General features: G+C 63.2%; 43 protein-coding genes and 2 tRNA genes. 25 read left to right on the forward strand and 20 right to left on the reverse strand.

What is annotated here, in order from left to right; translation table 11 throughout:
* The first annotated feature begins 347 nt into the window (after positions 1-347).
* The 3 genes from E8E68_RS24650 (at position 348) to E8E68_RS24660 (ending at position 4,128) form a co-directional block, all read left to right on the forward strand.
* On the forward strand, positions 348-1,637 hold the full coding sequence (locus E8E68_RS24650) for a M18 family aminopeptidase (protein WP_280345759.1): 1,290 nt from the start codon (positions 348-350) through the stop codon (positions 1,635-1,637).
* Positions 1,638-1,762: 125 nt separating this feature from the next.
* A complete protein-coding gene (locus E8E68_RS24655) occupies positions 1,763-1,930 on the forward strand; it encodes a hypothetical protein (RefSeq protein ID WP_012271002.1) in 168 nt (55 codons plus the stop codon).
* 44 nt (positions 1,931-1,974) lie between these two features.
* Positions 1,975-4,128, forward strand: coding sequence for a mechanosensitive ion channel domain-containing protein (locus tag E8E68_RS24660; protein ID WP_110745627.1), 2,154 nt, complete (start codon positions 1,975-1,977; stop codon positions 4,126-4,128).
* Positions 4,129-4,167: 39 nt separating this feature from the next.
* Here E8E68_RS24660 and E8E68_RS24665 read toward each other — a convergent pair whose 3' ends face one another.
* On the reverse strand, positions 4,168-4,881 hold the full coding sequence (locus tag E8E68_RS24665; protein ID WP_280345762.1) for a UTRA domain-containing protein: 714 nt from the start codon (positions 4,879-4,881) through the stop codon (positions 4,168-4,170).
* A 318-nt stretch (positions 4,882-5,199) separates the two neighbouring features.
* On the opposite strand from E8E68_RS24665, the gene E8E68_RS24670 reads away from it, so the two are divergent.
* From E8E68_RS24670 to E8E68_RS24695, 6 genes are all read left to right on the forward strand, one after another.
* Entirely contained in the window at positions 5,200-6,264 is a 1,065-nt protein-coding gene (locus E8E68_RS24670; protein ID WP_280345764.1) for an extracellular solute-binding protein, read from the forward strand.
* Positions 6,265-6,411: 147 nt separating this feature from the next.
* Positions 6,412-7,218 (forward strand): alkaline phosphatase family protein, encoded by an 807-nt coding sequence (locus tag E8E68_RS24675; RefSeq protein WP_110745588.1) that lies wholly within the window; start codon positions 6,412-6,414, stop codon positions 7,216-7,218.
* Positions 7,215-8,045, forward strand: a complete 831-nt coding sequence (locus E8E68_RS24680) for an ABC transporter permease subunit (protein WP_266031410.1) — start codon at positions 7,215-7,217, stop codon at positions 8,043-8,045. The genes E8E68_RS24675 and E8E68_RS24680 overlap by 4 nt, the downstream gene beginning before the upstream one ends.
* Positions 8,035-8,829 carry an ABC transporter permease gene (locus tag E8E68_RS24685; RefSeq protein ID WP_110745590.1) on the forward strand — a complete coding sequence of 265 codons (795 nt, stop codon included), beginning with the start codon at positions 8,035-8,037 and terminating at the stop codon, positions 8,827-8,829. Before E8E68_RS24680 ends, E8E68_RS24685 begins: the two co-directional genes overlap by 11 nt.
* Position 8,830: 1 nt before the next feature.
* Positions 8,831-9,820: an ABC transporter ATP-binding protein gene (locus tag E8E68_RS24690; protein ID WP_280345771.1), complete on the forward strand. Its 990-nt coding sequence runs from the start codon at positions 8,831-8,833 to the stop codon at positions 9,818-9,820.
* Between the two features lie 14 nt (positions 9,821-9,834).
* Positions 9,835-10,488: an HAD family hydrolase gene (locus E8E68_RS24695; RefSeq protein ID WP_280345775.1), complete on the forward strand. Its 654-nt coding sequence runs from the start codon at positions 9,835-9,837 to the stop codon at positions 10,486-10,488.
* 50 nt (positions 10,489-10,538) lie between these two features.
* Here the strand turns inward: E8E68_RS24695 and E8E68_RS24700 are convergent, their stop codons facing one another.
* Positions 10,539-11,501, reverse strand: a complete 963-nt coding sequence (locus E8E68_RS24700) for an NAD(P)H-quinone oxidoreductase (protein ID WP_280345778.1) — start codon at positions 11,499-11,501, stop codon at positions 10,539-10,541.
* A 143-nt stretch (positions 11,502-11,644) separates the two neighbouring features.
* On the opposite strand from E8E68_RS24700, the gene E8E68_RS24705 reads away from it, so the two are divergent.
* Positions 11,645-13,726 (forward strand): carboxy terminal-processing peptidase, encoded by a 2,082-nt coding sequence (locus tag E8E68_RS24705; RefSeq protein ID WP_177410756.1) that lies wholly within the window; start codon positions 11,645-11,647, stop codon positions 13,724-13,726.
* A 119-nt stretch (positions 13,727-13,845) separates the two neighbouring features.
* Complete coding sequence (locus E8E68_RS24710; RefSeq protein WP_266031406.1) at positions 13,846-14,835, forward strand: EAL domain-containing protein; 990 nt, start codon at positions 13,846-13,848, stop codon at positions 14,833-14,835.
* 11 nt (positions 14,836-14,846) lie between these two features.
* Here the strand turns inward: E8E68_RS24710 and E8E68_RS24715 are convergent, their stop codons facing one another.
* The 6 genes from E8E68_RS24715 to E8E68_RS24740 all read right to left on the reverse strand — a co-directional run bounded on the left by E8E68_RS24715 (position 14,847) and on the right by E8E68_RS24740 (position 19,277).
* A complete protein-coding gene (locus E8E68_RS24715) occupies positions 14,847-15,215 on the reverse strand; it encodes a hypothetical protein (protein ID WP_013971408.1) in 369 nt (122 codons plus the stop codon).
* Complete coding sequence (locus tag E8E68_RS24720) at positions 15,212-15,547, reverse strand: helix-turn-helix transcriptional regulator (RefSeq protein WP_266031405.1); 336 nt, start codon at positions 15,545-15,547, stop codon at positions 15,212-15,214. Before E8E68_RS24720 ends, E8E68_RS24715 begins: the two co-directional genes overlap by 4 nt.
* 111 nt (positions 15,548-15,658) lie before the next feature.
* Positions 15,659-16,099, reverse strand: coding sequence for a YkvA family protein (locus E8E68_RS24725; RefSeq protein ID WP_110745597.1), 441 nt, complete (start codon positions 16,097-16,099; stop codon positions 15,659-15,661).
* Between the two features lie 286 nt (positions 16,100-16,385).
* Entirely contained in the window at positions 16,386-17,162 is a 777-nt protein-coding gene (locus tag E8E68_RS24730; protein WP_266031404.1) for an FKBP-type peptidyl-prolyl cis-trans isomerase, read from the reverse strand.
* A gap of 242 nt (positions 17,163-17,404) precedes the next feature.
* A complete protein-coding gene (gene pcaQ, locus E8E68_RS24735; RefSeq protein ID WP_110745599.1) occupies positions 17,405-18,337 on the reverse strand; it encodes a pca operon transcription factor PcaQ in 933 nt (310 codons plus the stop codon).
* Between the two features lie 10 nt (positions 18,338-18,347).
* Positions 18,348-19,277, reverse strand: a complete 930-nt coding sequence (locus tag E8E68_RS24740) for a helix-turn-helix domain-containing protein (RefSeq protein ID WP_110745600.1) — start codon at positions 19,275-19,277, stop codon at positions 18,348-18,350.
* Between the two features lie 349 nt (positions 19,278-19,626).
* On the opposite strand from E8E68_RS24740, the gene E8E68_RS24745 reads away from it, so the two are divergent.
* From E8E68_RS24745 to E8E68_RS24760, 4 genes are all read left to right on the forward strand, one after another.
* Positions 19,627-20,967, forward strand: coding sequence for an MFS transporter (locus E8E68_RS24745; RefSeq protein ID WP_266031402.1), 1,341 nt, complete (start codon positions 19,627-19,629; stop codon positions 20,965-20,967).
* Positions 20,968-21,097: 130 nt separating this feature from the next.
* On the forward strand, positions 21,098-21,808 hold the full coding sequence (locus E8E68_RS24750) for a fumarylacetoacetate hydrolase family protein (RefSeq protein ID WP_280345786.1): 711 nt from the start codon (positions 21,098-21,100) through the stop codon (positions 21,806-21,808).
* A gap of 18 nt (positions 21,809-21,826) precedes the next feature.
* Positions 21,827-22,585 carry an SDR family oxidoreductase gene (locus E8E68_RS24755; RefSeq protein ID WP_110745603.1) on the forward strand — a complete coding sequence of 253 codons (759 nt, stop codon included), beginning with the start codon at positions 21,827-21,829 and terminating at the stop codon, positions 22,583-22,585.
* 24 nt (positions 22,586-22,609) lie between these two features.
* Positions 22,610-23,560 (forward strand): 2-hydroxyacid dehydrogenase, encoded by a 951-nt coding sequence (locus tag E8E68_RS24760; RefSeq protein ID WP_266031399.1) that lies wholly within the window; start codon positions 22,610-22,612, stop codon positions 23,558-23,560.
* A 408-nt stretch (positions 23,561-23,968) separates the two neighbouring features.
* Here E8E68_RS24760 and nirD read toward each other — a convergent pair whose 3' ends face one another.
* From nirD to E8E68_RS24775, 3 genes are all read right to left on the reverse strand, one after another.
* Positions 23,969-24,331 (reverse strand): nitrite reductase small subunit NirD, encoded by a 363-nt coding sequence (gene nirD / locus E8E68_RS24765; RefSeq protein ID WP_266031398.1) that lies wholly within the window; start codon positions 24,329-24,331, stop codon positions 23,969-23,971.
* Complete coding sequence (gene nirB, locus E8E68_RS24770) at positions 24,331-26,883, reverse strand: nitrite reductase large subunit NirB (RefSeq protein WP_280345790.1); 2,553 nt, start codon at positions 26,881-26,883, stop codon at positions 24,331-24,333. Before nirB ends, nirD begins: the two co-directional genes overlap by 1 nt.
* Positions 26,884-27,185: 302 nt before the next feature.
* Positions 27,186-31,208, reverse strand: a complete 4,023-nt coding sequence (locus E8E68_RS24775; protein WP_280345793.1) for a bifunctional nitrate reductase/sulfite reductase flavoprotein subunit alpha — start codon at positions 31,206-31,208, stop codon at positions 27,186-27,188.
* A 265-nt stretch (positions 31,209-31,473) separates the two neighbouring features.
* Between E8E68_RS24775 and map the strand changes: the two genes are divergently transcribed.
* Complete coding sequence (gene map / locus E8E68_RS24780; protein WP_280345797.1) at positions 31,474-32,322, forward strand: type I methionyl aminopeptidase; 849 nt, start codon at positions 31,474-31,476, stop codon at positions 32,320-32,322.
* A 113-nt stretch (positions 32,323-32,435) separates the two neighbouring features.
* Here the strand turns inward: map and E8E68_RS24785 are convergent.
* Positions 32,436-32,512 (reverse strand) — tRNA-Asp (locus E8E68_RS24785).
* A gap of 13 nt (positions 32,513-32,525) precedes the next feature.
* Positions 32,526-32,601: transfer RNA gene (locus E8E68_RS24790), tRNA-Val, on the reverse strand.
* A gap of 216 nt (positions 32,602-32,817) precedes the next feature.
* On the opposite strand from E8E68_RS24790, the gene rdgC reads away from it, so the two are divergent.
* The 3 genes from rdgC to sugE all read left to right on the forward strand — a co-directional run bounded on the left by rdgC (position 32,818) and on the right by sugE (position 35,361).
* Positions 32,818-33,738: a recombination-associated protein RdgC gene (gene rdgC, locus E8E68_RS24795; RefSeq protein ID WP_110745610.1), complete on the forward strand. Its 921-nt coding sequence runs from the start codon at positions 32,818-32,820 to the stop codon at positions 33,736-33,738.
* A 102-nt stretch (positions 33,739-33,840) separates the two neighbouring features.
* Positions 33,841-34,812, forward strand: a complete 972-nt coding sequence (locus tag E8E68_RS24800) for a bile acid:sodium symporter family protein (RefSeq protein ID WP_266031391.1) — start codon at positions 33,841-33,843, stop codon at positions 34,810-34,812.
* Between the two features lie 231 nt (positions 34,813-35,043).
* The gene (gene sugE, locus E8E68_RS24805; RefSeq protein WP_019470182.1) at positions 35,044-35,361 is read left to right on the forward strand and encodes a quaternary ammonium compound efflux SMR transporter SugE; all 318 of its coding nucleotides are present in this window, start codon (positions 35,044-35,046) and stop codon (positions 35,359-35,361) included.
* Between the two features lie 10 nt (positions 35,362-35,371).
* On the opposite strand, the gene E8E68_RS24810 is transcribed toward sugE, so the two are convergent.
* The 4 genes from E8E68_RS24810 to E8E68_RS24825 all read right to left on the reverse strand — a co-directional run bounded on the left by E8E68_RS24810 (position 35,372) and on the right by E8E68_RS24825 (position 40,315).
* Complete coding sequence (locus E8E68_RS24810) at positions 35,372-37,249, reverse strand: MFS transporter (protein WP_266031390.1); 1,878 nt, start codon at positions 37,247-37,249, stop codon at positions 35,372-35,374.
* 106 nt (positions 37,250-37,355) lie between these two features.
* Positions 37,356-38,189 (reverse strand): amidohydrolase family protein, encoded by an 834-nt coding sequence (locus E8E68_RS24815; RefSeq protein ID WP_266031388.1) that lies wholly within the window; start codon positions 38,187-38,189, stop codon positions 37,356-37,358.
* 24 nt (positions 38,190-38,213) lie between these two features.
* Positions 38,214-39,488 (reverse strand): MFS transporter, encoded by a 1,275-nt coding sequence (locus E8E68_RS24820; protein WP_266031386.1) that lies wholly within the window; start codon positions 39,486-39,488, stop codon positions 38,214-38,216.
* Positions 39,489-39,583: 95 nt separating this feature from the next.
* Positions 39,584-40,315: a GntR family transcriptional regulator gene (locus tag E8E68_RS24825; RefSeq protein ID WP_266031384.1), complete on the reverse strand. Its 732-nt coding sequence runs from the start codon at positions 40,313-40,315 to the stop codon at positions 39,584-39,586.
* Positions 40,316-40,520: 205 nt separating this feature from the next.
* Here E8E68_RS24825 and E8E68_RS24830 point away from each other — a divergent pair, with 205 nt between their 5' ends.
* Positions 40,521-41,699 carry an MFS transporter gene (locus tag E8E68_RS24830; protein ID WP_266031382.1) on the forward strand — a complete coding sequence of 393 codons (1,179 nt, stop codon included), beginning with the start codon at positions 40,521-40,523 and terminating at the stop codon, positions 41,697-41,699.
* A 126-nt stretch (positions 41,700-41,825) separates the two neighbouring features.
* Complete coding sequence (locus tag E8E68_RS24835; protein ID WP_280345807.1) at positions 41,826-45,302, forward strand: PAS domain-containing hybrid sensor histidine kinase/response regulator; 3,477 nt, start codon at positions 41,826-41,828, stop codon at positions 45,300-45,302.
* On the opposite strand, the gene rmuC is transcribed toward E8E68_RS24835, so the two are convergent.
* The gene (rmuC, locus tag E8E68_RS24840; RefSeq protein WP_266031537.1) at positions 45,274-46,647 is read right to left on the reverse strand and encodes a DNA recombination protein RmuC; all 1,374 of its coding nucleotides are present in this window, start codon (positions 46,645-46,647) and stop codon (positions 45,274-45,276) included. The two genes, E8E68_RS24835 and rmuC, sit on opposite strands and share 29 nt — an antisense overlap.
* Before the next feature lie 185 nt (positions 46,648-46,832).
* Complete coding sequence (locus E8E68_RS24845; RefSeq protein WP_266031379.1) at positions 46,833-47,252, reverse strand: sel1 repeat family protein; 420 nt, start codon at positions 47,250-47,252, stop codon at positions 46,833-46,835.
* 948 nt (positions 47,253-48,200) lie between these two features.
* Between E8E68_RS24845 and E8E68_RS24850 the strand changes: the two genes are divergently transcribed.
* The 3 genes from E8E68_RS24850 (at position 48,201) to E8E68_RS24860 (ending at position 50,570) form a co-directional block, all read left to right on the forward strand.
* Positions 48,201-48,425, forward strand: a complete 225-nt coding sequence (locus E8E68_RS24850) for a hypothetical protein (RefSeq protein ID WP_110745620.1) — start codon at positions 48,201-48,203, stop codon at positions 48,423-48,425.
* Between the two features lie 249 nt (positions 48,426-48,674).
* Entirely contained in the window at positions 48,675-49,157 is a 483-nt protein-coding gene (locus tag E8E68_RS24855) for a hypothetical protein (RefSeq protein WP_266031376.1), read from the forward strand.
* A 147-nt stretch (positions 49,158-49,304) separates the two neighbouring features.
* Positions 49,305-50,570: an outer membrane protein transport protein gene (locus E8E68_RS24860; RefSeq protein WP_266031374.1), complete on the forward strand. Its 1,266-nt coding sequence runs from the start codon at positions 49,305-49,307 to the stop codon at positions 50,568-50,570.
* A 42-nt stretch (positions 50,571-50,612) separates the two neighbouring features.
* On the opposite strand, the gene E8E68_RS24865 is transcribed toward E8E68_RS24860, so the two are convergent.
* Positions 50,613-51,542: a LysR family transcriptional regulator gene (locus E8E68_RS24865; RefSeq protein ID WP_280345816.1), complete on the reverse strand. Its 930-nt coding sequence runs from the start codon at positions 51,540-51,542 to the stop codon at positions 50,613-50,615.
* Positions 51,543-51,656: 114 nt separating this feature from the next.
* Here E8E68_RS24865 and E8E68_RS24870 point away from each other — a divergent pair, with 114 nt between their 5' ends.
* The gene (locus E8E68_RS24870; RefSeq protein ID WP_266031370.1) at positions 51,657-51,917 is read left to right on the forward strand and encodes a DUF2798 domain-containing protein; all 261 of its coding nucleotides are present in this window, start codon (positions 51,657-51,659) and stop codon (positions 51,915-51,917) included.
* Positions 51,918-52,217 lie beyond the last annotated feature (300 nt).

Genomic DNA, 52,217 nt, shown 5'->3' on the forward strand with positions numbered 1-52,217 from the left:
GCGCTAGATTCTAGAAATTGAGCACGCCAGTTGTTTCTCCAGGTACTGCATCAGCCTCAAGCCCACAGGGATCGCGCTAGATTCTAGAAATCGAGCAAGCCAGTTGTTTCCCCAGGTACTGCATCAGCCTCAAGCCTGCGGGGTTGGACTGTGGGAGCGGGCTTGCCCCGCGAAGAATCCAACATGGTGCATGGCACCGGCTCCGCCGGTGTTCTCGGCTGAAGCCACTCCCACAGGGACCGCGCTGCTCTCAGGGGCTGTGCAATACCTGTGGGAGTGGCTATAGCCACGACACAAATTGTCGACATTGTGCGTTAAACTCGCGCCACTGCTGTCTGGAGTGAGCTATGCGCGACGCACTGAATTCTGGCCTTATCGACTTCCTCAAGGCCTCCCCAACGCCCTTCCACGCCACCGCCAGCCTGGCCCAGCGCCTGGAGGCGGCCGGCTACCAGCGCCTTGACGAGCGCGACAGCTGGCTCACCGAGCTTGGCGGCCGCTACTACGTCACCCGTAACGATTCTTCGATCATCGCCATTCAGTTGGGCAAGCAAGACCCGCTGCTCAACGGTATTCGCATGGTCGGCGCGCACACCGACAGCCCGTGCCTGCGGGTCAAGCCGCAGCCCGAGCTGCAGCGCCATGGCTTCATGCAACTGGGGGTGGAAGTCTATGGCGGCGCCCTGCTGGCACCGTGGTTCGACCGCGATCTGTCGCTGGCCGGGCGCGTCACCTACCGCCGTGACGGCAAGGTCGAAAGCCAGCTGATCGACTTCAAGCTGCCGATCGCGATCATCCCCAACCTGGCGATCCACTTGAACCGCACCGCCAACGAAGGCTGGCAGATCAATCCGCAGAACGAATTGCCGCCCATCCTCGCCCAGGTGGCTGGTGACGAACGCGTCGACTTCCGCGCCCTGCTCACCGAACAACTGGCCCGCGAACACGAACTGATCGCCGACGTGGTGCTGGACTACGAACTGAGCTTCTACGACACCCAGAGTGCCGCCCTGATCGGCCTGAACGGTGACTTCATCGCCGGCGCCCGCCTGGACAACCTGCTGTCGTGCTATGCCGGCCTGCAAGCGCTGCTGGCCGCCGATAGCCATGAAACCTGCGTGCTGGTGTGCAACGACCACGAAGAAGTCGGCAGCTGCTCGGCCTGCGGTGCCGATGGCCCGATGCTGGAGCAGACCTTGCAGCGCTTGCTGCCAGACGGCGACGCCTACGTGCGCACCATCCAGCGCTCGCTGATGGTGTCGGCCGACAATGCCCACGGGGTGCACCCCAACTACGCCGACAAGCACGACGGCAACCACGGCCCCAAGCTCAACGCGGGGCCGGTGATCAAGGTGAACAACAACCAGCGCTACGCCACCAACAGTGAAACCGCCGGGTTCTTCCGCCACCTGTGCATGGCCGAGGAAGTGCCGGTGCAAAGCTTTGTGGTGCGCAGCGACATGGGCTGTGGCTCGACCATCGGGCCGATCACGGCAAGCCACCTGGGCGTGCGCACGGTGGATATCGGCTTGCCGACCTTTGCCATGCATTCCATTCGCGAGCTGTGCGGCAGCCATGACCTGGCGCACCTGGTGAAGGTGCTGACCGCCTTCTACCGTAGCCGCGAGCTGCCCTGATGTAGCGAGGCCGGCCTCTTCGCGGGCCAGCCCGCGAAGAGGCCAAACCTGCTCAAGGTCAATCCCGCTTCGCTTGCAAAGGGCTATGCTTATTACATGGCCCCACTGCAAAAGGATTGCTGTCCATGTCCCCGTTTCTGTCGCTGTTCGTGCCGGTGTTCCTGTTCCTGTTGCTGCTGACCATTGGCTTCAGCATGCGCGAACGCAATATTGGGGTACTGATGATGTGGATCGGCACCTTGGGCATTTTTGGCCTCACCTGCTGGAAGATCCTCGAGAAACTGCCGACGTAAACCTCTACACTCGGTCAATCGTTTGACCTGAGGTAGATTTGCCAGTGCCTGCCCTCCTGCGTTACCTGTTCCTGCTGCTGTTGCTGTTCATCCCACCGACCCAGGCGGCCGGCCTGCCGAGCCTGCTGGGCGGTAGTGCGCCCGCACAACCAGAGGCCACCGAGCCGCTGGGCAAGTCGCTGGACGAGGTGATCAAGAACCTCGAAAACGACCAGCAACGGGCCAAGCTGCTGGCGGACCTGAAAAAGCTGCGCGACGCCACCAAACAGTCACAACCCAGTGTCGAACAGGGCGTGCTCGGCCTGATCGGCGGCGCCCTGCATGACTTCGAGAAACAGTTCAGCGGCGACGCCAGCCCGTTCCACCGCTGGGCCGCGGAAATCGAGCTGGCGCAAACCGAACTGACCGAACTGATGGTACCGGTGCACCAGTGGCCGGCCATCCTGTTCGGCTTTGCCGCAGTGATTGCCGTGTGGAGCATGCTGGCCTATGCCTTCAACTGGGTCGGGCACCGGATACGCCTGCGCTTCGGCCTGAGCGAAGAATTGCCACAGCACCCGCGCACCTGGGATCTGGTGCGCTTTGCCTTGCGCAAGCTGGGCCCGTGGCTGGTAGCGCTGGTGTTCACCGTGTACCTGAGCTTCGTACTGCCACCGTCGCTGGGTAAATCACTGGCCATGGTGCTGGCCTACGCCCTGGTGGTCGGCACCTGCTTCTCGGCCATCTGTGTCATCGCCTTCTCGTTGCTCGATGGCCCGCACCGCCATCGCGCCCTGCACATCCTGCGCCACCAGGCGTTCCGCCCGCTGTGGCTGATCGGCAGCTTCGCCGCATTTGGCGAGGCGATGAGCGACCCGCGCATGCTGGTGGCTCTCGGCACCCACCTTGCCCACGCCCTCGCGACCCTGGCCAACGTCATCGCCGCGCTGTGCACCGGGTTGTTCATCCTGCGCTTCCGCCGTCCGATCGCCCACCTGATCCGCAACCAGCCGTTGTCGCGGCGCCTGACGCGGCGCACGCTCAGCGACACCATCGAGATTCTCGGCAGCTTCTGGTTCATCCCGGCGCTGATCCTGGTGGCGATCTCGCTGTTCGCCACCTTCGTGTCTGCCGGCGACACCAGCACCGCGCTGCGCCAGTCGCTGATGTGCACCGTGCTGGTGGTGGTGTGCATGGTGCTCAACGGCCTGGTACGCCGCCACGCAGCCAACCCCAAGCGCGCCAGCAAACGCCAGGCGGTGTACGCCGAGCGCCTGCGCAACTTCGGCTACCTGCTGGTGCACCTGCTCATCTGGCTGCTGTTCATCGAGCTAGGCTTGCGCGTATGGGGCCTGTCGATGATCAGCTTCGCCGAAGGCGACGGCCACGACATCAGCGTGCGCCTGCTGGGCCTGGCCGGGACGCTGATCGTCGCCTGGCTGGTGTGGATCCTCGCCGACACCGCCGTGCACCATGCCCTGGTGCGCTCGCGCCGGGGCTTGGCCAATGCCCGCGCGCAAACCATGATGCCGTTGATCCGCAACGTGATGTTCGTGGTCATTTTCATCATTGCGGTAATCGTCGCCCTGGCCAACATGGGCATGAACGTCACCCCGCTGCTGGCCGGTGCCGGCGTGATCGGCCTGGCCATCGGTTTTGGCGCACAGTCGCTGGTGGCCGACCTGATCACCGGGCTGTTCATCATCATCGAGGACTCGCTGGCCATAGACGACTATGTGGATGTGGGCGGCCACCTTGGCACGGTGGAGGGGCTGACCATTCGCACCGTGCGCCTGCGCGATATCGACGGCATCGTGCATACCATCCCATTCAGCGAGATCAAGAGCATCAAGAACTACTCGCGCGAGTTCGGCTACGCGATCTTCCGCGTCGCGATCCCGCACAGCATGAACATCGACCAGGCCATCACGCTGATTCGCGAGGTGGGGCAGAAACTGCGCAACGACCCGCTGATGCGCCGCAATATCTGGTCGCCGCTGGAGTTGCAGGGGGTGGAAAGTTTCGAGTCAGGGTCGGCGATCTTGCGGGCGCGGTTCAAGACAGCGCCGATCAAGCAATGGGAAGTGTCGCGGGCATTCAACCTGGCGCTGAAGCGGCAGCTGGACGAGGCTGGGCTGGACCTGGCGACGCCGCGGCTGTCGGTGCAGGTGGTGACCGCCGGGGGTGGCGGGATGGCAGAAACCGGTTCATCCAGTTAGGGCCCTGTCGCGGGCAACCCCTGGGAAGCAACCGTCGCGCTAGCCCACCTGGGCGCGGATGCGGATTGCATCATGCCGCCAAAACTCCAGGTCACAGTCGATCAGGTGCCCATGCTGGTCACTGTTGACCCGGGTGATGTGCAACCCCGGGCTGCCCGCCGACACTTTGAGTGCACTGGCTGCCGCCACCGGCAATGCCGTGGGCAAAATCTCGAAGCACACCTGCCCATAGCGGATGCCGTACACCCGCCCATAGATCTCGGTCAGCGACTGCGCCAGGTCCTGTTCGAGAATATCCGGAAAATACCGGGGGTTGAGGTAATGCTCGGCGTACAGCACCGCTCGCCCATCGATACGGCGTAACCGGCAGATCTGCACCACACTCGACAACGCCGGCAACTGCAGGCGCGCACAGATGGCCGCCGAGGCTGGCTGCAGCCGCGCCGACAACAGCTCGGTGCTGGCCACTCGCCCCTGTTCACGCACCATGGCATGGAAGTGGCTGCGCTGGATCAGGTCGTAGGTCAGCCGCTGCGGTGCAACAAACCAACCGCGGCGTTCTTCGCGGTAGATCAAGCCTTGGGCTTCCAACTGCACCAGCGCCTCGCGCAGGGTAATGCGGGTGGTATCGAACACCTCGCTGAGCCGGCGCTCGGCCGGCAGCTTGCCGCCCGGCGCCAGCAGGCCGTGCTCGATCTGCTCCTGCAAGGCATGGCAGATGGCTGTTACCGCACGCGGTGGCGTCGACTGCATCAAAAGGTTACCTATCTGGACTAGTCCAGCCCCACGAAGGGGCCTGTGAAGATTAGTGCAGCCTAGGCAGGGCTGATGAACATCCTGTGACAAAGGCCAGCAGCAAGCACTGCCAAAAACGCGCCAGCCCAGCAGAACCGGGCCAGTCAGGTGGTCTACGCTGTAGTCTCAGGGCCGTTTCAGGTGTAGCCCTACATCAAATTGTCACGCAAGCGGCCTACCTTGGCTCAAGCTTTGCTGACCTAGACCAACGGTCACCAGACAACCGCTTCACTCAAAACAACGATCGCTAAAGGCACCCATACCAAGGAGCTTCGGATGAAAAAGTTGTTCATGGCGTCACTGCTCGGCTCGGCCATCACCTTGTGCACCTCGGCCAAGGCCGCCGGCCCTGATCTCAAGGCTTTGGAAGACGCCGCCCGCAAGGAAGGTACCGTCAACAGCGTGGGCATGCCTGATGCCTGGGCCAACTGGAAAGGCACATGGGAAGACCTTGCCAGCAAATATGGCCTCAAGCACAGCGACACCGACATGACCTCGGCCCAGGAGCTGGCCAAGTTCGAGGCAGAGAAGGACAACGCCAGCGCCGACATTGGCGATGTGGGTGCCGCCTTCGGCCCGATCGCGGTGACCAAGGGCGTGAGCCAGCCGTACAAGCCAAGCACGTGGGACCAGGTGCCGGAGTGGGCCAAGGACAAGGATGGCCACTGGGCGCTGGCCTATACCGGCACCATCGCCTTCATCATCAACAAGGACCTGGTCAAGGAAGAAGAACGGCCGAAAACCTGGCATGACCTGGAAAAAGGCAAGTACAAGGTTGCCATCGGTGACGTCGGTACCGCCGCCCAGGCTGCCAACGGCGTGCTGGCTGCGGCCATTGCCTACAAAGGTGATGAAACCAACGTAGCACCAGGCCTGCAGCTGTTCACCAAGCTGGCCCAGCAGAAGCGCCTGTCGCTGGCCAACCCGACCATCCAGACCTTGGAAAAAGGTGAAGTGGAAGTCGGCGTGGTCTGGGACTTCAACGGCCTGAGCTACCGTGAACAGATCGACCCCAAGCGCTTTGAAGTGCTGATCCCCTCCGATGGTTCGGTGATCTCCGGCTATACCACGGTCATCAACAAGTACGCCAAGCACCCCAACGCGGCCAAGCTGACCCGGGAATACATCTTCAGCGATGCCGGGCAGATCAACCTGGCCAAGGGGCATGCTCGGCCAATCCGTGCCGAGCACCTGAAGCTGCCGGCGGATGTGCAGGCCAAGTTGCTGCCTAACGAACAGTACGGTGCAGCCCAGCCGATCAAGAATGCCGAAGCCTGGGAAGCCACTTCGAAGAAACTGCCGCAGATGTGGCAGGAGCAGGTGATCATCGAGATGGAGTAACAGGCCAGCTTGTCTAGTGCCTGGACGGGCCCTTTCGCGGGGTAAACCCGCTCCCACAGGGACAGCACAGGTCTTGAGCCTTGTGCAGTACGTGTGGGAGCGGGTTCACCCGCGAAGAAGCCAACGCGGTTTATGACTGGAGCCACCATGCAACACAACGTCATCCTGGTCTTGCTCGACGGCCTCAACTACCAGGTCGCCCACCACGCCATGGGCCACCTGCACGCCTACGTCGAGGCCGACCGCGCCGCGCTGTACCGCGTGGAATGCGAACTGCCATCGCTGTCGCGGCCGCTGTACGAGTGCATCCTCACCGGCGTACCCCCCATCGACAGTGGCATCGTGCACAACAACGTCAACCGCCTGTCCAACCAGCGCAGCGTCTTCCACTACGCGCGCGAGGCCAACCTGGGCACTGCAGCGGCGGCCTATCACTGGATGAGCGAACTGTACAACCGCTCGCCCTTCGACCCGCAGCGCGACCGCCATACCCACGCGCCCAAGCTGCCGATCCAGCACGGGCTGTTTTACTGGGACGACCGTTACCCCGATTCGCACCTGCTGGCCGACGGCGAATACCTGCGCCGCCGCCATGCACCGAACTTCCTGCTGGTACACCCGATGAGCATCGACGACGTCGGCCATCACCATGGCCTGGACAGCAGCCAGTACCGCAACGCCGCGCGCAGCGTCGATATCCTGCTGGCTGACTACCTGCCGGGTTGGCTCGAGGAGGGCTACCAGGTACTGGTGACCGCCGACCATGGCATGAACAACGACCGCTCGCACAACGGCCTGCTGGCTGAAGAACGTGAAGTGCCGTTGTTCGTGTTTGGCGACGCCTTCAGCCTCGACCCGGCAGCCAAGCCACTGCAGACCGAGCTGTGCGGGACCATCTGCGAACTGCTGGGCGCTGCCCACGACAAGACGGTGTGCCGGGAGTTGCTCAAGTGAACCGTGGCCGCTACCTGGCCCTGCTCTGCCTGCTGCCGTTCGCCGTGTTCTTCGTCATCTTCCAGGTCGCGCCACTGGGCTGGGTGGCGATCAACAGCCTGCAATCGGATGCCGGTTGGGGCGTGGCCAACTTCAGCAAGGTGTTCGCCTCGAAGTTTTACCTGCAGGCGCTGCAACGCAGCCTGGAGATCAGCTTCTGGTCGAGCCTGTTCGGCATCATCATCGCCACCCTCGGTGCCTATTCGCTGCGTCAGGTGGATTCCAGACTGCGCGATTTCGTCAGCGCCTTCGCCAACATGACCAGCAACTTTGCCGGGGTGCCGCTGGCCTTCGCCTTCATCATCCTGCTCGGTTTCAACGGCGCGCTGACCCTGCTGCTGAAGCAGGTCGGCCTGCTGGAAGACTTCAGCATCTATTCCAAGAGCGGCCTGATTCTGGTGTACACCTACTTCCAGATCCCGTTGGGCGTGTTGCTGCTGTACCCGGCGTTCGACGCCCTGCGTGAAGACTGGCGCGAATCGGCCGCGCTGCTGGGCGCCAACCACTGGCAATTCTGGCGGCACATCGGCCTGCCAGTGCTGACCCCGGCCCTGCTTGGCACCTTCGTCATCCTGCTGGCCAACGCCCTGGGCGCCTACGCCACCGTGTACGCGTTGACCACCGGCAACTTCAACGTACTGCCGATCCGCATCGCTGGCCTGGTGGCCGGTGACATCAGCCTCGACCCCAACCTGGCCAGCGCCCTGGCGATGGTACTGGTCGGGCTGATGACGCTGGTCACGGTGGTGCACCAATGGCTACTGAAACGGAGCTACCATGCGCGCTGACACCCGTTCCGGCGGCTGGTACCACCGCGCCGTGGTCTACCTGCTGTTCCTGATCCTGCTGCTACCTCTGGCCGGCACCCTGCTCTACTCGCTGGCCACCAGCTGGTCAGCCAGCCTGCTGCCCAGCGGCCTGACCTTCAAGTGGTACATCGCACTGTGGAGCGAGCCACGCTTCCTCGCCGCCTTCGGCCAGTCGCTGCTGGTGTGCGTGGGCGCGCTGCTGCTGTCGGTGGTGCTGATCCTGCCGCTGCTGTTCGTGGTCCACTACCACTTCCCCAGGCTCGACGCGCTGATGAACATCCTCATCCTGTTGCCGTTCGCGGTACCGCCGGTGGTTTCGTCGGTGGGTCTGCTGCAGCTGTATGGGAGCGGGCCGATGGCCATGGTCGGCACGCCGTGGATCCTGATCGGCTGCTACTTCACCATTGCCCTGCCGTTCATGTACCGGGCCATTACCAACAACCTGCAGGCCATCAACCTGCGCGACCTGATGGACGCCGCCCAGCTGCTCGGCGCCAGCACCTGGCAGGCCGCATTGCTGGTGGTGCTGCCAAACCTGCGCAAGGGCCTGATGGTGGCACTGCTGCTGTCGTTCTCGTTCCTGTTCGGCGAGTTCGTGTTCGCCAACCTGCTGGTCGGCACCCGCTACGAGACCCTGCAGGTGTACCTGAACAACATGCGCAACAGCAGCGGCCACTTCAACAGCGCACTGGTGATCTCTTACTTCGCCTTCGTGCTGGTACTGACCTGGGTCGCCAACCGCCTGAACAAGGACAAGACCTGACATGAGCTTCGTCAGCGTACAGAAACTGCACAAGAGCTATGCCGGCAGCCCGGTGTTCGAGAGCATCGACTGCCACATCGACCGCGGCGAGTTCGTGACCCTGCTCGGCCCCTCGGGCTGCGGCAAGTCCACCCTGCTGCGCTGCATTGCCGGGCTGACCCCGGTGGACAGCGGGCAGATCCTGCTGGACGGCCACGACATCGTGCCGCTGAGCCCGCAAAAGCGTGGCATCGGCATGGTGTTCCAGAGCTACGCGCTGTTCCCTAACATGACCGTGGAGCAGAACGTCGCCTTCGGCCTGCGCATGCAGAAGGTCAAGGCCGACGAAAGCCAGCTGCGGGTGCGCGAGGCACTGGAGCTGGTGGAGCTGGGCAAGTTTGCCGGGCGCTACCCGCACCAGTTGTCAGGCGGCCAGTGCCAGCGCGTGGCCCTGGCCCGCTCGCTGGTCACTCGCCCGCGCCTGTTGCTGCTCGACGAGCCGCTGTCGGCGCTGGATGCGCGCATTCGCAAGCACCTGCGCGAGCAGATTCGCGCCATCCAGCGCGACTTGGGGCTGACCACCATCTTCGTCACCCACGACCAGGAAGAGGCACTGACCATGTCCGACCGCATCTTCCTGATGAACCAGGGGCGCATTGTCCAGAGCGGCGATGCCGAAACCCTCTACACCGCGCCGGTGGACCTGTTTGCCGCCGGCTTCATCGGCAACTACAACCTGCTCGACGCCGACAGCGCCAGCCGCCTGCTGCAACGCCCGGTGGCCAGCCGCCTGGCGATCCGCCCGGAGTCGATCAGCCTGGGCCTCGACGGCGAACTGCACGCCGAGGTACGCAGCCATAGCCTGCTGGGCAACGTGATCCGCTACCGGGTGCAGGTGCGCGGCGTGGAACTGGTGGTCGACGTGCTCAACCGCTCGCCGGCCGACCTGCATGCTGACGGGCAGCGGGTAAGCTTGTCGATCGACCCCACGGCGCTACGCGAAGTGGCTTAAGGAGATTCATCACGATGGCACTGGCAATTTTCGATCTGGACGAAACCCTGATCCACGGCGACTGCGCGTCGCTGTGGAGCGAGCAGATGGCCCGGCTGGGCTGGGTCGATGGCAAGGAGTTCCTGCGCCGCGACCACGAACTGATGGAGGCTTACGGCAAGGGTCACCTGCGGATGGAGGAGTACATGGCCTTCAGCCTGGAGCCTATCGCCGGGCGCACCCTTGAAGAGGTCGAGCACCTGGTCGAACCGTGGGTTGAAGAGGTGATCGAGCCGATCATCTACGGTGACGCCTGCCGTTACATCGCCAAGCACCGCAAGCGCGGCGACCGTATCCTGATCATTTCTGCTTCTGGCACGCACCTGGTCGGGCCGATTGCAGCGCGGCTGGGGGTAGATGAGTACCTGGCGATCGAGCTGGAGGCGGTGAATGGGGTGTACACCGGCAAGACCCGTGGGGTGTTGACCTACCGCGAAGGCAAGTTCACCCGCTTGCTGGAATGGCTGGACCAGGAGCAGGAGAACCTGGAGGGGGCCAGTTTCTATTCCGACTCGCGCAACGACTTGCCGTTGCTATTGAAGGTGGATCACCCGCACGTGGTGAACCCCGATGCGGTGTTGCGTGAGCATGCCGAGACCAACGGCTGGCCGATTCTCAGCTGGAGCTGAAGATTTGTGTGGCCCTTTCGCGGGCAAAGCCGCGAAAGGGCCAGGCCTGCTTACACCAGGCTTGGGTCTATGACCATAACCAGCTTGCCCGACACCTGGTTGGTCTCTAGCTCAGCATACGCTGCCTGGGCAAACTCCACCGGGTAGGTATCAACCAGCTGCGGCGACAGGCGCCCTTCGGCAAACAGCGGCCACACCTGCTGCTGCAACTCGCGGAGCAGCTCGGCCTTGAAGCCGTCATCGCGGTTACGCAGGGTGGAGCCGGTGATTTCCAGGCGCTTGCCCAGCACCTGCGCCAGGTCCAGTTCGAACTTGCGCCCGCCCATCAGGCCGATGATCACCCAGCGCCCATCACGCGCCAGCAGCCTGAGGTTGAGTTCACCGTAGCTGGCCCCTACCGGGTCGAGAATCACATCGAACGGGCCGAACCCTTCCAGTGCTTCGAGGTTTTCGTTACGTACCACGCCGCCCGCTGCACCCAGTGCTTCGCAGTAGGCCAGCCGGTCCTGCGAACCGACGCTGACCCACACCGGGCTGCCAAAGGCCTTGCACAGCTGGATGGCAGCCGAGCCCACGCCACTGGCACCCGCGTGTACCAACACTTTCTCACCCGCCTTCACCGCACCCAGCTGGAAGATGTTCAGCCAGGCGGTGGCATACACTTCCGGCAACCCTGCCGCTTCATGCAGGCTCAGGCCCTCCGGCACCGGCAACACATGGCGGGCATCGACCACCACTTCCTCGGCCATGGCGCCGCTGGCCAGCAGCGCGCACACGCGGTCGCCCACGCGCCAGTCGGCACCAGCCCCCACCTCTGCGATCACCCCGGCACACTCCAGGCCCATGTAAGGGCTGGCGCCTGGCGGTGGTGGGTACAAACCTTTCATCTGCAGCAGATCGGCGCGGTTCAGCCCGGCTGCAGCCACGCGAATGCGCACTTGGCCCGCGTCACAGGCCGGGCGTTCCGCCTCGACCCAGGCCACATGTCCGTCAACGCCTTGCAATGCCTTCACAGTGCCTCCATAGTTGAATCATATGACCGAGCCTGGGATCGTTGTGCCCAGGCTTTTTGCAGTATGCGCCCGGCTCCCCTGGAACCGGCGAACGGAATAGACGGCCTACTATGCGTGATCAAATGCCCCCACGTCGAATCAGCATGAAGCATTTCCTTCCAAGCACCGCGCTGGCCCTGATGGTTGGCCTGGGCAGCCTCACGCTCGGCGGCAATGCGGCGGCCGCCAACAAGTGGGACAGCCTGCAGCCGGACCGCGACGAGATCGTCGCCAGCCTCAACGTGGTGGAACTGCTCAAGCGCCACCACTACAGCAAGCCGCCGCTGGACGACGCCCGTTCGGTCATCATCTACGACAGCTACATCAAGCTGCTGGACCCGGCGCGCAGCTACTTCACCGCGGCCGACATTGCCGAATTCGACAAGTGGAAAACGCAATTCGACGATTTTCTCAAGAGCGGCAACCTTGACCCGGGCTTCACCATCTACAAACGCTACCTCGACCGCGTCAAGCAGCGCCTGGACTTTGCCCTGGCCGAGCTGAACAAGGGCGTGGACAAGATCGACTTCAACACCAAGGAAACCTTGCTGATCGACCGCAAGGATGCTCCGTGGCTGAAGAATCAGGCCGAGCTCGACGACCTGTGGCGCAAACGCGTCAAGGACGAAGTGCTGCGCCAGAAGATCGCCGGCAAGGAACCCAAGCAGATCCAGGAAACCCTGACCAAGCGCTACAAGAACCAACTGGCGCGCCTGGACCAGACCCGTGCCGAGGATATCTTCCAGGCCTACATCAACACGTTTGCCCAGTCCTACGACCCGCACACCAACTACCTGTCGCCGGACAACGCGGAAAACTTCGACATCAACATGAGCCTGTCGCTGGAAGGTATCGGCGCCGTGCTGCAAAGCGACAACGACCAGGTCAAGATCGTGCGCCTGGTGCCGGCAGGCCCGGCAGCCAAGACCAAGCAGGTGGCTCCGGCCGACAAGATCATCGGTGTGGCCCAGGGCAACAAGGAAATGGTCGACGTGGTCGGCTGGCGCCTGGACGAAGTGGTCAAGCTGATCCGCGGCCCGAAAGGCTCGGTGGTGCGCCTGGAAATCATCCCGGCCAGCAATGCGCCAAGCGACCAGACCAGCAAGATCGTCTCGATCACCCGTGAAGCAGTGAAGCTCGAAGAGCAAGCGGCGAAAAAGTCGGTGCTCAAGCTCAAGCAGGACGGGCGTGACTACAAACTGGGCATCATCGAGATCCCGGCCTTCTACCTCGACTTCAAGGCCTACCGCGCCGGTGACCCGGAGTACAAGAGCACCACGCGTGACGTGAAGAAGCTGCTCACCGAACTGCAAAAAGAGAAAGTCGACGGCGTGGTCATCGACCTGCGCAACAACGGCGGTGGCTCGCTGCAGGAAGCCACCGAACTGACCAGCCTGTTCATCGAGAAAGGCCCGACCGTACTGGTGCGAAACAGCGACGGCCGTGTCGACGTGCTTGAAGACGAAAACCCAGGCGCCTTCTACAAAGGCCCGCTGGCGCTGCTGGTCAACCGCCTGTCCGCCTCGGCGTCGGAGATCTTTGCCGGCGCCATGCAGGACTACCACCGCGCGCTGATCATCGGTGGTCAGACCTTCGGCAAAGGCACCGTGCAGACCATCCAGCCGCTCAACCATGGCGAACTGAAGCTGACCCTGGCCAAGTTCTACCGGGTTTCCGGGCAGAGCACCCAGCACCAGGGCGTGCTGCCGGACATCGACTACCCGTCGATCATCGACACCAAGGAAATCGGCGAGAGCGCACTGCCAGAAGCCATGCCATGGGACACCATCCGCCCGGTGGTCAAGCCGGCAGCCGACCCGTTCAAGCCGTTCCTGGCCCAGCTGAGGGCGCAGCATGAGGCACGTAGCGACAAGGATGCCGAGTTCACCTACATCCGCGACCGCCTGGCCCTGACCAAAAAGCTGATGGACGAGAAGACTGTCAGCCTCAACGAGCAGGACCGCCGCGCGCGCCACGACGACATCGAGGCCAAGCAACTGGCGCTGGAAAACATCCGCCGCAAGGCCAAGGGTGAAGAGCCGCTCAAGGAGTTGAAGAAGGAAGACGAAGACGCGTTGCCGACCGAGGATGAAAACACCAAGCCGGAAGACGACGCCTACCTGTCGGAAACCGGTCGCATCCTGATCGACTACCTCAGCGCCAGCACCAAGGTGGCCAAGAAGTAAGGCACCAAGTGCGATGATGGCAGATTAATGTGACCTGTCATCAAACAGTCATCGCGCTGTCGTGAAATACGGGGGCCGGGCATGCAGATGCCCGGCCCTTTCATTTTCAGGAATACGTCATGACCGTTGCCGAACAGCTCGATGCCTTGGGTGCCATCCTGGCTCAACCCAGTATTCACAGCCTGTTTCAGCCGATCATGTGCCTGAGCGAACAACGGGTGTTCGGCCATGAGGCGTTGAGCCGTGGTCCGTCCAACAGCCCCCTGCATGCGCCGCTGAACCTGTTCACCATCGCTCGACAGGCGGGCCGCCTGACCGAGCTGGAGGCCGCCTGCCGAGAAAGCGCCTGCCGCCGCTTCAGCGAGCAACAGCTGCAGGGCAAGTTGTTTCTCAACATCTCTCCGGAGTCGCTGCTGGAACCCCACTACCCGTCCGGCCTCACCCTCAAACTGCTCGAACAGGTCGGCTTGCCGCCCAGCCGGGTGGTGATCGAACTGACCGAGCACACCCCGACCGACGACTTCCAGCTGTTATCCAACGCCCTGCACCATTATCGCGACATGGGTTTCTCGATTGCCATCGACGACCTGGGCGCGGGTTATTCCAGCCTGCGCCTATGGTCGGAACTTCGCCCCGAATACGTGAAGATCGACCGGCACTTCATCGATGGCATTCACCGCGACCCGCTCAAGCGCGAGTTCGTGGGTTCGATCTTGCAGATTGCCCGGGCGTCGAAGGCCCGAGTGATTGCCGAAGGCATCGAGTTGGTCGAAGAGCTGGTGGTGCTGAAAGAGATGGGCGTGGACCTGGTGCAGGGGTACCTGCTGGGGCGGCCACAGGAGCTGGGGGTGCGTGAGAGCCGGCCATTGCCCATGCTGATGAACATACCGCCGGCCGAGCAGCCGACGGTGCGCCTCAATGCCACGATCGGGCAGTTGCTGGAGTTGTTTGGCCGCCATCAGCACCTGGATGCATTGGAGGTTGTTGACGCTGATGGCAGGGCTTGTGGGCTGATTCACAGGGATGCGCTGCCGGTCATGGCCCTATCGCCGGCCAGCAGGATTCCGCCGTTACGGCACGGGGCTGGCCTGCCGGCAACAGCGCCGTGACAGGCTAGGAGTCAGGCCGTTTCGGGGTAGCTGTACTCGAACACCCGCACCACCTCTGAGGCATGCCACGACGCCGCCTCCATGCCATCCACCGGACCAGAAAAACGCCCCAGGCGCTCCACGCATTCGAAAAAGCCGGTGCGCGGCAAACGGCTAGCGCCCTGGCTGATCACCAGCGAGCTGCGCAGGGGCTGCTCGGCACGGGCATCCAGCACCGCCAGGTATTCCAGCGCGGCAGTCAGTGTCTGCATGGCCGGGCTGGGCAGTTGCAAGCGCTCGATCAGCGCTCGGTAGGTCAGCAGGTGACGTTGACGACGGGCCAGGTCAAGCTCGCCCAGCAGGTTATCCCAATGCTGACGGCTGATCCTGACCTGGCTCATGATGGCTCGCTCCAGCCAGCCACCCCAAGGTGCCAGGCCAAGGCACGGCGGATAGCCGCATCGGGCTGGCGTTCGCCCGATTCGATCATGGCCAGATACGCCGGGCTTACCCCGACATTGCGCGCCAGTTGCTCGGGTGCGATGCCCTTGGCCTGGCGAATTTGGCCAACCTCACTGAACGCCGGCAACGGCGCTGCGGCAGTCGCAGCCGGCTCGCTGGCAACCGCCTCGGCGGGTGCCTGGCCGGCTGCCTTGAGCAGCGCTTGATACTGTTCCCAGGGAACAACGGCGTACTCGGGTTGACCGTCCCGGCTGATGACCTGAATACCCATTACAAACCCCTTTAAAAAGGATTACAGCATGTAATCCGTAGGCATAACCCTTATGCCAATTATATTACCAACTCTGGGGTCTGTGCAGTTGCGCTGCAGTTGTGCTCGGTTTTACGGGGTATTGCGTTCGAGCCGCAGCGCTTCCGGGGTATCGGGCAGGCGCTCGACCACCCGCAGTCGCTCGGGCGCCTGGCTGTCGCGCCAGGCCTTGAAGCGCGCCAGTTCGTCGGCCACGGTCTTCAACACCCAGCCCAGCACCGCGATGTCATCGAGGAAACCCACACCCAGCAACCAGTCGGGGATGGCATCGATGGGGCTGACGAAATACAGCAGGCCAGCGACGATGGTGACCAGCGCCTTAGGGCTGATGGCGCGGTATTCGCCACGCCACCAGGCCAGGCACAGGGACTGCAACAGCTTCACGTCTTCACGCAATTGGCCAAGGCGCGGGCCTTTGCGCGCCACGGCGAACAGCAATGCCGGCAATCGGCCGCGACTGAGCAGGCGCTCGGCCAGCGGCAGGAAACGGGCGAAATTCCAGGGTGCGCTCATGGAGCCTCCGAGAGGGAAAAGGTTATCCACATTTATTGTGGATAACCTTGTGAACAGGGCGAAGATTCTGACCCGGGGTGCCTGCCGGGCAAGGGCCCCGGTCAGATCGGGCGTTTTTTACACAGTCGTTTCACGCGGCAGCTACCTGCAGCGCAAACGATTTGCGTCAGCAGCGTCCTGCTTCTTCACATTGCCTTTGCTGGGACAGTACCAGCACTTGCAGGTTCGTCCAATCGCCCAAACGAAAACGCCCCGTCAGGACGGGGCGCTTTCAACAATCAGCCAGTTACTTGGCAGGTGCTTCAGCTGGGGCTTCAGCAGGTGCTTCGGCCGGGGCCGCGGCTTCCGGCTCGCCGCCCTGCAGCTGGGCCGGGTCCTTGATGGCGATCAGTTCCAGGTCGAACACCAGTACCGAGTTGGCCGGGATCAGCGGGCTTGGGCTTTGCGCGCCGTAGGCCAGTTCAGCCGGGATGAACAGCTTGTACTTCTCGCCAACGTGCATCAGTTGCAGGCCTTCGACCCAACCCGGGATGACGCCGCTGACCGGCAGGTCGATCGGGCTGCCGCGCTCGACCGAGCTGTCGAATACCTTGCCATCGATCAGCTTGCCTTCGTAGTGAACAGTGACTACGTCGGTCGGCTTGGGCTGCGGGCCGTCGGCCTTCTTGACCACTTCGTACTGCAGGCCCGAGGCGGTGGTGACCACGCCTGGCTTTTTGGCGTTTTCTTCGAGGAACTTCTTGCCAGCCGAAGCGGCTTCTTCACTGGCCTTGGCCAGGCGTTCTTCGGCACGCTTCTGCAGCGCGGTGAAGGCTTCTACCAGCTCTTCGTCCTTGAGGCGCTGTTCTTTCTTGCCAACGGCGTCTTCGATGCCGAGGGCGACTGCTTTCGAATCAAGGTCTTCCATGCCTTCCTGAGCCAGGCTCTTGCCCATGTTCAGGCCGATACCGTAGGAGGCTTTCTGTGCCGGAGTCTTCAGCTCGGGGCTGCTGGCTTGTTGATCACAGCCAGCCAGTACCAGGCCTACCAGGGCAACCGCAGCCGCCAAACGATGCTGTTTCATGCTATTTCCTTGTTCATGCGCCATAAGGGCAATCAGGGTAAAGCCGCGAGCTTAGCAGGCGGCCATGACCAATGGCTACCGGCATAGGAGCGGGTTTTCGTAAGGAAGTTCAGTAGTTAAAAGCTTCTTCATCGAAGCTTTGCAGCCAATGGCCAGTATTGACCCTTCGTGCCGGGTTTGCAGGGCGTTTGTGGCTTTTTATTTCTGCGGGTTCTGAAGCAGGTAAAGTGAGCCCAAAAGCCTCAAGGATACCGGCCATCCCGATATTCCCCCGCCACCTCCCGCAGCACCTCACCCACCCACTGCCCCGGCAAACTCAACGGCAAGGCCGCATTGCGGCAAATCCCCACCGACCCTCCCGGCTCACGCACGCCAAGGTCAAGCTCAGCCAACTCGCCCCGGCGCAAATCGAGCAGCACCGCATCCCGTGGGGCCACCCACAGCCCATCGCTGCCCAGCAGGTACCGCCGGCTCAGCGCCAGCGACAAGGTCTCCAGGCGCTGCGCCGGCATCTGGATGCCGCACTGCACGAACAGGCTGTCAGCGTGCTGGCGAATGGTGGTGCCGGGCGGTGGCAGCACCAGCGGATACTGCCCTACCCGCTGCCGCTCTACAGGAGCGCTCCCCAGCAAAGGATGGCCGGGGCGCACGACCAGGGCCATGGACTCGCTGTACAGGTGCTCGAACGACAACCCCTGGATCTGCGGGCTGTCGGTCATGCGCCCAACCACCAGTTCCAGTTCACCCAGGTGCAACTGGCTCAGCAACTGCGCACTGACCCCGGTCACCACGCTGATCACCAACGCCTCGTGGCGCTGATGCAGGCGGCACAGCACCTCTGGCATCAGCAACCCCTCGACCGTCGACAGCACGCCAATGCGCACCTGCGACGGCGCCCGCGCTTCACCGCGCAGGCTGCTGACGCCATCACGCAGCGCCTGCACGCTGGGCCCGGCATAACGCATGAAGCGGGTGCCGGCCGGGGTCAGCTCGACACCCTGGCGGCTGCGCTCGAACAGGCGCGCCTCGAGCAGGTCTTCAAGCTCCTTGAGGGTCTTGGAAATCGCCGGCTGGCTGATCGACAGGATATCGGCCGCCCTGGCCAGGCTGCCCTGCCGGGCAATCTCCAGGAAGCACAGCAGGTGACGGTACTTGATGCGGGTGTCGAGGTTCATGGCAGCAAGCTTAACGCATCGCTACCTGCGGCGTATCCGGGTCGCGCTGCTGGCGGCGAAATTGCCCGGGCGGCAGGCCATGGATCTGCCGGAAGCGCCGGGAAAAGTAGGCTTCATCAGCAAAGCCACAGAGCCGCGCCACCTCGCCCACCGGGCGGCTGCCATTGAGCAGGTAGTTGCGCGCGGTGTGCATGCGCCGCTCCAGCACCAGCTCGCTGAAGGTCTTGCCGATTTCCTTGCGCAGCCAGTGGGTCAGGTAGGTGGGCGACAGGTAGGTGGCGGCGGCGACCTTTTGCAGGTTCAGGTCGGGGTCGTCGATATGCCGGCGCAGGTATTCGCTCATGCGGCCCAGCGCGGCACGGCGGCTGAGCTGGGCAGCGTTGCTGTCGGCCAGTTCGCGCAGCGGCTCGGCGTACAGGCCGCAGACCTGGCCGATCAGCTGCAGCAACAGGCCCTTGAGCATTTCGCGGGTGCCAAAGCGGCGGTTGGCATCCAGTTCACGCAAGCGATCGAGGATTTGCCGCGCCTCGGCAAAGTCGGCGTCACCCAGGCAAAAGTCGAGATGCTCTTGAAAGCGGAACGGTGACAGCTCCGGCGCCTGCAGGATCGACACTTCCTCCAGGTCCATCGGGTCGCAGGCCAGGTGCGGCAGGAGGAACGTCTGGGAGAAATTGATCACCACGAAGTCGCTGTCCGCCGGATGTGGGATCACGTGCACCCGGTGCGGCAGGATGAAAGCCAGGGTGTTGCGCCTGAACGGGCGCTGCACGCTGCCGATGTGTTGCACCGTGTCGCCGCCTAAATTGACCTGGATCTGAAAATACTCGTGACGGTGCGGCGCGGTCTCGGCGGGGCGCCCGCGCTGGTCGCGGATGTAGAAATCCATCAGCTCGCTGCGCTGCTGCATGACGTAGGTCGGAACCTCGCGCTTGGGGGGCATTGGGTTGGCTCCAGTCTTCAAGGATGGCGCTGTCTGGCCCCTTCACGGGCAAGGCCGCGAAAAGACCAGGGCAGGCACAACTAGTTGTACGATGTCTAAAGTCATCAAATTAAACCTGTCTGCAAAAACTCGCGCAACCCTAAACGCCCACAACCCGCTGAGAATGCGACATACAGCTGAAAATACGCGCAAAACCCCACCTTCTGATTTTCTTGGACAGCACAGCCCTCCCCCGCCTCCAGCGAAAAAAACGGTCTAAAACCGCCGTTGCATTCAATACGTCATACGACCACTGTAGGAACGGGACTGCAGCCCAACCTCTACCAACAACAACAAACGAGGTCGACTCATGTCGAGCACGCCTACCCCCCGCGCCGCGTCGTCGTACGCGCTGGACGCGGCCCCTGCCCAGCGCCTGCCCTCCCGCCGCCGCTGGTTCATGCTGTCGCTGCTGCTGGTGGCGACCATCATCAACTACGTCGACCGGGTGAACATTTCCATCGCAGCGCCGTTCATGGCCAAGGACCTGGGCCTGGACAAGGTCGAGATGGGCCTGATCTTCTCCGCCTTCGCCTGGACCTACGCATTGGCACTGGTGCCGGCCGGCTTCATCGCCGACCGTTTCGGCTCGCGCCTGACCTACGGCGTGTCGCTGATCAGCTGGTCGGCAGTCACCGTGGCCCAGGGCCTGGCCAGCGGCTTCGCCTCACTGTTCGGCCTGCGCCTGGCGGTCGGCGCCATGGAGGCCCCGGCTTTCCCGGCCAACAGCCGTGCGGTCACGGTGTGGTTCCCCGCCCGCGAGCGCGGGATGGCCAGCAGCATCTACGTATGTGGCCAGTACCTGGGCACCGCGCTGTTCACCGGCGCGCTGCTGTGGCTGGCGACCACCTATGACTGGCGCCACGTGTTCTACAGCACCGGCATGGTGGGCATCCTGTTCGGCGTCGTGTGGCTGGTGCTGTACCGCGACCCGCTGAACTGCAAGAAGGTCAGCAAGGAGGAACTGGCCTACATCGAGAACGGCGGTGGCCTGGTGAAGAGCAGCCAGCAACGTACCCGCTTCGACTGGCGGCAGGTTGCCGAACTGTTCCGCTATCGCCAGGTCTGGGCGATCTGCCTGGGCAAGTTCGCCAGCACCTCGGCACTGTACTTCTTCCTTACCTGGTTCCCCACCTACCTGATCGAAGAACGCCAGCTGACGCTGATCAAGGTCGGCATCTTCGCGGTCATGCCGTTCATTGGTGCCACGGTCGGCATCCTCCTGGCGGGCATTGTCTCCGACCTGCTGATCCGCAAGGGCTACTCGCTGTCGTTTGCCCGCAAGCTGCCGCTGGTGGTGGGCTCGATGCTGGGGATGTCGATCGTGCTGGTGAACTTCACCGACTCCAATGTGCTGTGCATCGCCGTGCTGACCCTGGCGTTCTTCGCCCAGGGCATCGCCTCGTCGTCGTGGGCTGCCGTGTCGGAAGTGGCGCCAAAGGAGCTGATCGGCCTGACCGGCGGCATCACCAGCCTGGCGGCGAACATCGGCGGCATCGTCACACCGATCGTGATCGGCGCCATCGTGCACGCCAGTGGCTCGTTCGCCATGGCGTTCTGGTTCATCGGCGGCGTGGCGTTGATGGGCACGCTGTCTTACTCGCTGCTGCTTGGGAAGCTGTATCGCATCGAGCTGAAAACAACTGCTTGAGATTGCACTGCCTGTGCTGGCGATTGGGCCGGTACAGGTTACTTGGATAATCCAACCCAACCCCGCTTTCGTCCAACTTTGCCGGCCAGCCGCTGGATACGCTGGCCACTCCAGTACGGAGGATCCACCCATGACCTACCTGTTCAACCCGCCGGCCATCGTCAGCCTGCCGATCCGCGGCAGCGATGCGCGCTTCCCCGTCGGCCGGGTGTTCTGCCTCGGCCGCAACTACCCGTGGCCGGAATCCTACGGCGCGGCGCCGCAGGAGCCGGTGTTTTTCATGAAGCCGGCGAGCAACGTCGTCGAGGCATCGGGCGAGCTGCCCTTCCCGCCGCAGACCGAGGAGTTCTGCCATGAAATCGAGCTGGTCGCGGCCATTGCCAAGGGCGGTGCCGACATTGCCCCGGGACAGGCCCTGGAGCACGTGTTCGGCTTCGCCGCCGGCCTGGACCTGACCCGCCGCGACCACCAGCGCAAGGCCAAGGCCGAGGGCCTGCCCTGGGAAGGTGCCAAGGTATTCGAGGCCTCGGCACCGATGACTGCCATCGTCCCCGCCAGCGAATGCGCCTGGCCACTGGATGCGTCGCTGTGGCTGCAAGTCAATGGCGAGGAGCGCCAGCGTGCTCACCTGAGCCAGCAGACCTGGGCATTGGCCGAAGTGATCAGCCGGCTGTCACGCCAGCTGCCGCTGCGCCCGGGCGACCTGATCATGACCGGCAGCCCGCCCGGCGTGGCCCCGCTGAACCCGGGGGACACGATACACGCCGGCATCGACGGTATCGGCGAACTGCATCTGCGTGTCGGCCCCCGCCCTGCCGGGCAAACAGCCAACGCAGCCTGAACCTGACGGAGACCCGACATGACCCAGAACAAGAAAATCGCCCTGGTCACCGGTGCCGGTAGCGGCATCGGCCGCGCCGTCGCCCTCGCCCTGCTGGATGACGGCTTCAGCCTGGTGCTCGCCGGGCGCCGCGCCGAACCCCTGCAAGCCGTGGTTGCACAGGCGCTGGCAGCAGGCGGTGAGGCGCTGGCCGTGCCCACCGATGTACGCGACGAACAGAGCGTCGCGCAGCTGTTCGCCACCATCGAAGAAGTGCACGGCCGGCTCGATGTGATCTTCAACAATGCCGGCATCAACGCGCCCGCCGTGCCGGTGGACGAGCTGCCGCTGGAGAACTGGCGCAACGTCATCGCCACCAACGTCGACGGGGTGTTCCTGTGCGCCCGCGCTGCCTTCGGCCTGATGCGCCGCCAGCAACCGCAAGGTGGGCGAATCATCAACAACGGCTCGATCTCGGCGCACACCCCACGCCCGTTCACTGCCCCCTACACGGCCAGCAAGCATGCGGTGCTTGGCCTGACCAAGGCGCTGGCGCTGGATGGCCGGCCGTACAACATCGTGTGTAGCCAGGTGGACATCGGTAACGCCCTGACCGAGTTGTCCGAGCGCATGACCCGGGGGGTACGCCAGGCCAATGGCGAGATCGCAGCCGAGCCGATGCTGGACGTGCGCCATGTGGCCGATGCGGTGCGCTACATCGCAGCGCTGCCGCTGGACGCCAACGTACTGAACATGACCGTGATGGCCAGCAACATGCCGTTCGTTGGCCGTGGCTGATCCCTGTTTATGATGGAGTGACCGATGAAACCCGAAGTCCTGCAACTGAGCCCTATCCTGATCCCGCAGATCCGTGAGCGCCTGGAACAGCTGTTCACCGTACACCGCTACTACGAACAGGCCGACAAGGAGGCCTACGTCAGCCAGCATGCCGGCACTATTCGCGGCGTGATCACCGGCGGCCACACCGGTATCAGCCAGGCGCTGATGGCACGCTTGCCCCACCTTGAAGTGATCGCGGTCAATGGTGTCGGTACCGACGCGGTAGACCTGGCCTATGCTCGCGATCGTGGCATCCAGGTGACGGCAACCATCGGTGCCCTCACCGAGGACGTCGCCGATCTTGCGATTGGCCTGCTGATCGGCTTGTGCCGGGGTATCTGCACCGGTGACCGCTTCGTTCGCGCCGGCCATTGGGCCACCAGTGCCACGCCGCTGGCACCGTTGCCACTGGCCCGGCAGGTGTCGGGCATGCGCGTGGGCATCGTCGGCATGGGGCGCGTCGGCCGCGCAGTCGCGCAGCGGGCGGCAGCGTTCGGGTGCCCGATTCGCTACACCGACCTGCAAGCGCTGGACGTGCCTTACGGCTTTGAGGCAGACCTGCTGCAGCTGGCCAAGGACAGTGATGCACTGATCCTGGCGGCGGCGGCCGACAAGGGCGAGGCGCTGATCGATCGCCAAGTGCTGCGGGCGTTAGGTGCAGAGGGATACTTGATCAACATCGCACGCGGCAAGCTGGTGGATGAGCCGGCATTGATCGCGGCCCTGCAGGCTGGGGAGATCGCTGGCGCGGCGCTGGATGTGTTTGCCGACGAACCCCGCGCGCCCGAGGCATTGTTCGAGCGTGAGGATGTGGTGCTGCAGCCGCATCGAGCCAGCGCCACGGTGCAGACCCGCACGCGCATGGGCGAGATGGTGGTGGCCAGCCTGGTGGATGTATTTGCCGGGCGCACGCCGCAGGGCTTGGTGATCTAGCCGGCTGGTGCCGACCTGTTCGCGGGCTTGCCCCCGCGAAGCATCCAACACGGTGTATGGCACCGGCTCCGCCGGTGTTCGCGGGACAAGCCCGCTCCCACAGGGATCACGCTAGATTCTAGAAATTGAGCAAGCCTGTTGTTTCCCCAGGTGCTGCATCAGCCTCAAGCCCGCGGGGTACTTGTGGGAGCGGGCTTGTCCCGCGAAGAATCCAACTTGGTGCATGGCACCGGCTCCGCCGGTGTTCGCGGGACAAGCCCGCTCCCACAGGGGATTGCGCTAGATTCAAGAAATTGAGCAAGCCAGTTGTTTCCCCAGGTGCTGCATCAGCCTCAAGCCTGCGGGGTACCTGTGGGAGCGCGCTAGATGCTCATGCCCGCGTAGTGGGGGGCAGGCGGCAAATGGTTATCAGGCCACAGCCAGCTCCACGGCCTCCCCCTTCAACCGCACCGGCCACACCCGCAACCTCTGCCCGGCATCCTCCAGGCACTCCCCACTCAGCAGGCTGAAGTGCTGCTTGTAGAGCGGCGCTGCCACCACCAACTCACCTTGCACGCTGCCCACCAGCCCGCGACCGATGATGTTGGCGCCGGAGCGTGGGTCGCGGTTGTCCACCGCATACAGCGGCTGAGCCTGACCAGGCAGGTAGAACAGCGCCACCTGGGCGCCGTCGAGCCACACCACCACCCCGGAGTCGGCCACCAGGTCGTGCGCCTGGCATACCGCCTGCCAGTTTTCTTGAGTGTTCACAGCAGCATTGGCCAGGTTCATCAGACAGCCTCCTCGACAGTTGGGATCAGGTGCAGCGGCGCCGCTGGCCGGCGTTGTTCGCGTTCACGCACGAAGTGCACGTCCGGGTCAGCGCGGCGATCGTTGACAAAGGTACGGAAGCGCTTGAGCTTCTCGGGGTCGTTGAGGGCGTTGGCCCATTCGCATTCATACTGGTCGACCACATGCTGCATCTGGCTTTCCAGCTCGCTGGCCAGCCCCAGGCTGTCGTCGATCACGACCTGCTTCAGGTAGTCCAGGCCGCCTTCAAGGTTCTCGCGCCACACCGAGGTGCGCTGCAACTTGTCGGCCGTACGGATGTAGAACATCAGGACGCGGTCGATCAGGCGTACCAGCGTTTCGTCGTCAAGGTCGGTGGCGAACAGTTCGGCATGCCGCGGGCGCATGCCGCCGTTACCGCACACGTACAGGTTCCAACCCTTGTCGGTAGCGATGACGCCAATGTCCTTGCTTTGCGCCTCGGCACACTCGCGGGTGCACCCAGACACCGCGAACTTGAGCTTGTGCGGGCTGCGCAGGCCCTTGTAGCGATCTTCCAGGCGCAGGGCCATGGCGACGCTGTCTTGTACGCCGTAACGGCACCAGGTGCTGCCCACGCACGATTTCACCGTACGGGTCGACTTGCCGTAGGCATGGCCGGTTTCGAAGCCGGCCTCGATCAGTTCGCCCCAGATCAGCGGCAGCTCGTGCAACTGGGCACCGAACAGGTCGATGCGCTGGCCGCCGGTGATCTTGGTGTACAGGTCGTATTTCTTGGCGACCTGGCCGATGACGATGAGCTTGTCCGGGGTGATTTCACCACCCGGGATGCGTGGCACCACCGAGTAGGTACCGTTTTTCTGCATGTTGGCCATGAAGGTGTCGTTGGTGTCCTGCAGCGGTACCAGCGCCGGGTCCATGATCGGCTGGTTCCAGCATGAGGCGAGGATATTGCCCACCGCCGGCTTGCAGATGTCACACCCTGTGTGGCCTTTGCCATGACGTTCGAGCAGCTCGCTGAACGTGCGGATGCCTTCTACCCGCACCAGCCCGTACAGCTCCTGACGGGTGTAGGCGAAGTGCTCGCACAGGCTCTTGTCCACTGCCACACCGCGGACGCTCAGTTCGTGCTCGAAAACCTGCTTGAGCAGGGCCGCGCAACCGCCACAACCGGTCGCGGCCTTGGTGCAACCTTTGACGGCGGCCAGGTCGCTGCAGCCGTTGTCAATTGCGGCGCATACCGCGCCCTTGCTGACGTTGTGGCAGGAGCAGATGGTCGCGCTGTCGGGCAGCGCATCAGCACCCAAGGCCGGCGCGCCGCTGCCTTGCGGCAGGATCAGCGCTGCCGGGTCGGCCGGCAGGGCGATGCCGTTCTGGGCGTACTGCAGCAGGGCGTCGTAATAGCTGTTGTCTCCGACCAGCACCGCGCCGAGCACGTGCTTGCCGCTGGCATCCACCACCAGCCGGCGGTAGGCACTGTTGGCTTCGTCGATGAAGCGGTAGCTGCGCGAACCCGGCGTGGCACCATGGGCATCGCCGATCGAGCCAACATCCACGCCCAGCAGCTTGAGCTTGGTCGACATGTCTGCACCGGTGAAGGCCACTGCCGCCTCGCCCATCAGCAAGGCCGCCAGATTGCGCGCCATGCTGTAGCCTGGCGCGACCAGGCCGAACACGCTGCCGTTCCACGAAGCGCACTCGCCGATGGCAAAGATGCGCGGGTCGCTGCTGCGGCAGTGGTTATCGATCACCACGCCACCGCGTGTGGCGATATCGAGGCCGCAGGCACGGCCCAGGGCGTCCTGCGGGCGGATACCGGCAGAGAATACGATCAGGTCGGTTTCCAGGTGCTCGCCGCCGTCGAAGTTCATGCGGTAACGGTAGGCCTCGCCTTCGCTGATCGACTGGGTAGCGCGTGACAGGTGCACCCCCACACCCAACGCTTCGATCTGCGCCTTGAGCGCAGCACCGCCCTCGGCGTCCAGCTGCACCGGCATCAGCCGTGGGGCAAACTCCACCACGTGGGCCTCCAGGCCCAATGACTTGAGGGCGTTGGCCGCTTCCAGGCCAAGCAGGCCACCGCCGACCACCACGCCACGACGGGCACTGGCTGCTGCCGCCCGAATGCCATCGAGGTCGTCCAGCGTGCGGTAGACCAGGCGGGCGTTACCGCTGGAGCCTTCGATCGGCGGCACGAAGGGGTAGGAGCCGGTGGCCAGCACCAGCTGGTCGTAGCCATAGCGGCCTTCGGCAGTGACCACCTCACAGCGTTCGCGATCGATTTCCAGCACCGCCTCACCGAGGTGCAGGTGCACACCGCTGGTGGTGTAGAAATCGTGTTCGCACAGGGCCAGGGTTTCGGCACAGCTGCCGCCGAAGTATTCGGACAGGTGCACGCGGTCGTAGGCGCGTTGGCGTTCTTCGCCGAACACCCTCACTTCGAAACGCTGCAGGGCGCCGCGGCTGACCAGTTGTTCGACGCAATGGTGGCCGACCATGCCGTTGCCGACGATGACCAGTCGCTCTCGTTGCCCGCTGCTCGCTGTTGCCTTCATAAGCCGATCCTCGATCAAAAAAAAAGCGCCTGGAGCCGAAGCTCCAGGCGCCTTTGCCTGTATTCATCACGGTGTGCCCCTGGGTTGATCGCCGTTGATCAGCGGGGCTTGTTGTATCGAAGATAAAGCAGGGACTGTGCCAGTTGCTTTACCTGTATCGGTCTCTTTGCGGGTGAACCCGCTCCCACAAGGGTTTGCATCGGTCTTCAGGCTTGCACGGTGCCTGTGAGAGCGGGTTCACCCGCGAAGAAGCCCCCGCAGGCATGCACATTCACAGTGCACCTCAGCCCATCCCGGTGCACTCAATACACATCCCGGCGATAACGCTTGGCCTTGCTCAAACGTTCGACATATGCAGCCGCCTGCACTGCATCCATCCCGCCATGCTCAGCCACGATTGCGCGCAACGCCGCATCCACATCCTTCGCCATGCGCTGCGCATCGCCACAGACATAGAAATACGCCCCCGCCTCCAACCACTGCCACAGCTGCGCGCCCTGCTCGAGCATGCGTTGCTGCACATAGACCTTTTGCGCCTGGTCGCGCGAGAACGCCGTATCGAGCCGCAAGTGGCCTGCTTTTTCCCAAGCCTGCAACTGGTCCCGGTAATAAAAGTCGGTGGCGGCGTACTGCTCGCCAAAGAACAGCCAGTTACCGCCTGTGGCCCCCCGTGCCTCACGTTCTTCCAGGAAGGCGCGGAACGGCGCAATACCGGTGCCAGGGCCGACCATGATCACCGGCAGGCTGTCGTCCTCCGGCAGGCGAAAGTGCTTCGTCGCCTGCGGAAAAATCGCCACTTTCAGCGCCTGCGCACGGTCGGCAAGGAAGCTTGAGCACACCCCTTTGCGTACCCCGTAACGCACCGTGGATACCGTGAGGTGCACCTGATCCGGGTTCACCAGCGGGCTGGAACTGATCGAGTAGAGCCGTGGCTGCAACGGCTTGAGCAGGTCGAGCCAGCTGGCCAGGGGCAGTTGCTGAGGGAAGGCGCGCAGCACATCGACCAGTTGCCGTCCCCACAACCAGTCCTGCAGTTCAGCCTTGCACTCGGGTTGCAGCAGGCGTTGCAGGTCAGGTGCGCTGCGGGCGAACACCTGCAGCTGCTGCGGGGTGACCTTGGCGATTTCAAGATGCGCCTGCAGGGCTTCAGCCAGTGGCATGGCGGGCTGGCCTTTCAGCTCGACCATGGCCTGGCCATCAAGCTGTATCAGTGCCAGCAGTTCATTGACCAGCGCCGGGCAGTTGCGCGGCCAAACGCCCAAGGCGTCACCGGCGGCGTAGGTGAAGCCGCTGCCCTTCAGGTCGAAGACCAGCTGGCGGGTTTCCTTGCTGGCACCGGGGCCGTTGAGCAGGCGGTTTTCCAGTAGGCTGGCAGCCCAGGGCTGCTGCTTGCTGAAGGCTGCCACGGGCGCAGATTCAGGCGCCTGCTGCGGCGCCGCGCTGGCCAGCGTGGGCAGCAACGCGTCGAGCCAGCCGGCGAAAGCTTGGTCGAAGTCCGGCTCGCAGTCCACCCGTTGCAACAGGCGCCGCCCACCCAGCTCGGCCAGACGCTGGTCAAGCTTACGTCCAAAGCCGCAGAACTGGTCGTAGCTGGAGTCGCCCAGGGCCAGCACGGCATAGGGCAGTTCGGCGCAATGGCCGCCCTCCTCGGCCTGCAACGCCTGCCAGAACGTCGCCGCGCTGTCGGGAGCATCGCCGTCACCAAAGGTGCTGGCAATCAACACTACGCTGGCAGCACCCTGCAATTGGCGCGGGGTGACCGCCTCCATACAGCTGAGCTGCACGTCGAGGCCAGCACTGCGCAAGCGCTCGGCACAGCGCTCAGCCAGCAGTTCACCATTGCCCGTCTGCGAGGCCCACAGCACGTGGTGCCTTGGGGCGACCAAGCCTGCGCCGGGCAGTCCCGCAGGCTGGGCGAACAGCCCGGCCAGCAGCCCGTCGACAAACAGCCGGTGGTGGGCAACCAGCGGTGCAGTGGCCGGCAGGCTGGGCACGCCCTCGGCGCGCGCCTGGTCCAGACCCAACAGAAAACCTTGCAGGTAATGGCGTTCTTCCTCGGCCAGCACCGGGGCGGGCAATGTGTCCAGGCCAAGCAGGCGGGACAGGGTGGCAGTCGGCATGCTGGCGGGCTCCGGCGTAGCAGTATTCAGGTCCAGGGCATCGATGCGCTCACCGGCGACCCGCTCCAGGGCCACGGCGCAGTGCTTGAAAGCGGGTTGCAACGACAGCGGGTCGACGGCGTCACAGGTCACGGCATTGATTGCCAGCTGATCGCCGATCAGGTCGTTCCAATGAAAAGGTGCAAAGCAGTTGCCAGGCATCACCCGATCACTGACGCGTACCGGCAGCACGGCTTGGCCGCGGCGCGAGCGAATGGCCACCTGGTCTTTTTCCGCCAGACCCAACCGGGCCGCATCTTCTGGATGCACTTCAACGAAGGGACCTGGCTCCAGCTTGTTCAGCGCCGGCACCTTGCTGGTCTTGGTCAGGGTGTGCCACTGGTGCTGCACGCGGCCGGTGTTCAGCACCATGGGGAAGGTCTCATCCGGCAATTCAGCGGCAGGTAACCAAGGCCGCGCGAAGAAGCGCGCCTTGCCACTGGCCGTCGGGAAGGCCAGCGCTGGGCGCTCACCTTGGGCATCGAGCAGTAACGCCTGGCTGCTGCCATCGTTGATGTAGCGCAGCGGGCTGCGGGCGTGTTCGCGGCCCGGTGCGCTGGGCCACTGGTGCGGTTGCTGGCGCAGTTCGGCATAACCGATGCCGCGCAGGTCATAGCCCGTGGCCGGGTTATGAAAGCGGCGGATTTCCTCGTACACGGCTTCGGCGTCGGGGTAGTCGAAAGCGTCGCCATAACCCATGGCGCAGGCCACACGGGCAATGATCTGCCAGTCAGGCAGGCTCTGCCCTGGCGGCTCGACGGCGCGTGGCATCAGGGTAAGGTTGCGCTCGCTGTTGATCATCACGCCCTCGCCTTCCGCCCACAGCGCAGCGGGCAGGAGAATGTCGGCATACCGGTTGGTTTCGGTATCGAGGAAGGCGTCCTGGGTAATGACCAGCTCGGCCTGGCGCAGGCCGTCGATCACTTGCTGGCGGTTGGCGACACTGGCCACCGGGTTGCTGCAGATGATCCAGCAGGCTTTCACTTCGCCGGCTTTCATCTGACCGAACAGCGCCACCGTACCGTCACCGCCTTCACTGCGCAGGCTGCCCGGCGCCAACTGCCATTGTTGCTCGACGAAGGCGCGGTCGGCGGCCACCAGGGCCGAGCGCTGGCCTGGCAGGCCCGGGCCCATGTAACCCATCTCGCGGCCACCCATCGCATTGGGCTGGCCAGTCAGCGAGAACGGCCCGCTGCCGGGGCGGCAGATGGCACCGGTGGCCAGGTGCAGGTTGCAGATCGCGTTGCTGTGCCAGGTGCCGTGGATGCTCTGGTTCAGGCCCATGGTCCAGCAACTCATCCAGTTGCCGGCGCTGCCGATCCATTCGGCCGCCTTGATGATATCGGCCTCGGCCAGCCCGGTGATGGCGGCCACACGCCCGGGGCTGTAGTCGTCGAGGAAGGCTGGCAGGTCATCCCAGCCTTCGGTGTGGCGGGCGATGAAGGCAGGGTTGGTGTGGCCGTTGATGTGCAGCAGATGCAACAAGCCGTTGAGCAAGGCCATGTCAGTGCCCGGGCGTACCTGCAGGAACAGGTCGGCCTTGTCGGCGGTGGCGCTGCGCCGTGGGTCGACGACGATCAGCTTCGCACCGGCCTTCACCCGGTCGAGCAGGCGCAGGAACAGGATGGGGTGGCAGTCGGCCATGTTGGCGCCGATCACCAGAAACACGTCGGCATGCTCGAAATCCTGATAGCTGCCGGGCGGGCCGTCGGCACCCAGCGACAGCTTGTAGCCGCTGCCGGCGCTGGCCATGCACAGCCGCGAATTGGACTCGATGTGGCGGGTGCGGATAAAGCCCTTGGCCAGTTTGTTGGCCAGGTACTGGGCCTCGAGTGACATCTGCCCGGACACGTACAGCGCCACGGCGTCGGGCCCATGTTGGTCGATGATGGCACGCAGGCGCGCGGCGCTGTCGGCGATGGCCTGGTCCATGCTCGCGCGCACCGGCTGCTGGCTGCGGTGCGGGCGCACATAGGCATCCTCCATACGCCCGGCGGCCGTCAGCGGCACATGTGCGGTGAGGCCTTTGGTGCACAGCCGGCCGAAGTTGCTGGGGTGCTGCTTGTCGCCGCTGATCTTGCCGACCTTGCCATCGGCAACGCTCATGACGATGCCGCAACCGACGCCGCAGTAGGGGCAGACACTGCGTACTTCGCTATTGGCCATGGGCGGGCTCCTGTAGGAACGCAAAAAGGCGCCGGCTGCCCCGGCATGCTGATGCAAGCGGGACAACACGGCGCCTTTGTCGTGAAGTTGTGTGGGCTGTCGACGTTGATAGCCCGGGATTGAGGTGGATGAGCAATTAGTGGGCCAGCTGACCGGCCCCTTCGCGGGTAAACCCGCTCCCACAGGGATCTCACAGGGCCTGAGGGTGGTGATGGACCTGTGGAGTGGGCCTGGCCCGCGAAGAGGCCGGTACAGATTACGCACCATGCGGTGGCAACCTCACGCTCCCTGGCGCTATGCTGGGGCAATTTTCAGCATGAGCAACTACCCTCCCCCCATGTCCCAGGTGATCCTCAAGACCCCCGCTCAACTCGACCTGATGCGCCGCGCCGGCCAGCTGCTGGCCCAGGTGTTCGCCGAACTCGACAGGTTCATCCGCCCCGGCGTGACCACCATGCAGATCAACGACCATGCCGAGGCGTTCATCGTCGAAACGCTCAGGGCGCGGCCGGCGAGCAAAGGGCAGTATGGTTTTCCCTACTCGCTGAATACCTCTGTGGACCACGTGGTGTGCCACGGCATGCCCAAGGTTGACGAGGTGCTTCAGGAGGGCTCGATCGTCAACGTCGACATCACCCTGGAACAGGGCGGGTACATTGCCGACTCTTCGAAGATGTACAGCATCGGCAAGGTCAGCGATGAAGCCCGGCGCCTGGTCGACACCACCTATGAGGCGTTGTGGAGAGGCATCGAGCAGGTGCGCCCTGGGGCAACGCTGGGTGATATCGGCCATGCCGTGCAGGCCCATGCCGAGGCAGCTGGCTACAGCGTGGTGCGCGAATACTGCGGGCATGGCATTGGCCAACAGATGCATGAAGCGCCAGAGGTGCTGCACATCGGCCAGCGCGGCATGGGCATGAAGCTGAAACCGGGGATGGTGTTTACCATCGAGCCGATGATCAACCAGGGTGGCCGCGGCACGCGCGAGTTGAAGGATGGCTGGACGGTGATCACCCGGGACCACAGCTTGTCCGCGCAGTGGGAACATACCGTGGCAGTGACCGAGAGTGGGTACGAGGTGCTGACATTGCGGGAGGAGGAACGTCGTGGCTGAAGCTGCGGCAAACGCCTGCAGGTATGGGTACAACATTCAGGCACAAAAAAAGCGACCCTAAGGTCGCTTTCTTTGTTACTTCCGGGTGTTCAGTGGGCCCTGGAAGTGGAATATGGCGCAGCGGACGGGACTCGAACCCGCGACCCCCGGCGTGACAGGCCGGTATTCTAACCGACTGAACTACCGCTGCGCTATACATCGAGTGGTGGGTGATGACGGGATCGAACCGCCGACCCTCTGCTTGTAAGGCAGATGCTCTCCCGGCTGAGCTAATCACCCTTCGTCTCGGTGTGGCGCGCATTCTACGTACGCCCCCACAGCCTGGCAAGCATTTTTTAAACTTTTTTCAAAAAAAACCTCTGGCCTTTCAAGGACCTAGCGTTGCCGGGCGTTTTATTTCGGCATAAACAACTGCTGGCCCTCTGACAGGGTTGGCCTCAGAGCGCTGCTCGGAGAATAATGCCCGCCTTATGCATTAAGGAGAGATTGCCCCTCATGTGGTTCAAGAACCTGCTGACCTACCGCCTGACCCAGGAAGTACCGTTCGAGCCTGAAGCGCTGGAAGCCGCCCTGGCCAGCAAGCCGGCCCGCCCTTGCGCCAGCCAGGAGCTGACCACCTATGGGTTCGTCGCACCGTTCGGCAAAGGCGAAGACGCTCCCCTGGTGCACGTCAGCGGCGAATACCTGCTGATTGCCGCCCGTAAAGAAGAACGCATCCTGCCGAGCAGCGTGGTCAACGACGCGGTCAAGGAAAAGGTCGAAGAGATCGAGACCGAGCAGATGCGCAAGGTCTATAAAAAGGAACGCGACCAGATCAAGGACGAGATCATCCAGGCCTTCCTGCCGCGTGCATTCATCCGCCGCTCGATGATCTTCGCTGCCATTGCCCCGCGTCAGGGCGTGATCCTGGTCAACTCGGCCAGCGCCAAGCGTGCCGAAGACCTGTTGTCGACCCTGCGTGAAGTGATGGGCTCGCTGCCGGTACGCCCGGCCACGGTGAAAATCGCGCCGGTTGCCACCATGACCGATTGGGTCAAGTCGCAGCAGGCTGCCGAAGGTTTCTACGTGCTGGACGAATGCGAACTGCGCGACACCGCCGAAGACGGTGGCATCGTGCGTTGCAAGCGCCAGGACCTGACCAGCGAGGAAATCCAGCTGCACCTGAGCACTGGCAAGGTGGTCACCCAGCTGGCCTTGGCCTGGCAAGACAAGCTGTCGTTCATTCTTGACGACAAAATGGTGATCAAGCGCCTGAAGTTCGAAGAGTTGCTGCAGGAGCAGGCCGAGCAGGATGGTGGTGATGAGGCTGCGCAGCAGTTCGATGCCAGCTTCCAACTGATGATGATGACCTTCGCCGAATTCCTGCCGGTGCTGTTCGAGGCGCTGGGTGGCGAGGAGATTCCGCAAGGGGTCTGAGGTAATGGATGAACCGCTGCAGGCCTGAACGGTGTTGTTCGCCTGCACGGCCCTAGTGCCTCGAAACGCTTCAAGTCATAACTAAAAAAGGAATTGCCCCCCATGCGTGCCCTCGCCGCCCTCAGCCGCTTCGTCGGTAATACCTTCGCCCTTTGGGTGCTGGTGTTCGCCGTGCTGGCCTTTCTGCAACCGCAATGGTTCATCGCCCTCAAGGTGGCCATCGTGCCGCTGCTGGGGCTGGTGATGTTCGGCATGGGCCTTACCCTCAAGCTCGACGACTTCGCCGCCCTCGCCCGCCAGCCCTGGCGGGTGATGCTGGGGGTGGTCGCACACTTCGTGATCATGCCGGGCATGGCGTGGCTGCTGTGCCAACTGTTCCACCTGCCCGCGGAAATTGCCGTGGGCGTTATTTTGGTTGGCTGCTGCCCGAGTGGCACCGCGTCGAACGTGATGGTGTGGCTGTCGCGTGGCGACCTGGCGCTGGCAGTGGCCATCGCCGCCGTCACTACCCTGCTGGCGCCACTGCTCACCCCTGCGCTGATCTGGTTCCTGGCCTCGGCCTGGTTACCGGTGTCCTTCATGGACATGTTCTGGTCGATCCTGCAGTTGGTGATGTTGCCGATTGTGCTCGGCGTGCTGGCCCAGCGCTTGCTCGGTGCTCGCGTGCAGGCAGCGGTGCAGGTGCTGCCGCTGGTATCGGTGGTGAGCATCGTGATGATCGTGTGTGCAGTGGTGGCGGCCAGCCAGGCGAAGATTGCCGAGTCGGGGCTGCTGATCATGGCGGTGGTGATGCTGCACAACAGCTTTGGCTATCTGCTTGGGTTCCTGACCGGCAAGCTGTGCAAGCTGCCGCTGGCCCAGCGCAAGTCGCTGGCGCTGGAGGTGGGCATGCAGAACTCCGGGTTGGGGGCGGCGCTGGCGGCGGCGCACTTCTCGCCGCTGGCGGCGGTGCCAAGTGCGTTGTTCAGCGTTTGGCACAATATTTCCGGGGCGTTACTGTCGACCTGGTTTCGGCGGATGGATGAGCCTGAACCTGTGCCTGAGACTGAAGGGATCGAACCGGCCAAGCATTGATATCTGCCTCTTAGGGCCTCTTCGCGGGTGAACCCGCTCCCACAGGGATTGCACATGTATCAAGCCGTGTGCAGTCGCTGTGGGAGCGGGTTCACCCGCGAAGAGGGCCGCACAGGCTTGCCCTGAAACCTTCAGGTGTGCACTATATTGCCCACTGTGAGGACGACCTCACGACGCACCGCGTGACCATTCCGGGGACGGCCCCATCATTCAAACGATGGAGACACTCTTATGTCCTGGATCATCCTGTTCTTCGCCGGCCTGTTCGAGGTCGGCTGGGCCGTTGGCCTGAAATACACCGACGGCTTCAGCAAACCGATTCCCACCGTACTCACCGTCGGCGCCATGGTCATCAGCCTGGGCCTGCTGGGGCTGGCCATGAAAGAGCTACCGCTGGGCACCGCCTATGCCATCTGGACGGGTGTTGGCGCGGTCGGCACAGTCATCGCTGGGATCATCCTGTTCGGCGAGTCCATGGCCCTGGTACGGCTGGTCAGTGTGGCGCTGATCGTCTGCGGCCTTATCGGCCTGAAAGTCAGCGCCAGCTGACCACGCCCGTTTAACGCAGGTCGCCGCGCAGGCGGCTGACCTGCTCACGCAGCAGCTCAGGCTGCGCGACCTCCACCGGAATGGCGGCGCCCGCCACGATGGTTACCCGCGACCACAGGCGCTTGAAAAAGCCCTTGGCCGGGTCACGGCTGAAGAAACTGCCCCACAAGCCCTGCAGGGCCAGCGGGATCACCGGTACCGGCGTTTCTTCGAGGATGCGGTTGACACCGCCTTTGAACACATCGATCTCGCCATCGCCCGTCAACTTGCCCTCCGGGAAGATGCACACCAGCTCACCCTCGGCCAGGTATTCGGCTATGCGCGCGAAAGCCCGCTCGTAGGTGCCCGGGTCCTCGTTGCGCCCGGCAATCGGGATGGCACCGGCTGTGCGGAAGACGAAGTTGAGTACCGGCAGGTTGTAGATCTTGTAATACATGACAAAGCGAATCGGCCGGCGGATGGCGCCGCCCAGCAGCAGGGCATCGACGAACGACACGTGGTTGCACACCAGCAGTGCCGCGCCTTCGTCGGGGATGCGCTCAAGGTCGCGATGCTGCACCCGGTACATCGAATGGCTGAGCAACCAGATCAGGAAGCGCATGGTGAACTCGGGCACGATCCTGAAAATATAGGCATTGACCGCAATGTTCAGTAGCGACACCACCAGAAACAGCTGCGGGATGCTCAGCTCGGCCACGCCCAGCAGGATGATGGTGAGCACCGCTGACACCACCATGAACAAGGCATTGAGGATGTTGTTGGCTGCAATGACCCGGGCACGCTGGTCTTGGGCCGTGCGCGCCTGGATCAGGGCATACAGCGGGACGATATAGAAGCCGCCGAATACACCCAGGCCAACGATCGACAGCAGTATCCACCAGGCCTGGCTCAGGCCCAGCAACGCCAGCCAGTCGTGCGGCGTCGCCGCAGCCGGTACATCGCCGGAGTGCCACCACCACAGCAGGCCGAACAGGGTCAGGCCGAACGAGCCGAACGGCACCAGGCCGATTTCCACCTTGCGCCCGCTCAGGCGTTCGCACAGCAGCGACCCCAGCGCGATCCCCACCGAGAACAGCGTCAGCACCAGCGTTACCACTGTGCCGTCACCGTGCAGCCAGTCCTTGGCGTAGGCAGGAATCTGCGTCAGGTAGATGGCACCAACAAACCAGAACCACGAGTTGCCGACGATCGAACGCGATACCGCAGGCGGCTGGCCGAGGCCCATGCGCAGGATCGCCCACGACTGCTTGAAGATGTTCCAGTCCAGCGGCATGTTCGGCGAAGCGGCAGCCGCGCGCGGGATCCAGCGGCTGGCCAGGTAGCCGAGCACTGCAGTGCCTACCACCCCGCCAGCCACCACCGTGGCGTAGCTATCGGCCGACATCATCACCCCGGCGCCGATGGTGCCGGCGAGGATGGCAAGGAAGGTACCGGTTTCTACCAGCCCGTTGCCGCCGACCAGCTCTTCCTCGCGCAGGGCCTGCGGCAGGATCGAGTACTTCACCGGGCCGAACAGCGCCGAGTGGGTACCCATGCCGAACAGCGCCACCAGCATCAGCGCCAGGTGGTTGGTGATGAAGCCCAGTGCACCAATCGCCATGATGGCGATTTCGGCCAGTTTGATCGCGCGGATCAACGCGTCCTTGGCGAACTTCTCGCCAAACTGCCCGCCCAGCGCCGAGAACAGAAAGAACGGCAGAATGAACAGCAACGCGCAGAGGTTGACCCAGATCGACCGGTCGCCTTCGCCCAGGCTGAGTTTGAACAGGATCGCCAGAATCAGCGACTGCTTGAACAGGTTGTCGTTGAAGGCACCCAGCGACTGGGTGATGAAAAACGGCAGGAAGCGCCGCTTGCCGAGCAAGGTGAATTGCGAGGAGTGACTCATCGTCCTTGGTCCTGAGGGCTTTTCAATTGGAGGCGCACCGTGCGCTTCAGGCCACAAATCTGCATGGGAAATGCACCCGCTGGCAAGCACCGGCACAGGCGCTACCTCATTCGAAGCCGAACAGCACCCGCGCAGTATCCACCAACAGCGCCTGGCGCAACTCCGCCGAGCAGCCCAGCGCCTCGAACTGTTGCACTGCAGTGCCGAAGCTTACTGCCGATTCATGCTGGGTATGCGGCCAGTCACTGCCCCACATCAGCCGCTCGGCACCGTAGTGCGCTTCCAGTGCACACAGCGCCGAACGGGCAAAGGCCAGGTTTTCTTCAGGCTCACCTTCCAGCCGGTAGATACCCGACACCTTCACCCACACCTTACCCTGCCCACCCAGGGTCAGCAGCTCGGCAAACCCAGGCTGCCCCAACCCACGGCGGGCATCGGGGCGGCCGAAATGGTCGATGACGATGTCCAGGCCATAGGGCTGCAACGCCCGCACCAGCGTCGGTATATCCGCCACCTGCCGATGCAGCTCCAAATGCCAGCCCAGCTCGCCAATACGTTCCAGCAGCGGCCGCCATTCGGCGCCGGCCAGGTTGGGCAGCGCCTGGCCCATGAGGTTAAGGCGTACACCGCGTACCCCCAGACGCGCCATGTGCTCAAGGGTTTCCCGCTCGACCTCACGCTCCAGCATCACCACCCCGCGCAGTTGCCCCGGCACGGTCTGCAGGGCACTGAGCAGGTAGCGGTTGTCGGTACCGAGGAAGCTGGGCTGCACCAGCACACCATGGCTGAAACCATGGACCAGCAACTGGCCCAGGTAGTCACCCAGCGGCGCGTCGTAGCCGGGCGCATAACGCCGTTCGCTGGCCAGGTTCAGCCCACGGCTGAACACGTGGGCGTGGCTGTCGATGGCGGTCAGGGGTAAATCGGAAGCGTCAGGCATGGTTCTCATACAAGCAAAGTCAGGTTACTTTGCAGCCGCGCCGGCCATTTCCGGTGCGGGTGCAGTTTCAAGGTTGCGGCCTCGGGTTTCCGGCAGGCACAAGGCGGCGATCACGGCCACGCCGTAGGCGATGCCGGCGTCGATGCCGATGGCACTGCCCAGCGACATCGACTCGCTCATGTGGCCGACCAGGAACGGGAATACCGCCGACAGCACACGGCCGAAGTTGTAGCAGAAGCCCACACCGGCGCCGCGCACTTCGGCCGGGTACAGTTCGTTGAAGAACGCGCCCAGGCTGGCCGGGATACCGGCAGCGAAGAAGCCCAGCGGGAAGCCCAGGAACAGCATCTGGGTATTGCTCAGCGGGAAGAACACATAGGCCTGCACGGTCAGTACGCAGCACAGGGCGAACAGCAAGATGTTCTTGCGCCGGCCGATTCGGTCGATCAGCATGCCGCTGACCACGCAGCCGCACCAGAAGGCCAGGATGATCACTGCCAGGTAGCCGCCGGAGTTAAGCACCGACAGGTTGCGCTCGGTTTTGAGGAACGTCGGCAGCCAGGTCATTACCGCGTGGTAGCCGCCGTGGGCACCCAGGCCGAGCAAGCCGCCAAGCAGGGTTACGCGCAGCAGTTCTGGGCGGAAAATGCCAGCCATCGACTGGAGGAAGCTGGTGGGGATGGCGTTTTCCTTCTGCAGGCGCTGGAAACTGTCCGGCTCAGGCACATTGCGGCGCACCCAGATGATCAGCAGCGACGGCAGCAGACCAACGAAGAACATCACCCGCCAGGCGAACTCCTGCGGCACCAGCGAGTAAATCAGCGTGAACAGCGCCACCGCCAAGCCCCAACCCACGGCCCAGGCACTCTGCACCGTACCCATGACCTTGCCGCGGTATTTCGGGTTGATGGTCTCGGCCATCAGCACCGCGCCGGCGGCCCATTCGCCACCAATGCCGAAACCTTGCATGGCCTTGACGAACAGCAGCGGGTAGAAGCCGGTGACGAATGCCGAAAGAAAGGTGAAGAACGAGAACCAGAGGATCATCCATTGCAGGGTCCGCACGCGGCCGTAGCGGTCGGACAAGGTGCCACCCAGCCAGCCGCCGATTGCCGAGGTCACCAGGGTCAGGCCACTGATCAGGCCCGCGTCGCCCTTGGTCAGGGAGAACGCAGCGATCAGCGCGGGGATGGCCAGGCCGAACATCTGTACTTCCAGCGCGTCGAGCGACCAGCCGCCGAAGCAGGCCCAGAACGTCTTGCGTTCCCGTGAGGTGATCTGGCGATACCAGCTGAACATGATTGTTATCCTTCTAGTCGTGGGTGTAACGGGCAGGCGAAACCACTGCGCCGTGGCAGGACGGCGCAGGCAGGTAAAAGGGTGACGCGACCGGTTTAGCGAATGTCGATGCGGTAGCGGAAGTGCTGCGCATGCCCGCGCGAGCGGCGCCATTCCAACGGTTTGCCGGCATAGTCCCGGGCCAGGCGCTCGATCACCACCACCGGGCTGTCGGCCGGCAGTTGCAACAAGCGGCCATGCACCGCGTCGACCGCTTCGGCGGTCAGGGTCTCTTCGGCGTAGGCGACCACCTGACCGCACAGCGCTTCGTAGATCGGGTACAGCAGTGGGCCCTTGCTGTTCAGATCCACGTCCAGCAGCGGCTGGAAGGTTTGGCGCGGCAGCCAGATTTCTTCAGCCAGCACCGGCTGGGCGCCGAGCAGACGGGTGCGAACGATGCGGATCACTTCTGCCTCCCCCGCCAGGCCCAATGCCTCGGCCACCGCCGAAGGCGCCGGAAGCGACTCGATGGAGAGAATGCGGCTTTCCGGCACGATGCGCTCGCCATTGGCGGCCTCGAAACGGAAGAAGCGGAACAGCGACGACTGGAACTGTGGGCGACGAATGAAGGTGCCTCGGCCCTGCTGGCGCTCCAGCACGCCTTCGGCCACCAGTACATCGACGGCCTTGCGCACGGTGCCGATCGACATGTCGAACTCGGTAGCCAGGGCTGCTTCGGTCGGGATCGCTTCCCCCGGACGCCAGCGATTGTTGGCAATTTGCCCGACCATGTGGTCGCGCAGTTGTTGGTAGCGGGGCAGTCGAGCATCACCGGTCAATGGGTGCATGGGTCTCGCTCTCGTCTTGTTATATAAACATATATATGAATTTTCCGAGAGTATTCCCCTAGCCTGACGGGCTGTCAATCCTCCGCCTGTCGCCCATTTGCCCGTGAGGCGGCCTGGTGTCGCGAGTGGCTGCCCCGGTGCTGCTGCAATTACCGCATGTGGCTTATGCTTGTGCTCGGCAAACCCGCACAACAAGGACGTGGCAATGCTCGCCGCCATAAAACGCTACCCGCACACCGTTCGCCTGCTGCTCACCACCACCTTCACGCTTACCGTCGCCCGCGCCCTCACCCTGCCCTACCTGGTGGTTTACCTGGCTGACAATTTCCAGCTGCCGATCAGCCAGATCGGCCTGCTGATCGGTGGCGCGCTGATCGTCGCCTCGCTATTGAGTCTGTATGGTGGCCATCTGGTCGACAGCTTGAGCAACCACACGCTGGTCAGCGCCAGTACCCTGCTGTTCGCCCTGGCCTTCGTCGGCGCGGTCGCCAGCCGTTCGGCGCTGCCGTTCTTCTTTTGCCTGGTGTTGATCAACCTGGCCCTGGCGGTGGTCGACATCGCCGCCAAAGCGGGCTTCTGCGCGTTACTGCCGGTCGGTGAGCGGGCCGAGGTATTCGCCATCAAGTACACCCTCAGCAACGTCGGCTATGCCGCCGGCCCGTTGCTGGGCGTGGTCATGCTTGAACTGAACGACCATGTGCCGTTCCTCGCCTCTGCCCTGCTTGGCCTGGCCATGTGCCTGGCTTATTGGCGCCTTGGTGATCGCAGCCTGCAGGCAAGCGCGCCGGACAAACCCGCGGCCGGCTTCGGCCAAGTGGCGCTGGGGCTGATGCGGGATCGTCGGCTGGTGTGCTTTACCGTGGGTGGGGTGCTGAGCGCGGTGGTGTTCGGCCAGTTCACCGCCTACCTGTCCCAGTACCTGGTGGTGACCAGCAACCCAACCGAAGCCGCACGGCTGATCGGCTATCTGGTCACCACCAACGCCGTGACGGTCATTGCCTTGCAGTACCTGATTGGCCGGCGTATCAGCCGCCAGCGTCTGATGCCGTGGCTGTTGGCCGGCATGGGCCTGTTCATCGCCGGCTTGCTGGGTTTTGCGCTGGCGGGCTCGGTGCTGGCCTGGTGCCTGGCGATGCTGGTGTTCACCTTGGGCGAAATCATCGTGATCCCAGCCGAGTACATGTTCATCGACCTGATCGCACCGGAGCACTTGCGCGGGGTGTATTACGGCGCGCAGAACCTGTCCAACCTGGGGGCGGCACTGGGGCCGGTGATGGTGGGGTTCGCACTGGTACACCTGTGGCCAGGGGCGGTCTTCTACCTGCTGGTGTTGTCGGTGATACTGGCAGGGGTGTTCTATTGGTTGGGGACCCGCAGGGGTTGATGTTGCCTGTTCCGGCCTATTCGCGGGTGAACCCGCTCCTACAACCATCGTCGGCGCTGACGAAGCGGCACGCGCGTGCCAGACTGACTGATCGGGACCGCGTTATCTTTTTGCTTCGGAGTCTTCATGTCGTTGTCCAGCGGGCTGATCGCCGTGGTCGCCCTGGCCTATATGGCCGTCATGTTCGCCATCGCCTTCTATGGCGACCGCCGCAGCACGCCGTTGCCGCCGAAGCTGCGTGCCTGGGTGTACAGCCTTTCGCTGGCCGTGTACTGCACCAGCTGGACCTTCTTCGGCGCTGTCGGCCAGGCCGCCGAACAGCTGTGGGCGTTTCTGCCGATCTACCTGGGCCCGGTGCTGCTGATGGTCTTCGCACCTTGGGTGCTGCAGAAGATGGTGCTGATCAGCAAGCAGCAGAACATCACCTCGATCGCTGACTTCATCGCTGCGCGCTACGGCAAGTCGCAAAGCCTGGCCGTGGTGGTGGCGCTGATCTGCCTGGTCGGCGTGCTGCCGTACATCGCCCTGCAGCTCAAGGGCATCGTGCTGGGCGTGAACCTGCTGATCGGCGCCAACGCCGATGCCACCGGCACCCGTGTTCAGGACACCGCACTGGTGGTGTCGCTGGTGCTGGCGCTGTTCGCCATCGTCTTCGGTACCCGCAGCCTCGACGTGACCGAGCACCACCGCGGCATGGTCCTGGCAATTGCCTTCGAATCGCTGATCAAGCTGCTGGCGTTCCTTGCCGTGGGCATTTTCATCGTCTTCAACCTGTATGACGGTTTCGATGACCTGTTCAGCCAGGCGCGCCAGTCGATCCACTTGCAGGACTACTGGCAGGAAACCATCAACTGGCCGTCGATGGTGGTGCAGACCGCCGTGGCGATGATGGCGATCATCTGCCTGCCGCGGCAGTTCCACGTCACCGTGGTGGAGAACATCGACGCGCAGGACATGCGCCTGGCGCGCTGGGTATTCCCGATGTACCTGGCGCTGGCCGCGCTGTTCGTGGTGCCGATTGCCCTGGCCGGGCAGATGCTGCTGCCGGGCACGGTGATTTCCGATTCGTTCGTCATCAGCCTGCCGCTGGCCGAGGCACACCCTAGCCTGGCCCTGCTGGCGTTCATCGGCGGCGCCTCGGCGGCCACCGGCATGGTTATCGTCGAAGCCGTGGCGCTATCGACCATGGTCTCCAACGACATGCTGCTGCCCTGGTTGCTGCGCCGCAATAACGCCGAGCGGCCGTTCGAAGCGTTCCGCCACTGGATGCTCTCGGTACGCCGGGTAACCATCGTGGTGATCTTGCTGCTGGCGTATGTCAGTTACCGCTTGCTGGGTTCCACCGCCAGCCTGGCGACCATCGGCCAGATCGCCTTTGCCGCCGTGACCCAATTGACCCCGGCCATGCTCGGCGCGCTGTACTGGAAACAGGCCAACCGCCGTGGTGTGTTCGCTGGCCTGGCCGCTGGCATTTTCCTCTGGTTCTACACCCTGGTACTGCCGATTGCAGCACACAGCCTGGGCTGGTCGCTGCAGCTGTTCCCAGGGCTGGCGTGGTTGCACGGCAACCCGCTGAATCTGCCGATCAGCCCGCTGACACAGGGCGTGGTGCTGTCGCTGGCGGGCAATTTCACCCTGTTCGCCTGGGTGTCGGTGCTGTCACGCACACGGGTTTCCGAGCATTGGCAGGCCGGCCGCTTCATCGGCCAGCAAACCAGCGCGCGGCCCAGCAGCAAGCCGCTGCTGGCGGTGCAGATCGACGACCTGCTGACCCTGGCTTCGCGCTTTGTCGGCGAGGAGCGCGCACGGCAGAGTTTCATCCGCTTCGCCTACCGGCAGGGCAAGGGTTTCAACCCTAACCAGAACGCCGACGGCGACTGGATCGAACACACCGAACGCCTGCTGGCCGGGGTGCTCGGCACTTCATCGACCCGCGCCGTGGTCAAGGCTGCCATCGAAGGCCGCGACATGCAGCTGGAGGACGTTGTCCGCATCGCAGACGAAGCCAGCGAAGTGCTGCAGTTCAACCGCGCCTTGCTGCAAGGGGCCATCGAAAACATCAACCAGGGCATCAGCGTGGTCGACCAGAACCTGCATTTGGTGGCCTGGAACCGCCGCTACCTGGAACTGTTCAACTATCCGGACGGGCTGATCAGCGTGGGCCGGCCCATTGCCGACATCATCCGCTACAACGCTGAACGCGGGCTGTGCGGCCCGGGCGAGGCCCAGGTGCACGTGGCGCGGCGCCTGCACTGGATGCGCCAGGGGCGCGCACACTCTTCGGAGCGCCTGTTCCCCAACGGCCGGGTGATCGAACTGATCGGCAACCCGATGCCCGGCGGCGGCTTCGTCATGAGCTTTACCGACATCACCCCGTTCCGCGAGGCCGAACAGGCCCTGCGTGATTCCAACGAAGGCCTGGAGCAACGGGTGGCAGAGCGCACCCACGAGCTGTCGCAACTGAACCAGGCATTGTCCGAAGCCAAGAGCCAGGCCGAAGCGGTGAGCAAGTCCAAGACCCGCTTCCTGGCCGCAGTCAGCCATGACCTGATGCAGCCGCTGAACGCCGCGCGGCTGTTCTCCGCGGCCTTGTCGCAACAGGCCGAGGGCATGAACGAAGAGGCCCAGCAGTTGGTGCAGCACATGGACAGTTCGCTGCGCTCGGCCGAAGAGCTGATCAGCGACCTGCTGGACATCTCGCGCCTGGAGAACGGCAAGATCACCCCGGATGCCAAGCCATTCGCCCTCAACGAACTGTTCGACACCCTGGGCGCCGAGTTCAAGCTGCTGGCTGCCGAGAAGGGCCTGGAATTCCGCCTGCGTGGCAGCCGCCTGCGGGTGGACAGCGACATGAAACTGCTGCGCCGGGTGTTGCAGAACTTCCTCACCAACGCCCTGCGCTACGGCAAGAGCCCGATTCTGCTAGGGGTGCGCCGCCAGGGCGAACGCCTGTGGCTGGAGGTATGGGACCGTGGCCCAGGCATCGCCGACGACAAGCTGCAGGTGATCTTCCAGGAGTTCAAGCGCCTGGACAGCCACCAGACCCGCGCCGAAAAAGGCCTGGGCCTGGGCCTGGCGATCGCCGATGGCCTGTGCCGGGTGCTCGGCCACCCACTGGAAGTGCGTTCGTGGCCAGGCAAGGGCACAGTGTTCCGTGTCAGCGTGCCGATTGCCCGCCAGGCGGCCCCGGCACCGAGCGCGCCGGTAGAGCAAGTCGGCCAGCCGCTGGCCGGGTTGCAGGTGCTGTGCGTGGACAACGAAGACAGCATCCTGATCGGCATGAACAGCCTGCTCAGCCGCTGGGGCTGCCAGGTGTGGACCGCGCGCAACCAGGCCGAATGCGAAGCCTTGCTGGCCAAGGGCATGCGCCCGCACCTGGCGCTGGTGGACTATCACCTGGACGACGGGGAGACTGGCACCGGGCTGATGGGCTGGTTGCGGGCACGGCTGGGTGAGCCAGTGCCAGGGGTGGTGATCAGTGCCGACGGCAGCAAGGAAACCATCGCCCTGGTGCACGCATCAGGCCTGGATTACCTCGCCAAGCCGGTCAAGCCTGCGGCCCTGCGCGCCATGCTCAACCGCCATCTGAGCCTGGCTCAGTAACCGCTTCGTCGGGCAGCGCCTCGTCGGATAGCGCCCGCTCCAGCAGGTCGGCCGGCAGGCTCTTGCTGGCTCGGGCGCCCAGCAACTTCAGTTGTTCACTGCGGCTGACCAGGTTGCCGCGCCCTTCACAGAGCTTGTTGCGCGCCGCAGCGTAGGCCTTGTCCACCTGTTGCAGGCGACTGCCCAGCTCGTCCAGGTCCTGGATGAACAGCACGAACTTGTCGTACAGCCAACCGGCGCGCTCGGCGATTTCCCGGGCGTTCTGGCCCTGGCGTTCCTGCTTCCACAAGCTGTCGATCACCCGCAAGGTGGCGAGCAAGGTGGTCGGGCTGACAATCACGATCTGCCGGTCGAAGGCTTCCTGGAACAGGTTCGGCTCGGCCTGCAAGGCTGCCGAGAAGGCTGCCTCGATTGGCACGAACAGCAGCACGAAGTCCAGGCTGTGCAGCCCTTCGAGGCGGTTATAGTCCTTGCTCGAAAGGCCTTTGACGTGGCTGCGCAGCGATTGCACATGCTGCTTCAGCGCGGCCTCGTCGTTACCGGCAACGAACTGCTGGTACGCGGTAAGGCTGACCTTCGCGTCCACCACCACCTGCTTGTCACCAGGCAGCATGATCAGCACATCGGGCTGGAAACGCTCACCATCGGCGCTCTTCAGGCTGACCTGGGTCTGGTACTCGCGCCCTTTTTCAAGGCCGGCATGCTCAAGCACCCGCTCAAGGATCAGCTCGCCCCAGTTGCCCTGGGTTTTCTGACCTTTCAGGGCCTGAGTGAGGTTGGTGGCTTCGTCGGACAGGCGCAGGTTGAGCTGTTGCAGGCGCTCGAGCTCCTTGCCCAACGAAAAGCGCTCGCGGGCTTCCTGCTGGTAGCTCTCCTCCACGCGTTTCTCGAACGACTGGATGCGTTCTTTGAGCGGGTCCAGCAGCTGGCCGAGGTGCTGTTGGCTGGTCTGGGCGAAGCGCTGCTCACGCTCGTCGAAGATCTTGGTGGCCATGTCGGCGAACTGGGCACGCAGCGTGTCACGTGCCTCCTGCAGGTCTTCCAGGCGCTGCTGGTGGCTTTCCTGTTGCTCGCGCAGTTCGGCGTCCAGGCGAGCGGTTTGGGCCTCCAGGCGGCGCAGCTCGGCTTCACGGTTGGCGCGCTCAAGGTGCCAGGCGTGTGCGGCATCACGGGCGTTGTCGCGGTCGATCTGCAGCAGCTCCAGTTCACGGCCCTGGGCGGCCAGCTGGGCCTGCTTGACGGCGTTGGCCTCACTGAGGTCGCTGACTTCATCGCGGCTGGCATCCAGTTGCGCCTGCAAGCCGGCTTGGGCCAACTGGGCAGCGTTGAGGCGTTCCTCAAGCAAGGCCTGCTCGCCTTGCCGGGCGCCCTGGCGGCGCTGCACCTGCATGATCCAACCCAGGCAGGGTAATGCGCCTGCCACCAAGCCCAGCAGTATGCTGGCCAGATCCACTGTCATGCTTACCCCGATGCTCTGATGCGAATTGAGTGCAGCTTATCAGCCTGACGGGTGTGTTGCCTGTAGCTACCTTAGCCAGGAAACCACTGCCGCAGCAGCCGCCGCGCGTCCTGCGAGCCCTGCCCTGCCGCCAGTTCCAGCCAGTAGCGGGCCTGTTCAGGCTCGCTCTGCTGGCACAGCTGCGCATATTCCAGCTGCGCCCGCCAGTCACCGGCACGGGCCGCCTGGCGTAGCAACTCATGACCAATGCGCCGGTCGCGGGCATTGCCGCAATCACGGCACAGCATCTGCCCAAGGCGGCTTTGCGCCACCACCACGCCCTGGCGAGCGGGTTGCTTCAACAGGCGCCCAGCCAAGTGCTTGACCTGCGGCTTGTCACCCAGGCGCGGGCTGTCGAGCAGCCACAAGGCTACCTTCAATGAAAAACGCTTCGCGGGAGGGGCATGGGTCGATACAGCGGGACTGGCGAGGTGTTTACTGCGGAACTTCATGAGCAACAGGTTTGGCGACTCGAAAGGCGCGCCACTCTACTCTTTTTTTTTCGCCCTGACCTGTCGATTTCTGGGGGATTGAAAAAAAATTTCGATGATCTTTTCTTGACGTTTCCAGGTGGATGACCAACCGGTCCGTTAGCGCATGTCGATTGTCGGACAGTTCCCTCGGCTGCTGGCACGCCCGTGCTAGAGCAAGTGCCAGGGACAATCCACAGTTCCTGTGGATAACTCGGTGGACAACCCCCTCGCATACCCCGCAAACCCCCGTGAAATGGGGGCCTTGGTCAAACTGACGATTTTTTCACCAGCTGAAAATAGTGTTTTTTTTCATTGACTTAACCACCCAGTCAAGGCATTGGCGAGACCGACCTGGGGTGTTGCCAAGCCGTTACAAGCGCCGCCCCAAATGTGAACAAGTGCACCAATAACATTCAGTTGAGTGCACGAACAGGGCACATCAGCGCGGATATGGGCCATTTGCCCCTCTTCCCAGCGGCGCAGATACGCGCCATACTGCGCGGCTACCCTCTACGAACGTAGCGCTTGCCAACCACCTGCATTTAAGGTAAGGTGCGCCTCGTTAGTACCAAGCTGAAAGTCAATTCTGGCCCCAATGTCCTTGCAGACGCCCTCCCCCCAAGAGTGGCCCTGCTGAAATCCGGACCGGCCCTTTCGATGATTCACTCGCCAGCCTTGCGCTGTTCAAGCACGAATCACCTTACAGATTGATCAGGATCCCACCCGACGGCCTAGAACCTTGGCCCCGGCGTGCTGCCTGCCCTCTGAAGTACCTACCAGTCAGCCCAGGCGCAAACCTTTGATCGCGCTCCCTCTGGCTGCCCTGTTCCAGTCAGGTTCGTTCGTCCCTTAATAAAGGCGTCACTGGAACGTTTCTATCATGCACGGATCATAACCCCCGTGTTTAAAGCAGGAACCTCCAACAATATGCAAACTCATCATCAAATTCAGGCTGCCATTGGCACCCTCTCCCAGGCCTTCTCGCCGCTGAAGTGCCTTATCGTTGCCCCACGCAAGGGCAGCTTCAGCTTCACCCTGGTAGACGAACACGGCGTCGCCTGCCACACCGAGCGCCTGTACCCTGAACAGTACAGCCGCACCGAACCGCTGCAGGCGGTGATCGCCCGGACCCGCCAGTCGCTCACCGCGTGAGTGGCGAATACCGCGGTATTCAAGCGCTGAATCGAGCCGTCTCGAGCCTGCCTGAACGTTCTTGGCGTAATTGCCTTAAGGCATATAGCCAAGGGCGTCCGGCAGCAATCGATTTAAAAACAGCCTTTTACACCACGATTATCACACTACACTTCAACTCGAGCGGTGCTTGCCGCTTCCGGCGGGCCTGATCATTCACCAGCTGCCAAGCTCCAGCGCCCGTCCGGCCCTTACTTGCTCGAGGGCATCATGGGTATTGCGGCGAATGAATTGTGTCAGTATGTGATCCGACCCACCCTGGTCTACCTGAACCGTCACTGCGCCAGCGCCGAAGCTTTGTTGCTGGGCATCGCCGCCAGCCAGTCGGCACTCGGCTCTGCCTTGCACGACCGGCGAGGGCACGGCCTTTACCGCATTGGCGAACATCGTCACCAGGCGCTCTGGGACGACTACTTGGCCCGTGACCCCGACCTGGCCAGCATGATCCGCGGCCTGGCCAGCCAGCACGCCTTCCTGGGCGGCCCGCATCTAGAGCTGACCGTCAACCTTCGCTACTCCACTGCCATTGCCTGGATGCTCGTCGAGGAGCAGTCCACGCCCTTGCCTGCGGCTGACGATTTGTTGGCGCTTGCGCGGATCTGGCGACAGATTTTCAACCCCCAAGGTCGCCTGCGCGACTTCATCAACGCTTGGCATACCTGCATAGATCGGAGATTGCCACAGGCATCTTAAGACGCGTCCTACAATAAAACCGGAAAAAAGGGAATTTTGGTCGGATTGTCCTACAAAAGCGCGCTAACTCCTGCGATTGAGGCTATAGCGCAGCGCGTGATTTGTTGGTAGCTTTTCGCCCCGGAGATCCCAAGGAGTTTTCTAATAATGAAAAAAGTAATGCTCAAAACCTCCCTCGGCGTAGCGATTGCGCTTGCTTCCAGCCAACTACTCGCCAGCGGCTTCGCGCTCAACGAACAGAGCATCAGCAGCATGGGGACAGGTTTCGCGGGACGTTCTTCTTCTGCCGATGATGCCAGCACCGTGTTTGGCAACCCGGCTGGCATGTCCCGCCTCAAGCGCGAACAGTTCACCGTGGGCGGCGCCGCCGTCATTGCCAAGTCCGACATCTCGGGCCCAGGCAGCAACCTCGGGGGGGAAACCGATGGTGACATGGTGCCTGTGGTTGGCGTGCCCATGGGCTACTACGTCAAGCCGATCGATGACCACTGGAGCGTAGGCTTCGGTGTCTATGTACCGTTCGGCCTGGTAACCGACTACGGCAGTGATGACGCCGCACGTTACTGGGGCAAGAAAAGCCACGTACAGGTTGTCACTTTCCAGCCGACTGTCAGCTATGCCTTCAACGACAAGGTCTCGATTGGTTTCGGCCCGACCATCAACCGCATCGAGGGCGAACTGGGCTCAAGCCTGATCAACCCGTTCAGCCCGGGCAGTAACGACGGCGAAGTCAAGATCAAGGGTGATGACACTGCCATTGGCTACAACATCGGTATCCTGGTCCAGGCCACCGACCGTACCCGCGTCGGCCTGACCTACCACTCGATGGTCGACTACAAGCTGGAGGGCAAGACCCGTGTCAGCACCCCGCTGATCGGGCCGTTCGACGGCGACAAGTTCGACGCCACGCTGAAGATCAAGACGCCGGAGTCTGTCGACCTTTCGGTTACCCACGAACTGGACGACCAGTGGACCCTGTACGCAGGCAGCACGTGGACGCGCTGGAGCCGCCTGGAGAACATCACCGTCCAGAACGATGTACCGGCACCATTGGCTGGTTCGGCGTTCGAGACCATCACCGAAGAGCAGAACTGGCATGACACCTGGGCCCACGCCATTGGTGCATCCTACAAGGTGAACAAGGAGTGGGTGCTGCGCACCGGCTTCACCGTCGACCAGTCGCCAACCAACAACCACGACCGTTCGCCACGCATCCCGACCGGTGACCGCAAGATCTTCAGCCTGGGTGCCGGCTGGAGCCCTAACGACGACATGACCATCGACGTGGCCTATTCCTATCTGTGGGAAGAGGACACCAAGGTCAATCAGGTCAGCGCAACCAAGGGTAGCTACCAGGCCAAGTACGAGAACAGCGCTCACGGTATCGGTGCATCCCTCACCTACCGTTTCTGATTCTTGTGCGTTGCAAGAAAAACCGCCTTCGTGGCGGTTTTTTCATTCCTGCACCTGCCAGCTATCACCCAGGCATTCGCGCAGGTAGTCCATGAACACTCGCACTTTCGTCGTCATGGCAAAACGGTCAGCCAAGCACAGATAGATGTCCATGGGTTCAGTCTGGGCGTAGGCCTGGCCACTGTCACTGAATTCGAACAATGGCACCAAGGCGCCAGAAGCCAAGTGCGGCCGCACGATGAACTCGGCCAGCCGGGTTATGCCTCCATCGTGGAGGGCCATCTGGGTAAGGGCGTCGATGTCATCGCTTATCAGCACGTTGCCAAATACTGGCTCAAAGCGCAGGCCGTCGCGCATGAATCCCCATCGCAGGAAGCGGCCGTCCACGGGGTAGCGGAACACCAGGCAGCGATGATTGCGCAAGGCCTCCGGTGTGGCCGGCACACCGGCATTTTGCAGGTACCCGGGCGATGCACAGCAAATGAACGGGATGCGGGCGATGTGCCGGGCCAACAGCTGGTCTTCCAGTTGCGGTGCGATGCGCAAGCTCACGTCAACGTCTTCACGCGCATGGTTGACCCGGCGATCAGTCGTTACCAATTCTATCGAAAGCAGCGGATAGCGGGCGCTGAATGCGGGGATCAGTGGCGCCAGCACATGGCGGCCGAAGGCTGTCGTCGAGGCAATACAAAGCCGCCCCTGAGGTTCACTGTCCGGGGTGGTGACGGCTTGCTCGGCCAGGGCGAGGTCACGCTCTATATGGCTGACCCGCTGGTAATACTGAGTGCCAGCGGGTGTCAGGGCCATACTGCGTGTACTGCGGCTGAGCAGGCGCACCTGCAGGTGGCCTTCCAACCGGGCCAGGTTCTGGCTGACCGCCGCCGGGGTGAGACCCAGGTTGCGGGCGCCAGCGACGATGCTGCCGGCTTCAACCACCTTGATGAAGCAACGGATGGCGTTGAGCAGGTCCATGGGAAGGCTCGTGGATTCGTAAGAATTTCTTTATAAAGTACTCAATCCTGCTGGTCTACAGCTGCGACTACGCGCGTTGCTAACCTGCAGCTCCATCCATTTTCAGGAGCTTGCATGAACAACCTTTCCCAAGCGCGCAGCCGACGCAAATTGCACCCAGCCGCCACGCCCTACGTTTTCGCTTTTTACATGTCGTCGATCATGGCGCTGTTGATGTGTTTCGTGATCACTGCGGCGAATGCGGGGATTACCCCGGAGTACCTGAGCAATGTGCTGAAGGCTTATCAGTTGGCGATGCCGGTGGCGTTTGTTTGCGTGTTGGTGGTGCGGCCAGTGGTGGTGAGGCTGGTGGCGTGTACGGTGCATACGAAGTAACACAGCCCGCAAGAAAAGCCGCTGTCTCGATCTCGATCTCGATCTCGATCTCGATCTTGATCTTGATCTTGATCTTGATCTTGATCTTGATCTTGATCTTGATCTTGATCTTGATCTTCGCGACTTCAGGAGGCCGAACGCAGGCATTGCGGAGGCAGGTGACGGGCATGGATGCCCGTCAAGCGCTGAGGCCCCAGGATGGGGCCTTCGGCGCGGTCCTGCCGGGAGCAATGCCGGAGTGAGGGAACCCCGGAGCGCAGCGCAGGGGCCGGATGATGGGAGCGCAGCGTTTTTTGGTTA

It is taken from the genome of Pseudomonas sp. BN607, assembly GCF_029871175.1.
GTDB lineage: Bacteria > Pseudomonadota > Gammaproteobacteria > Pseudomonadales > Pseudomonadaceae > Aquipseudomonas.

Bases quoted from the DNA above. Each gene is read 5' to 3' on its own strand.
- E8E68_RS24870 (WP_266031370.1), top strand. From the start codon at position 51,657: ATGAACAACCTTTCCCAAGCGCGCAGCCGACGCAAATTGCACCCAGCC.
- E8E68_RS24845 (WP_266031379.1), bottom strand. From the start codon at position 47,252: ATGAAGTTCCGCAGTAAACACCTCGCCAGTCCCGCTGTATCGACCCAT.
- E8E68_RS24860 (WP_266031374.1), top strand. From the start codon at position 49,305: ATGAAAAAAGTAATGCTCAAAACCTCCCTCGGCGTAGCGATTGCGCTT.
- nirB (WP_280345790.1), bottom strand. From the start codon at position 26,883: ATGAAGGCAACAGCGAGCAGCGGGCAACGAGAGCGACTGGTCATCGTC.
- E8E68_RS24705 (WP_177410756.1), top strand. From the start codon at position 11,645: ATGAAGCATTTCCTTCCAAGCACCGCGCTGGCCCTGATGGTTGGCCTG.
- E8E68_RS24725 (WP_110745597.1), bottom strand. From the start codon at position 16,099: ATGAGCGCACCCTGGAATTTCGCCCGTTTCCTGCCGCTGGCCGAGCGC.
- E8E68_RS24835 (WP_280345807.1), top strand. From the start codon at position 41,826: ATGTCGTTGTCCAGCGGGCTGATCGCCGTGGTCGCCCTGGCCTATATG.
- E8E68_RS24745 (WP_266031402.1), top strand. From the start codon at position 19,627: ATGTCGAGCACGCCTACCCCCCGCGCCGCGTCGTCGTACGCGCTGGAC.
- E8E68_RS24655 (WP_012271002.1), top strand. From the start codon at position 1,763: ATGTCCCCGTTTCTGTCGCTGTTCGTGCCGGTGTTCCTGTTCCTGTTG.
- E8E68_RS24750 (WP_280345786.1), top strand. From the start codon at position 21,098: ATGACCTACCTGTTCAACCCGCCGGCCATCGTCAGCCTGCCGATCCGC.
- E8E68_RS24710 (WP_266031406.1), top strand. From the start codon at position 13,846: ATGACCGTTGCCGAACAGCTCGATGCCTTGGGTGCCATCCTGGCTCAA.
- E8E68_RS24820 (WP_266031386.1), bottom strand. From the start codon at position 39,488: ATGTTCAGCTGGTATCGCCAGATCACCTCACGGGAACGCAAGACGTTC.
- E8E68_RS24720 (WP_266031405.1), bottom strand. From the start codon at position 15,547: ATGGGTATTCAGGTCATCAGCCGGGACGGTCAACCCGAGTACGCCGTT.
- E8E68_RS24740 (WP_110745600.1), bottom strand. From the start codon at position 19,277: ATGCCCCCCAAGCGCGAGGTTCCGACCTACGTCATGCAGCAGCGCAGC.
- E8E68_RS24755 (WP_110745603.1), top strand. From the start codon at position 21,827: ATGACCCAGAACAAGAAAATCGCCCTGGTCACCGGTGCCGGTAGCGGC.
- rdgC (WP_110745610.1), top strand. From the start codon at position 32,818: ATGTGGTTCAAGAACCTGCTGACCTACCGCCTGACCCAGGAAGTACCG.
- nirD (WP_266031398.1), bottom strand. From the start codon at position 24,331: ATGAACCTGGCCAATGCTGCTGTGAACACTCAAGAAAACTGGCAGGCG.
- E8E68_RS24690 (WP_280345771.1), top strand. From the start codon at position 8,831: ATGAGCTTCGTCAGCGTACAGAAACTGCACAAGAGCTATGCCGGCAGC.
- E8E68_RS24800 (WP_266031391.1), top strand. From the start codon at position 33,841: ATGCGTGCCCTCGCCGCCCTCAGCCGCTTCGTCGGTAATACCTTCGCC.
- E8E68_RS24810 (WP_266031390.1), bottom strand. From the start codon at position 37,249: ATGAGTCACTCCTCGCAATTCACCTTGCTCGGCAAGCGGCGCTTCCTG.
- E8E68_RS24865 (WP_280345816.1), bottom strand. From the start codon at position 51,542: ATGGACCTGCTCAACGCCATCCGTTGCTTCATCAAGGTGGTTGAAGCC.
- E8E68_RS24825 (WP_266031384.1), bottom strand. From the start codon at position 40,315: ATGCACCCATTGACCGGTGATGCTCGACTGCCCCGCTACCAACAACTG.
- E8E68_RS24665 (WP_280345762.1), bottom strand. From the start codon at position 4,881: ATGCAGTCGACGCCACCGCGTGCGGTAACAGCCATCTGCCATGCCTTG.
- E8E68_RS24650 (WP_280345759.1), top strand. From the start codon at position 348: ATGCGCGACGCACTGAATTCTGGCCTTATCGACTTCCTCAAGGCCTCC.
- map (WP_280345797.1), top strand. From the start codon at position 31,474: ATGCGGTGGCAACCTCACGCTCCCTGGCGCTATGCTGGGGCAATTTTC.
- E8E68_RS24675 (WP_110745588.1), top strand. From the start codon at position 6,412: ATGCAACACAACGTCATCCTGGTCTTGCTCGACGGCCTCAACTACCAG.
- E8E68_RS24850 (WP_110745620.1), top strand. From the start codon at position 48,201: ATGCAAACTCATCATCAAATTCAGGCTGCCATTGGCACCCTCTCCCAG.
- E8E68_RS24830 (WP_266031382.1), top strand. From the start codon at position 40,521: ATGCTCGCCGCCATAAAACGCTACCCGCACACCGTTCGCCTGCTGCTC.
- sugE (WP_019470182.1), top strand. From the start codon at position 35,044: ATGTCCTGGATCATCCTGTTCTTCGCCGGCCTGTTCGAGGTCGGCTGG.
- E8E68_RS24730 (WP_266031404.1), bottom strand. From the start codon at position 17,162: ATGAAACAGCATCGTTTGGCGGCTGCGGTTGCCCTGGTAGGCCTGGTA.
- E8E68_RS24715 (WP_013971408.1), bottom strand. From the start codon at position 15,215: ATGAGCCAGGTCAGGATCAGCCGTCAGCATTGGGATAACCTGCTGGGC.
- E8E68_RS24760 (WP_266031399.1), top strand. From the start codon at position 22,610: ATGAAACCCGAAGTCCTGCAACTGAGCCCTATCCTGATCCCGCAGATC.
- pcaQ (WP_110745599.1), bottom strand. From the start codon at position 18,337: ATGAACCTCGACACCCGCATCAAGTACCGTCACCTGCTGTGCTTCCTG.
- E8E68_RS24695 (WP_280345775.1), top strand. From the start codon at position 9,835: ATGGCACTGGCAATTTTCGATCTGGACGAAACCCTGATCCACGGCGAC.
- E8E68_RS24815 (WP_266031388.1), bottom strand. From the start codon at position 38,189: ATGCCTGACGCTTCCGATTTACCCCTGACCGCCATCGACAGCCACGCC.
- E8E68_RS24775 (WP_280345793.1), bottom strand. From the start codon at position 31,208: ATGGCCAATAGCGAAGTACGCAGTGTCTGCCCCTACTGCGGCGTCGGT.
- E8E68_RS24670 (WP_280345764.1), top strand. From the start codon at position 5,200: ATGAAAAAGTTGTTCATGGCGTCACTGCTCGGCTCGGCCATCACCTTG.
- E8E68_RS24855 (WP_266031376.1), top strand. From the start codon at position 48,675: ATGGGTATTGCGGCGAATGAATTGTGTCAGTATGTGATCCGACCCACC.
- E8E68_RS24685 (WP_110745590.1), top strand. From the start codon at position 8,035: ATGCGCGCTGACACCCGTTCCGGCGGCTGGTACCACCGCGCCGTGGTC.